Genomic DNA, 57671 nt, shown 5'->3' on the forward strand with positions numbered 1-57671 from the left:
GCCTGCTGGCGGCGCTGGTGGTGGCGGGCGGCAGCGCCGCCATGCTGCGCCAGACACCGGCGTGGCAGTCGTGGAACGCCGATGCCAGCACGGCCACGGGCGAGCGGCGCACGGTGCGCCTGCCGGACGGCGGCACGCTGGTGCTCAATACCGATAGCGCCATCAAGCTGCGCTATGACGCCGGCGAGCGCGCGGTGCAGCTGCTGCGCGGCGAGGTGCTGCTGCAGACGGCGCCCGATGCACGGCAGCGGCCCTTCCTCGTGCATACCGCCGACGGCACGGCGCGGGCGCTGGGCACGCGATTCATCGTGCGCCAGCACGCGGGCTACGTGCAGGTCGGCGTGCTCGAGGGGGCCGTCGAGCTGCGGCCTGCGGCGGCCCACAGCCAGCCACGCGTGCTGCAGGCGGGCGAGGAGGGCAGCTTTAGCCGCGGCGGCGTGGGCGCGGCGCAGGCGCTCGACGCCGGTGCGGGCGCCTGGGCCGACGGCATGCTGGTCGTGGCGCACATGCGCCTCGACGATTTCCTGCGGGAGCTGTCGCGCCACCGGCGCGGCCACCTGGGATGCGATCCGGCGCTCGCGCACTTGCTGGTGTCGGGCGCCTATCCGCTGGCCGATACCGACAAGGTGTTGCTGGCGCTGGTGGAAGCGCTCCCCGTCGAGCTGCATTACCTGACGCGCTACTGGGTCACGTTGCGGCCGCGCGCGGCAAAAAAATAAACTGCAAATACATGGACTGTTTTTGCACGCTGCCTTGTCAAGGGAAGTGAGGACGCAGGTTTTGGCCCGTCCCACCCATTCCATGATCCGAGGGCATACCATGAACGACCGCAGCACACTCCATCCATCCACGCGCAGCCGGGTACCGGGCCTGTCGACAATGAAACCGCTGGCCCTGCTGGTGCACGCCCTGTGCCTGGGTGCGCTGGCCAGCCTGGCCGGCGCACCGGCGCACGCGCAAACGGCCGGACAGGCCGGACAGCCCGAGTCCCTGCGCCATTACGCCATCCCGGCGGGCCCGCTGGAAGCGACATTGAACCGGCTGGGACGCGAAGCGGGCTTGCTGATCGCCTTTGGCTCGGCCGCGACGGAAGGGCTGCGCAGCGGCGGCGTCAGCGGCAGCTACACGGTGGACGATGCGCTGGCGCGGGCGCTGGCCGGCACCGGGCTGGCCGCCGTGCGCACGGCCGGCGGCGGCTATGCGCTGCGTGCCGCCAGCGCGTCCGCTGCCGGCGCGGCGGCCGATGGCGTACAGACGATGGCGCCCGTGACCGTCAGCGCGCAGGCGGAAGAGGAAAACCCGTGGGGCAAGGTCAGCGGCTATGTGGCGCGGCGGGCCAGCACGGCCACCAAGACCGACGCCTCGTTGCTGGAAGTGCCGCAATCGGTGTCGGTCATCACGCGCGACCGCATGGATGACCAGGGCGTGCGCACCCTGAACGACGCCATCCAGTATACGGCCGGCTTGCGCAGCAACACGGCAGGCGCCAATCCTGCCGACGACAGCCTGTCGGTACGGGGCTTCAGCCAGTTCTCGGGCGCGTTCTACCTCGATGGCATGCGCCTGATGCCCATGGGGACGCTGGGTTTTTTCGGCGTGGAGCCGTACGGCGCCGAGCGCGTGGAAGTGCTCAAGGGGCCTTCGTCCGTGCTGTACGGCCAGAACGCGCCGGGCGGCATCGTCAATTTCGTGCCCAAGCGCCCCGCGGCGGACCAGGTGCGCCAGGTCGAACTGTCGCTGGGCAGCTATGCGCGCAGGCAGCTGGCCGTCGACGTGGGCGGCTCGCTGGCGGACGACGGCAGCCTGCTGTACCGCCTGGTGGGGCTGGCGCGCCATGCGGGCCAGCAGATCGATTACATGCAGGACGACCGCTACTATCTGGCGCCCAGCCTGACGTGGGCGCCGAGCGCCCGCACCAGCATTACCTTGCTGGGCTTTTTCCAGCAGAACCGCGCCATGCAATCGTCGAACGTGCAGTGGGAAGCCTTGAACGGCAGCAATCCCAACGGCCGCCTGCCGCTGACGCGTTTCCTGGGCGAGCCCGGGTTCGATCACGAGGAAACGCGGGTCGCGTCGGCGGGCTACGCGGCGCGCCACACGTTCGACAGCGGATGGACGGTGCGGCAGAACTTCCGCTACCTGCACGCGGATAACCATGAACAGTACATGTTTCGTTATGGTAATTTAATCGACCATGCGCTTACCAACCGCGAGATCGATACGCGCGACGGCAAGGGCAGCGTGTACTCGCTCGACACCAATGTGACGGGCCAGGTGGCGACGGGTGCGCTGCGCCATGAGATCGTTGCCGGCATCGATTACAGCCGCAGCAATACTTCGTTCAGCTCGTATATCGCCGATGGTCCGCAGATCGATATCTACCGCCCCGTCTACGGCAGTGTGCTGGACCTGGCGGCGCTGGCGCCCGATGCCCTGCGCCGCGAGCATAACCGTCAGCTGGGCGCTTATCTGCAGGACCGCATGCAGTACCGTCAATGGGTCTTCACCGTGGGCGGGCGCCAGGACTGGACGCGCCAGGAGCAGCGCAATCTGCTGGTATCGCCATCGGCCACGACGGTGCGCAAACCCACGGCGTTCACTGGCCGCGCCGGCATCACCTACCTGGCGGAGAACGGCCTGGCGCCTTACGCCAGCTACAGCGAATCGTTTTCGCCCGTCTCCGGCGCGGACCGCCATGACCGTCCGTTCGAGCCGGAAACGGCGCGGCAAGTGGAGGTCGGCGTGAAGTACGCGCCGGGCGCGCACCTGTCCGTGACGGCCGCTGCCTTCGAACTGCGCCGCCAGAACGTGCTGACGACGGACCCGGACGCGCCGGATTTCTCCATCCAGCAGGGGGAGGTGCGCTCGCGCGGCATCGAACTGGAAGTGGCGGCGCAGCCGAGCAGCCAGCTGAAACTGCTGGCGGCCCTCACCTACAATCCGCTGAAGGTGACGAAGGCGAATCCGGACATGTGGGGCACGAACGTGCAGGGCAAGTCGCCGTATGAAGTGCCCAGGCAGATGGCATCCGCGTGGGCCGACTACGCGTTTGCCGGCCGCTGGCGCGGCCTGTCGGCCGGCGCCGGCGTGCGCCACGTGGGCGCCAGCTGGGGCGATGGCGAGAACACCTTCCAGGTGCCGGCATTCACCCTGGCCGACCTGTCGCTGCGCTATGACCTGGGCCAGGCCCGCAGCGCCTGGCGCGGCCTGAGCGTGAGCATGACGGTCAAGAACCTGTTCGACAAATACCATGTCGCCTCGTGTTTCTCGGCGCGGGCCTGCAATTACGGCGAGCAGCGCAATGTCGGCGTGCACGCGGGATACGTCTGGTAAGGTGCGGTCTGGTAACGTGCGGTCTGGTAGCGCGCGGCCCTACGCTGGCGCAAACCAGGCCCGCAATTCCGCTTCGGCGCGCTGCGCCGTGTCTGCGGTCAAGGTCAGCACGATGACCTTTTCCTGCGCCGGGCGGTGACCGTCGCCGTCGGCCAGCTCGATCGCCTGCTCGAAACTCGTGTAGCCGGGGCCGCATTCATGCGGGCAGTGCTGCACGATGCGCGCTGTCTTGCCGGCGTGCCGGTCCGCCAGGTTGACGATGGGATTGCCGTCATAAAACGGCTGGCCATTGGCAAACGCGGTGCGCAGATACGGCGTGCACTGGCCGTCGAGGAAGGCCAGGCGTGCCTGCCAGTACGCTTGCAGCGCCGCATACGTGGCCTGGTCCTCGAGGAAATCGGCAAACAGGAAGTCGTTCATTTTGCTTTCCTCGGCTAGATGCCGAACACTTTCAAGATCGCGTCCGTCGCCCCCTCGAACCAGCTGCCCGCCTTGCCTGGCTGCTTGCCGTGGCGCGGCGTTTCTTCGTACAGGTAGACGCCATCGCCGCCGTCGAAGCGGTCGTTGAGCAAGGCTTGCTGGCCGCGCAGATACGGGATGAAGGTTTCGCTGCGCAGGGTCGAGTACAGTACGTCGGTGCTGAACCCCAGGGTGGCGGCCTGGCTGATGGAGCGGCCCTGGCCCGCCCGTTCCAGGCGCACGCCGCGGCAGCCGCGCACGATCAGGGTGACGGGGCCGCGAAAGACGATGAAGCGCAGCTGCAGGGTGAGCCAGGCATGCAGGCTGGCCAGGCGCCAGTGGCTCGATATCGCCAGCGGCTCGTCCGTATCCGTGATCAGGCCCACGAGTCCCCGCGGCTGGAACACGAGCGCGCTGCCGGCCGGCAGCCGGACGACGGCGATTTCCAGCAGCGGATCGTCGCTGGCGGAAATCGTCACGGATGCGGCTACGTCGCTGTGCAGGCGCGTCAGCGCCACCATGCCGGCCGCCAGGCTCGTGAACGGGAAGCGCCAGTCCAGCAGCCATTGCGTGCGCTTGGTGCTGCTGACGGGCGACGATTGCAGGTATTCGGGATGGATCAGCATCTGCTGTCCCGGCTTGAGCTGCAAGGCTTGCGAGACGGCGGAAATACGCGATTCGCCGTGCGGCGGCAGGGGCAGGGAGCTGCCCGCGAGGTGCAGTTCGCGCGCGATCGACAGCGGCGGCAAGCGGGACGCGACGGGCGCCAGCACGAAGTAAAACAAGGCCTTGATGGCCACGGGCAGCAGGATGGCGGACAGCACCAGCAGGGCGGCCGTGGGCGCCACGTCCAGCACGGGAGCGCGCCAGCGGGCTATCCAGTTGCGCGCCAGCTGGCTCTCGCCGGCTGCGATGGCCTTTTGTACGGGCGCCAGCGCGGCGGCCAGCGCCTGGTCGTCGATGGCAAATGGGGCGGGGCGGGCCGCATTGCCGGTGCGCGCGCGCTGCGCCAGCCAGGCGTTATAGGCTTGCAGGTTGATCTCGCGCAGGCGCTGGCCTTCTTTTTCAAGGCGCGACAGCTGCGCATAAGCGTCGCTGCCGGGCAGGCGCGCAGCGAGCGGGTGCTGCGCTTCCAGTTGCTGGCGCTCGCGTATATTGTCTTGCAGCGCAGCATACGCGCGCACATGTTCCGCGTGCCGACGCGCCAGCGTCTGGCGCGCATCTTCGCCGCTGAGCGCCGCCTGCAGGGCGCCCAGATAGCGGGCTTCCTGCGCCAGCACTTCGATGTCCACGCGGCGCGTGGCTTCGTCCTGCGCATGGCGGGCCAGCGTCTCGGCGTCGGGCAGGGGAAGGGCAAACAGCGAGGGCTGCTGCTGCGCGCGTAGCTGGCGCAATTGGGCGTGCACCTGCTCCAGGCGGGTGGCGATGGCTGTCTGGGAAGCGTGCTGCAGGGCGTTGACCCTGGCCGTGGCCGCAGCGGCCAGGCCGGCGCCGTGGCTGTCGGCCCCGCTGGCGGCCAGCCGCAGTGCGGCGACGGTGGCGCTGCTGGCGCTGTAGGCGCGCCATTCGGCCAGCAGCAGGCGGCCGGCCAGCAGGATGGCGATGAACAGCGCGAACTGCAGCGCATGGCGCAGCAGGAAGTGCAGGATGGCCGTCAGCAGCTGGCGCAAGGAAAAATCGCCTTAGTTTGCCGCGCTATCGGCGTCGGCGCAGCATTTCTTATACTTCTTGCCGCTGCCGCAGTGGCACGGGTCGTTGCGGCCCGTTTTCGGCACTTCGCGCAGGACGGTGGCGCCGGGCTGGCTTTGCGCCTGGCTTTTCAGGTGGCGCTGGCGGGCCCAGGCGGCGTTGATGGCGATGACGGCGGGAATCACGCCATCCATGGCCGTTTCAGCCGCATCGTCGTCGAGCTCGCTGGCCGTGGCCAGGTGCTGGAACGGCGCCAGGTACTCAGGGTGGCTGACGGCCAGGGCCGCCCACTGGGGCTTGTCCAGGGTCGTGCCCAGGATAAAGCCGGCGCACCAGGCGGGCACGCTCCATTCGGGGCCGCAGACATAGATGGGCTCGAAGCTGTCCGGGTCTTTTGCCAGCCATTCGACCATATAGGCGTGGTGGCGCTGCGCCAGGCTGGCCGCCCGTTCGCTGGCCGCGTCCGGCGCGGGCGCGGCGCTGCCGGCTGCCTTGTCCCAGACCCAGGGCAGCCACTGTTCCGCGGCGATCTGTTTCGGGCTCAGGGCGACGGCCGTGAGAAACCCTTCCAGCATGGACACGTCCATGGCGCGGCTGTCCAGCGCGGGCGCAGCCAGCAGGGTGTCGAGTTCGGCGTATTCGTCGTCGGAGAGGGGCGTGGTGGTGGAGATGCTGGACATGGTTTTTTCAGTAATGTGGGTGGAGTGGCCGTCGGCCCTGGGTGTATTGTACCGCCCGGCAAGGGGAAAACCGGTGCCGGAATGAAAAACGGCGGCCCGCAGGCCGCCGTTGTCAGCTAGGGCAGAAAACTTACTTCACGCCGTGCATCAGTTTGTTGATCAGCGGTGCGATCAGGAACAGGATCACGCCGGCGCCCAGCAGGGACCAGAAGCCGAAGGTGTAGCCGGACAGGGCCGATTGCACCGACATGCCGCTTTCGCCGCTGACGTGGCTGGCGAAGATGCCCGACAGGTTGTTGCCGATACCGGTCGACAGGAACCAGCCGCCCATGCCCAGGCCCACCAGGCGCACCGGCGCCAGCTTGGTGACCATCGACAGGCCGATGGGCGACAGGCACAGTTCGCCGATCGATTGCAGCACGTAGACGGTGGTCAGGGTCCAGAATGGAATCTTGTTGTCGGCGCCAACCAGGCTCGACAGAGCGAAGATCAGCAGGCCGAAGGCCAGCGCATTGCCCAGCAAGCCCAGGCCGAATTTGCGCGGGATCGATGGATTGACGTTGTGGCGCGCCAGGAAGACCCAGACGGCGGCGATGATCGGCGCGAAGACGATGATGGCGACCGAATTGACGGTCTGGAAGTAGGCGGTCGGGAAGATCCAGAAGCCCAGGTCGCGGTTGACGATCTTGTCAGCCAGGAAGGTAAACGAGCTGCCAGCCTGTTCGAAGAACATCCAGAACAGGATGTTGAAGACAAAGATCAGCAGCATGGCGATGACGCGGTCGCGCGCAATCTTGCCGTTGCGGATACCTTCGATCATCAGCATCACGGCCAGGCCGACGAACAGCACGGTCAGGACGATTTGCAGCTTTTCAGCGCCGACGGTCAGCAGGAAGTACATCAGCGGGATCACGCACAGGGAGCCGACGGCCACCCAGACGACGCGCATCGGGCTGCCGGAACCGGCTTCCGGTGCGCCGATACCCTTCAGGGCGCGGCGGCCGATGAAGAACCATACCAGGCTGATCAGCATGCCGAAGCCGGAGGCCATGAAGACCATCTTGTACGAAGGCATGGCGCTGGTGCCGAAGATCGATTCGGCCAGCCACTGGGTGAAGACAGGGGCAACCATGGCGCCCATGTTGATACCCATGTAGAAGATCGTGAAACCGCTGTCGCGGCGCGGATCGGCCGTCGTGTACAGCTTGCCGACCATGGTCGAGATGTTCGGCTTGAACATGCCGTTACCGACGATCATGGTGGCCAGGCCCAGGTTGAAGATGTCCTGGTTCGGTACCGAGATGCAGAACAGGCCGGCAGCCATGAAGATGGCGCCCAGCAGGATCGAGCGCTGGTAACCGATGACGCGGTCGGCGATGTAGCCGCCGAACAGGGCGCCGGCGTACACCAGCGCGAGGAAGGAACCGTAGGTCAGGTTGGCCGCTGCCTGTCCCGAACCGTCGCCGCCGTGGAACTGGGCCACGATGTACAGTACCAGCGCCCAGCGAACTCCGTAGAACGCGAAGCGTTCCCAGAATTCAGTCATGAACAACATCCACAATGGGCTTGGATGGCCCATAATCTGCTTGAACTCGGGAATAACGGCTTCCTTGTTGGGCGTAGTCGCACCGCTCATGCGGTTCCTCCTGAAAAATTATTATAGTCGATCGATAAAACAAACTTATGGAAGCCTGCGGGCGGCGGGGACTCTCATGAAGAACCTCACGCACGGGAATTCCAATAGGCTGGCATTCTAATCTACAAATTGCGCTGAGCGAAGGTTTCCATTCGCATTAGCAAGAATGACTGTTTCATATTGGTCAAACCGGTTTGCAGGCAAGAGCGGCCCCGGCGATTTTGCGGCACCACAGCACAACTGGCCCGACTTGTCGTATATTGCTAGTGCAATACCTTCGAGCATCGATTTTTAAAGGGATTTTTCGCATTATGGAACACGACGTTATCGATACTCTGGTTTCACCGGAAGGCCGCCTGGACGTGCTCTCCAAGACTGAAGTCAATAAACTGCTCGACACCAGCCAGGGCGGCCTGTACAACACTTTCCGCCGCTGCGCGCTGGCGGTGCTCAATTGCGGCAGCACCATTGACGATGGGCGCGCCTTGCTTGAGCGATATCAATCGTTTGAAATTTCCATCATCCAGCGCGAGCGCGGCATCAAGCTCGACATCAAGGGCGCGCCCGCCATCGCCTTTGTCGACGGCAAGATGATCAAGGGTATCCACGAGCACCTGTTTGCCGTGCTGCGCGACATTATCTTCGTCAGCGACGAAGTGACGGGCAACCCGAAATTCGACCTGCAGAGCACGGAAGGCGTGACGGATGCCGTCTTCCACATCCTGCGCAACGCGAACGTGCTGCAGACCCAGCTCAACCCGAACCTGGTCGTGTGCTGGGGCGGCCACTCGATCAACCGCGCCGAGTACAATTATTCGAAGGAAGTGGGCTACCAGCTGGGCTTGCGCGGCCTCGACATCTGCACGGGCTGCGGTCCGGGCGCCATGAAGGGCCCCATGAAGGGCGCCACCATCGGCCACGCCAAGCAGCGCCTGCACAATGGCCGCTACCTGGGCATCACGGAGCCGGGCATCATCGCGGCCGAGTCGCCGAACCCCATCGTCAATGACCTGGTCATCATGCCGGACATCGAAAAGCGCCTGGAAGCGTTCGTGCGCGCGGGCCACGGCATCGTCGTGTTCCCGGGCGGCGCGGGCACGGCCGAGGAAATCCTGTACATCCTCGGTATTTTGTTGCACCCGGACAATGCCGAGATTCCATTCCCGCTGATCTTCACGGGGCCGGAAACGTCGCGCGAGTACTTCGTGCAGATCAACCAGTTCATCAGCGACACCCTGGGCCCGGAAGCGCAGCAGCGCTACAAGATCATCATCGACGATCCGGAACTGGTGGCGCGCGAAATGCTCGAAGGCATACGCCAGGTGCGCGAATTCCGCAAGGCGCACAGCGACGCGTATTACTTCAATTGGCTGCTGAAGATCGACCACGAGTTCCAGAAGCCGTTCCAGCCCACGCATGAAAACATGCGCAACCTGAGCCTGCACAAGAACCAGCCCACGCACCTGCTGGCGGCCCAGCTGCGCCGCGCGTTTTCCGGCGTGGTGGCGGGCAACGTCAAGGACGACGGCATCCGCTCCATCGAAGAACACGGCAACTTCGAGATCCACGGCGACAAATCCATCGCCGGCCCCATGGATGCGCTGCTGGCCTCGTTCGTGGCGCAGCACCGCATGAAGCTGGCGGGCACGGCGTATGTGCCGTGCTATACGGTGGTGCAGTAAGGTGACTGCCGGGGTCAGACCCGCCGGGGGGATCAGTTCCAATGGAACTGATACCGATCTCGAAGAGACTGACCCCAGGTCTTGCTGTTGGGGTATGAAAAAAGCCGCCTGATCTTGCGATCAGGCGGCTTTTTATCGGCCAGCGTCCGCGATTATTCTTCGCGGCGCAGATGCGGGAACAGCAGGACGTCGCGGATGTTCGGCGAATCCGTGATGATCATCATCAGGCGGTCGATGCCGATGCCGCAGCCGCCGGCTGGCGGCATGCCGTATTCCAGTGCGCGGATGTAGTCGGCGTCGTAGAACATCGCCTCTTCATCGCCGGCATCCTTGGCGGCTACCTGGGCCAGGAAGCGGGCCGACTGGTCTTCCGCGTCGTTCAACTCGGAGAAGCCGTTGGCGATTTCGCGGCCCACCATGAACAGCTCGAAGCGTTCCGTGATGCCGGCCACCGTGTCGGAAGCGCGCGCCAGCGGCGACACTTCGACCGGGTAGTCGATGATGTAGGTCGGTTCCCACAGCTGCGCTTCTGCCGTCTCTTCGAACAGCGCCAGTTGCAGCGCGCCCAGGCCGGCCGTGGCGAACGGCTTGACGCCGAACTTTTTCAGTTCTTCCTTGATGAATTCCGCATCGTTCAGCTGCTCCGGCGTGTAGCCGGGCGCGTACTTGTTGATCGCTTCGACGATGGTCAGGCGGTGGAACGGTTTTGCCAGGTCCAGCTCGCGGCCGCCGTAGGTCAGGGTGGCGGTGCCGTGCGCGTCGATGGCGGCCTGGCGGATGACGGCTTCCGTGAAGTCCATCAGCCATTTGTAGTCGGTGTAGGCCGCGTAGAATTCCATCATCGTGAATTCAGGGTTGTGACGGATCGACACGCCTTCGTTGCGGAAGTTGCGGTTGATCTCGAACACGCGGTCGAAGCCGCCCACGACCAGGCGCTTCAGGTACAGCTCCGGCGCGATGCGCAGGAACATCTGCATGTCCAGCGCATTGTGGTGGGTGATGAACGGTTTTGCCGCGGCGCCGCCAGGGATGGTGTGCAGCATCGGCGTTTCCACTTCCATGAACTCGTTCTTTTCCATGAAGCGGCGGATCGACGAGATGGCGGCGGTGCGGGCCTTGAAGGTGCGGCGCGTCTCTTCGTTCATGATCAGGTCGACGTAGCGCTGGCGGTACTTCGTTTCCTGGTCGGCCAGGCCGTGGAATTTGTCCGGCAGCGGGCGCAGCGACTTGGTGATCAGGCGCAGTTCCGTGACCTTGATGGTCAGTTCGTCCGTCTTGGTCTTGAACAGGGTGCCTTGCACGCCCAGGATATCGCCCAGGTCGTAGTGGTGCAGGGCGGCCATGGCCGCTTCGCCCGTGAGATCAAGGGTGGCGTAGATCTGGATGCGGCCGTCGGCTTTCGGGCCGGAAGCGTCCTGCAGGGTGGCGAAAGCGGCTTTCTTGCCTGCTTCGCGCTTGAGCATCATGCGGCCGGCCAGCACCACGTGTACGGGGTTCTCTTCCAGCTCTTCGCGCGTCTTGCCGTCGTACTGCGCGTGCAGATCGGCCGCCTTGTGCTCCGGGCGGAAATCGTTCGGGAAGGCGACGCCTTGTTCGCGCAGTGCGGCCAGCTTGACGCGGCGCTCGGCGATGATCTTGTTTTCATCGGGGGCGGCGGCTTGTTCTTGGATATCCGTAGTCATGGTGTTCTTCGTTGTAGATTATTGATGATGTGGTGCCAGCGCTGGCGCCACGCTGGCAAACAGTGCGTCGACGTCGAGCGCGGAGAAATCCGGCACGATGGCAATCACGTTGTCGAATGCGGCAAACGCTTCGGCCGGCAGGGTGGTGGTGAGCACCACGACGCGCATGCCGGCGCGCCGCGCCGCTTCCACGCCCAGGGGCGCGTCTTCAAAGACGATGCAGTGCTGCGGCAGCGCGCCGGCCAGCTGCGCGCCTTTCAGGAACACGTCCGGGTGCGGCTTGCCCCGTTCCACGTCGGCGGCGCCGACGATGGCGTCGAAGCGGTGGCGCAGGTCCAGGCCGTCGAGCGTGAACGCGATGTTCTCGTCCGGCGCGGCCGTGCCCACCACCAGTCCCACGCCGTCCCGGCGCGCGCTGGCGATCAAGGCGTCGAAACCGGCCACCGTGGCCAGGTGCGGGCCATACAGTTCGCGGTAAACGACTTCCTTTTCCGCCAGCAGGCTGGCATGGTCGGCATCCTCGCCCAGGTACTTGGCGATGATTTCGCGGCCTTGCCGTCCCGCCGTGTCGCGGAAAAAGGCGTCCGCATCCAGCACATGGCCGTGGCGTTCAAAGAACGCCAGCCACGATGTCGTGTGGAAGGCCATGTTGTCGACGATCGTGCCATCCATGTCGAACAGGAAGGCGCGATGCGCCAGTGCCGGAGCGGAGCTGCCCATTACACGCCTTGCTTGAGCGAGGCGGAAATGAACTCGTCGATGTCGCCATCGAGCACGCCCTTGGTATTGCCCGTTTCGAAGCCCGTGCGCAAGTCCTTGATGCGGGACTGGTCCAGCACGTAGGAGCGGATCTGGTGGCCCCAGCCCACGTCCGTCTTCGAGTCTTCCAGCTTCTGCTGCTCGCTCATGCGCTTGCGCAGCTCATGTTCGTACAGTTTCGCTTTCAGCATTTCCATCGCTTCGGCGCGGTTGCGGTGCTGCGAACGGTCGTTCTGGCACTGCACCACGATGCCGGTCGGCGCATGGGTCATGCGGACGGCGGAGTCGGTTTTGTTGATGTGCTGACCACCGGCGCCCGACGCGCGGTAGGTGTCGACGCGGATGTCGGCCGGGTTGACGTCGATCTCGATCGAATCGTCGACTTCCGGGTACACGAACAGCGACGTAAACGAGGTGTGGCGGCCGTTGGCCGAGTCGAACGGCGACTTGCGCACCAGGCGGTGCACGCCCGTTTCCGTGCGCAGGAAGCCGTAGGCGTGATCGCCCTCGACCTTCAAGGTGGCCGTCTTGATGCCTGCCACCTCGCCGTCGGACTGCTCGAGGATCTCGACCTTGAAGCCCTTGCGTTCGCAGTAGCGCAGGTACTGGCGCAGCAGCATCGAGGCCCAGTCCTGGGCTTCCGTGCCGCCGGCGCCGGCCTGGATGTCGATGAAGCAGTTGTTCGGGTCCATCGGATTGTTGAACATCCGGCGGAACTCCATGCTTTCGATGACCTTGCGGATTTCCTGCACGTCCTGTTCGATCGCTTCGAGCGTCTCGTCGTCGCCTTCTTCGCGGGCCATGTCGAACAGGTCGCGGGTGTCGCGCAGGTCGGCATCGGCCTTGGTGAGCGTGAAGACGATGGCTTCCAGCGCCTTCTTCTCCTTGCCGAGGTCCTGGGCGCGCTTGGGATCGTTCCAGACGGTCGGATCTTCTAATTCTTCATTGACTTGCTCGAGTTTCTCCGACTTGACAGTGAAGTCAAAGATACCTCCGAAGTTCGGCTTCGCGGACCGTCAGGTCGTTGAGCAGGGCGGAGATGATATTGATGCGTTCGGCTTCCATAATGTTCTGGTCTTCTATGGTGAAATCAAACCCTGAATTATACGCGAGCGCGGCCCGTTTCCGCTGCCGCCGCGGCGCAATTGCTGCCGCAGAGGGCAATAAAATGACGATTTTGCTGTATTTGCGACAATATTTCGCCTGCTGCTGCAGGCGTTTTATGGCTTGATAGGGGCTGCCGTGCTGCGTATGATGCTGGCGATATTGTCTTTCCACAGGAATTCTCATGTGCCACCCCCTGCGCCAACTTCCCCGTCTCGCCCTGTTACCGCTGCTGCTGGCCGGCTGCGGCGCCTTGCCGCCCGCCGCCACAGGGCCTGTGCACCCGCTGGTCGCCGCGCCCGCAGGTAGCAGCGCCACCCTGGCCCTGCTGGAGACGACGGACTTGCACGCCAATGTGCTCAGTTATGATTACTACAAGCTGCAGGCGGAACCGTCGATCGGCCTGGAACGCACGGCGGCCCTGATCGCCCAGGCGCGGACCGAATTCCCGAACAACCTCCTGCTCGACAACGGCGACACCATCCAGGGCACGGCCCTGGCCGACTACCAGGCATTGGTCAAACCGCTGGCTTGCGACCAGACCCTGGCCATCTACAAGGCCATGAACTTGCTGAAGGTCGATGGCGGCGGCATCGGCAACCATGAATTCAACTACGGCCTGGCGTTTTTGAGTCAGGTGACGGGCAACCGCTTCGACGTCGACAGCGTCGATGCGGCCAAGCCCCGCTGCGCGGGCCCCCAGTTTCCGCAAGTGCTGGCCAACGTCTACAGCGTCAGGAGCGGCAAGCCGCTGTTTGCCCCTTACCACATCATCGACAAGCAGATCACGGCCACGGGCCCCGATGGCCAGCCCGTGACGAGCACCGTGAAGGTGGGCATCATCAGCTTTGCGCCGCCCACCATCATGGCCTGGGACAAGCGCTGGCTGGAAGGCCGGGTCTACACGCAGGGCGTGCGCGAGACGGCGGAAAAATTCATCCCCGAGATGCGCGCCAAGGGCGCCGAACTGGTGGTGGCCATTTCGCACGGCGGCCTCGATGACAGCCCGTATTCGCCGACCATGGAAAACGGCAATTACTACCTGTCGCAAGTGCCGGGCGTGGACGCCATGCTGATCGGCCACTCGCACCAGCTGTTCCCGAACGCGGCCAGCACCGTGCCGCAGTTCAATCTGCCCGGCGTCGACAAGGTCAAGGGGCTGGTCAACGGCGTGCCCACCGTGATGGCCAATTTGTGGGGCAAGCACCTGGGCGTGATCGGTTTGCGCCTGCGCCACGACGGCAGGCAGTGGGTCGTCGACAAGGCGCAGACCACGGTGGAAGCGCGCGGCATCCAGAACGCGGACAAGAGTTACGTCCAGCCCGATGCGGCCATCGCCGCACTGGTGGCGGAGGAACACGCGGCGACGATCGCCTACGTGCAGACGCCCGTGGGCGCCACGGACTTCCGCATGTCGACGTATTTTGCCGACGTGGGCGACGTCAGCGCCATCGAAGTGGTGAACCAGGCGCAAGCGGGCTACCTGGCCGCCTACGTGAAGGCGAACCTGCCGCAGTACGCGCAGCTGCCCGTGCTGTCGATGTCCTCGCCGTTCAAGAGCGGCTCGGCCGGCGTATCCGACTACACGGACGTCAAGGCGGGCAATGTGGCGCTGAACAACGCGGCCGACCTGTACCTGTATCCGAACGCGCTGTACGGCGTGAAGATGAATGGCGCGGAACTGAAGGCGTGGCTGGAACAGTCGGCGCGGCGCTTCAATACCATCGATGTCAACAAGACCGAGCCGCAGGAACTGGTCAACACGGCCCACCCCAGCTACAACTTCGACGCGATCACCAGCGCCGACGTGCGCTACCAGATCGACGTCACGCAGCCGCCGGGCCAGCGCATCAAGGCACTGACGTACAAGGGCAAGCCGGTGGGGGCGGACCAGGAATTCCTGATCGCGACAAATAACTACCGCGCCAGCGGCGGCGGCAATTTCCCTGGCCTGGACGGCAGCAAGACGGTGGTGGCCTCGCCCGACAACAACCGCGAACTGCTGATCGCCTACGTCACGCAGGAGAAAAACCTGACGCGCGCGAAAAACGGCTCGGCGCGCAGCTGGACCTTTGCCAGAGCCGCCACCAAGGGTCCCGTGGTCTTCCACTCGGCGCCGAACGTGATCGACCTGGCGAAAGCGGCCGGCATCGACAACGTCAGGCAGCTAAAGCTGGACGATAGCGCGGGCAAGGGCTTTGCGCTGTACCAGCTCGACCTGTCGAAGTGATGCTGGCGGCCTGGCTGCTGGCGGCAGCGCTGGCGACACCCGTGGCGGCTCCGGCTCCGGCAACGGACGTCACGGTCCGGGCCAAGGCGCTGATGCGCGCGGGGACGGCGTCCCAGCCGCAGGCGCGCGTCCTGTTCGCGCAGGCGGCGGGGCAGGGCAGCGGTCCTGCCGCCTACTACCTGGGCTTGATGTTCAAGAATGGCATGGGCGGCCCGCAGGACGGCGCCGCGGCGCTGCACTGGCTGGAGCAGGCCGCGCAGCGCGGCGTGGCGCCGGCCATGTTCGTCCTGGCGAACATGCTGCAGGACAGCGATGCGGCCAGGGCGCGCTACTGGCTCGACGGGGCCTGCGACCTCGAGTACCCGGAAGCGCTGCAGCAGAAATCCGTCGCCGTGGGCGAGGGCCGCATGGGCTACGCGCACAGTGAGGAGCAGGCGGCCCTGTATTTGAAAATGGCCACGCACGCGATGGGGCACCGGGCCGCGGAACCGTGAGGGCACGGCCCGGGCATCCAGGGTGGCCTGTTGCAATTTACATGTAGCGAAGGAATCGTTTATTTTTGATCGGAAATATTAATTCTTCACAATAATTGTTAAGTCTTATATTTTCTGGCACTGGTCGCTCATTTGACGGTCGTTATTGGTTTTTTTGAAAAAATATATGGCAGTATTGCCTGGTGTTTTTTTATTAACTCTATAACTCCGGGAGTACATGTGTACAGTCAAATGCTGAATCAGCAGACCACCTTGGCGAATGCCCGCCGCAGCGGTCTCCCTTTCTTTTCCAGCAAAATGGCGCATGCCGTGTCGGGCATGCTATTCCTGCTGGCTTCTTCCGCGATGGCGCAATTGCCCGCGCCTGTCAAACAGGGACATCCACGGCTATTTGCCAATCAGGCCAGTTTCGATGCGCTGAAACCGCAATTGCCGAACCTGCCCGCCGCATTTCCCGCCGCCGGCGGCAGCATCAGCCTGGACTTGCTTGCCAAGCGCAAGGATCCGCTCGATAACGTCGACCAGGCGGTTTTTGGCGAATTCAGTTCGACCCGCAATGCCTTTTTTATCCGCCATGTTGATTCCTACGACGTGCCTGTCGGCGCGGCGGCGGACAGTATCGGTTTCCAGGTCGGTTTCCAGGTCAATGGCCTGCCCCAGTATCTGTCGGTGGCCCGCGTCGATTTAAAACCCGACGTCTGGTCGACTATCCAATTGTCATGGAATAGCCAGACCCATAAAATCATCCTGAAGGTCAACGGTATTGTCGTGCCAATTGGCTGGAGAACGGTCGATGGCACGGGCGCCACTGCGCCGATCGAATGGAAGGCCGATGGACAAATCACCAGGATTGCCATGCGGCGTAATGAAACCATGCGCAATTTCCGCTTGTTCGATAGCGGCGGGCAGGAATTATGGCAGGCGCCGGCGATGGATGCGCTGCTCAATAATGCATGGTACGACTTCGTGGAGCGCGTCAATGGCCGGGTGGCCACGATTCAGGCCTGTCCGCTGATTCCCGTCTCCCAGCCCGTGCCCGACCTTTGCAACGTGGCCACGGGCAGCCGCGGCACGATTTATGAAAGTGCGCAGATGCTGGCCATGGCATACCGCCTGACGGGCAATGCGAAGTATCTGGACGGCGCCCTGAATTACCTGGACAAGCTGCTGGTGACCCCGCCCGTTTCCGGCGGAGAGTGGTCGTCGGGCGGACGGGTGGGCGCCATGGGCATCCTGTACGACTGGCTGTTTGCGGAAATGGGCGCCCGCGCCGTTCCCGACGCCGTGGGCTTCGGCACCTACCGCGACCTGACGGCGCAGAGAATCAAGGAAACGATCGCCGCGGATACGGGCAAGGGCTATGAAAACCTGTATGTCTCGATGTGCGGCTACCAGCCGCTGTATATCACCAGCACCAGCTTTGATTGCAAGAAAAAGCCCGTGTATGAACAGTGGGACCGCAGCGAATCGAAGCCTTCCATTGCCAATTTCTATATCAGCGGCCACCCGTTCAGCGCCGTCAATAATGCCACGGTGGGCTTGCTGGCCATCGTCGACGAGCATCCGGAAGTATTGCCGATGATCGAAACGTCGTATGCGCACTATGAAAAGGGCTTTCTTGCGGCACGCGCCCTGATTTCAGTCGATGGCGGTCACCACATGGGTTTTGCCTATGGCGTATCGAGCATCCCCGAGCGCCTGCTGCTATGGCGCAGCGCGCTGGAAAACACGGGAACGGCGCCCCTGCTGCAGGCCGACTGGCAATCCAGGCTGATTTATCCCTATATCTACGGCTTGCGCCATGACGGCAGCTTTCCCGCCAGCGGCGATAATTTCACGACACACGTCAGCGGCAGCCTGATCGGACAACTGGCGCTTGGCGCAGTGGCCGATACGGGCGATGGCGTGGCGGGGAAGTTTTATCGCGATCATGTGCTCGCGACGCGCAGTTCGCACGCCGCCTTGATCATGGAACGGCTGTTGTGGCCCGTCCAGCTGCCCACGGCTCCGTTGGAATCGCTGGAATTGTCGCGCCATTTCAGGACGTCGGGCCAGGTGCTGATGCGCGATACCTGGGACTATGCGAATGCCACGCTGCTGGAATTCAAATCGACTTCCTTTATCGCGGAAAATCACCAGCACTTCGATCAGAACAGTTTTACGCTCAATTACAAGGCACCGCTGCTGCTCGACACGGGCTTGTATGAAGAATATGGCAGCAGCCACTGGTGGAATTACTACACGCGCAGCATTGCCCATAACACGCTGCTGATCTTCGACAAGAACGAGCGTTTTACGCGCGGCGAGAATGAATTCAGCAATGACGGCGGTCAATGGTTCTATGCGCCGAAACAGGGCTATCCGACGATAGAGGAAATCAGTCCGGCGGGACCGAATGCGCTCGACGGCATTGTCCGCTACGAAAATACGCCGCAATATACCTACACCAGCGGCAACGCAAGCAAGGCCTATGCTTCCAGCAAGCTCGACATGGCGAATGGCTTCGTGCGCAATGTGCTGTTCCTGCGCTCGCCATCGTTCTGGGGCAAGCCGGTCACCGTGGTTTTCGATAGCGTGCGCAGCAAGCAGGCCTTGCCGGCCACCTTCCTGCTGCATACGGCAAAAGATCCCGTCTCCGCCGCGGCGGGCGTGGCGGCGCTGGGCAATGGCCAGTACCAGCTTGGCTACCAGCCGGGCCAGGAGCGTGTCGTCACCGTCCGCAACGGCGGCGGCATGCTGACGGTGCAGACGATCTTGCCGCTCAATGCCAGCGTGCGCAAGGTGGGCGGCGCACAGGAAGGGGGCAATGGCTGCGCGCAAACGGATCTCGTGACGGGCGCGGCGGCCGGCAACGGCGCCGATTGCCGTTTCACCGTGCGCCGGCGCCAGGCCGATGGCAGTTATCTGTGGCGCAATCAGACGGCGGCGGCCAGCGCGCAGCAATCCTCGTCCACGGATGTAGGCGCCTGGCGCCTCGAGGTGACGGCGCCTGCCGCGCCGGCGCTGAATGCGCCCGAATACTTCCTGCATGTGCTGGCCGTTGCCGACAATGATGGCGGCGCGGGGCCAGCCGCTGCGCCGGGCGCGACGCGGCTGCTGGCGGCAGCCAACACGGAAGCCTTGCTGCTGGGCGGGCAATTGCATGCCTTGTTCAACCGCGACGCGGCGCCCGCTGCCCGCATGGACTGGGTCTCCACCCTGGCCAGCGGCGCCGTCATCGCCACCGGGCTGAAACCGGGCGCGCACTATGCCTTGACGTCGGCGCCAGCGGCCAGCGGCTATGCCTGGAGCCTGGTCGAGGCGGCGGCAGGATCAGGCACCCATGCGAGCTCGGACCAGGGTGTGCTGAGCATCGACTAGCCGGGCGCAGGCCGGCGGACTCAGGCAGTCTGTCCGGCCGCTTCTTCCTTCTTCGTCCTGGTCCGCAGGCTGGCTGCCGCCTCGCCGATGGCGAGCGGGTCGCGCGACAAGATGGCCGCGCCCAGGTCGACCAGCCTGGCCGCCGCGCCGATGGCGGCTTTCACGTCGGCGATGCGCTTGAGCTGTGCCTTGCCCTTGGCGATGGCGCCCTCGATCTCGCCGCGCGCCTGCTGCGCCCCCTCGGCCGCCAGATAAATGCCATATGCGCGGAACAGGGCCACCATCTGGTCCAGGTGGTTTTCATATTGTTCCAGCAAGGTGCGTTCGTCCGGCGTCAGCGCCTCCCGTTCGCGGATGCGCAATTCCAGCACCAGGCTCGATGCCTGCGCCAGGCTGTCGGCGATGGCATAGCTCTGGTCTTTCGTCAGTTCGGTCAGTCGGGCCATGGGATTCTCCGGTGGGCCTGCCATTTACCAGCGGGCGGGGGCATAGAAGGCCGCTTGCCGCTGCAGCGTGGCGACGTCGCGTGCAAATTGCGCCAGCTGGCGCTCCAGTTCCGCTTCCTGCAGGTGGCCGAGATTGGCCCGCAGGGCGGCCACGCTCGCCTGCAGCGTATCGACGGCGCCGACATACGCGGCGGCGATCTTTTCCCTTTCCTGCAATTGCCGGCCTTCCAGGTGCAAGCGCGTGCGGACGTAATTGGCGGCCAGCGGTTCGCGCGGCGCGGCCTTGTCGACGGCGCCGCGCAGCAGCTCCAGGTCGCGCAATTCATCCTGCACGCCGGAACGGTAGCTGCGCTGCGCATACTCCTTGAGCGTGTTGCTGACGATATCGATGGCTTCCTGCTCATCGAGCAATTCGCGCAAGGCCGATTGCTGCCGCCGCTGGGTGGCCAGGCGGCTCAGGTGCGCGCTCAGCTTCATGACCTTGTCCAGCTTGCCGGCATCGAGCAGGGGCGCGTCGGCGCCCGGCAGCGCCAGTCCGCCCAGCGCATCGCCCAGTCCGCCAAGCTCTTCCTTGTAGACGGGCAGTTTGTCGTCGGCCAGCGCCGCCATGGTTTGGGCGTAGCGCAGCAGGACGTCGTTCAGGCCGGCGACCGACACGCTGGCTTGCGCGATCGCGGCGCAATCGTCGCGCGCCGCCTGTTCGCTCGCTTGTGCATCGAAACGCTCTGCCAGGATCAGGCGCTTGCGCATGGCCCGCTCCATGCAGCTGTGGACGCTGCCCGCCAGCATGGGTTCGAAGTGCTGCGACATCTTTTGCGTCTGTTCGGCGAAGCTGCGCACGGGCGCCAGGTCGGTGGCGCAGCCGCCCAGCAGCAGGCCCGCCAGCAGGCTGGCGGCAGCGGGGCGCAACACGCTACAAAGGGGATGGTTCGACGGGCGCTGCATATCGCCTCCATGCGGTGGGAGTGGCTGACGGGGCCGGCGCGCACGCGCTGGCATGGCCGACGTTAGCATGCTGGGCAGTGCGAGTATTGCGCCAGATCAGCAGGCCGCACGCTCATCGGGCAGCCGGCTCCGGCGGCTGGACTGTTGCCGAATGGCGCAGGTGCGCCAATTTGCGCCATATTTTCCTTACAAAAGACTGACAGCGGGCAGGCAATCGCGTCTTTTTGGCATGTTGCGACGCGTCATATGTAGTTGTTGCTGGTGCATGTTTACTCACCTACAATGATTTATCGATGGGGCGGTTATCCAGCGTACGACTATAAAAATAAGTGGCATTAAAAACGTTGTATTACAGGAGATGACAATGAATTTGAAACAGAAATTGCTCGTGGCAAGTTTGGTTTTGGGTTTTTCGCAGGCGGCTGTCGCAGCCGACCCCATCAAGATCGGCGTGTCCGGTCCGTTCACGGGCGGTTCCGCGCCGATGGGCGTGTCGATGCGCGACGGCGTCAAGCTGGCCGTTGCTGAAATCAATGCCAAGGGCGGCGTCATGGGCCGTTCGCTGTTGCTGATCGAACGCGACGACGAGGCCAAGAATGAACGGGGCGTGCAGATCGCCCAAGAGCTCATCAACAAGGAAAAGGTCGCCGCCACCGTCGGCTACATCAACACGGGCGTGGCCCTGGCTTCGCAGCGTTTCTATCAGGAAGCGAAGATTCCCGTCATGAACAATGTGGCGACGGGTTCCATCGTCACCAAGCAATTTGCCGACCAGCCTGAAAACTATATCTTCCGCAACGCCGCCAACGACCAGATCCAGTCGCACATGATCGTCGAGGAAGCCGTCGAGCGCCGCAAGTTCAAGAAAGTGGCGATCCTGGCCGATTCCACCAACTACGGCCAGCTGGGCCGCGAAGACCTGGAAAAAGCGCTGGACAAGAAGGGCATCAAGCCTGTCGTCGTTGAAAAATACAACATCAAGGACGTCGACATGACGGCCCAGCTGCTGAAAGCCAAGCAGGCGGGAGCGGAAGTCGTGCTGACCTACGGCATCGGCCCGGAACTGGCGCAGATCGCCAACGGCATGGAAAAACTGGGCTGGAAAGTGCCGCTGATCGGCAGCTGGACCCTGGCCATGGGCAACTTCATCGATAACGCGGGCAAGAACGGCGACGGCACGCGCATGCCGCAAACCTTCATCCAGGACGCCAGCACGCCGAAGCGCAAGGCCTTCATCGACGCCTATGTGGCTGCCTACAAGCCGTCGGGCGGCCGCATGCCGTCGGCCGTGTCGGCAGCGCAAGGCTACGATTCCATCTACCTGCTGGCCGCGGCCTTCAAGCAGGCGGGCGGCACGGATGGCCCGAAAGTGCGCGCCGCGCTGGAAAACCTGACGGAAAAAGTGGAAGGCGCCGTCACCACCTACAACAAGCCATTCAGCAAGACCAACCATGAGGCGATCACGGCCGACCTGACCGTCTTCGGCGAAGTCAAGGACGGCAAGGTCGTCCTCGCGAAATAAGCCTGGCGGACACCTGCCGCGCCATGGCCAGCCTTGAGGAATCAGGACTGGCCATTTTTTTATCTTCCGTCCTTCGGGGAATACCATGGAAATCTTCCTGCAGCTCGTCTTCAGCGGCATCGCGCTGGGCATGATCTATGCCGTCATCGCGTTCGGCTACCAGCTGACCTTTGCCACGTCCGGCACCCTCAATTTCGGTCAGGGCGAATCCCTGATGCTGGGCGCGCTCGTGGGGCTCTCGCTGGTGGGCACCATCCACGGCGGCCCCTACATGAGCTATCTGCTGATGATCCCCATCGTCATCGCCTTCGGCGCCCTGCAGGGCGTGTTCGTCGAATGGATAGGCGTGCGGCCCGCCATCAAGATCAAGTCCGAATTCGGCTGGATCATGTCGACCATCGCGCTGGCCATCATCTTCAAGAACGTGGCGGAAAATATCTGGGGCAAGGATGACCTGACCTTCCCGTCGCCGCTGTCGGCCGCGCCATTCAAGGTGCTGGGCGCGAACGTGCAGCCGATGCAGGTGGCCGTCATCGTGGGCGCGCTGGCCATCATGCTGGCCGTGGAAGTGTTCAACCGCAAATCGATCTACGGCAAGGCCGTGGTGGCCACGGCCAACGACCGCGACGCGGCCGGCCTGATGGGCATCAACACGGGCATGGTCATCACGTTTTCCTATGCGCTGTCGTCGGCCACGGCCGCCTTTGCGGGCGTGCTGGTGGCGCCTTTGACATTGACGGGCGCCACCATGGGCGCCTCGCTGGGTCTCAAGGCCTTTGCCGTGGCCATCATCGGCGGCCTGACGTCGGGCGTGGGCGCCATCGTCGGCGGCCTGATCCTGGGCATCGCCGAGACGACCACCGGCTACTACATCTCCACGGGCTACAAGGAAGTGCCAGGCCTGCTGCTGTTGCTGCTGGTACTGGCCATCAAGCCGTCCGGCCTGTTCGGCAAAGCCGCGATCAAGAAAGTCTGAGGATCACATGAACAAGAAAATCACCATGCTGGCGCTGAGCGCGGCGGGCCTGGCCGCGCTCGTGCTGTTCCCCGTCGTCATTCCGAATCCCTATTACATCCACCTGGCCGAAACCATCCTGATCTACGCCATCCTGCTGTTCGGCCTCGATATCGTCGTCGGCTACACGGGGCAGGTGTCGCTGGGCCACGCGGGCCTGTTCGGCATCGGCTCGTACGCCACGGGCGTGCTGGTGTTCAAGCTGGGCTTGCCGTTCTGGCTGGCCATCCCCGCCAGTATCGCGGGCGCGGCCGTGTTCGGCGCCATCCTGGCCTTGCCGGCCCTGCGCGTGACGGGACCCTACCTGGCCATGGTGACCCTGGCCTTCGGCACCATCGTGCAAATCCTCATCAATGAAATGAGCTTCCTGACGGAAGGGCCGATGGGCATCAAGATCCACAAGCCCGTCCTGTTCGGCCACAAGCTCTCCGAGGTCGAGTACTACTACATGGTGGCCGCGCTGATGGTCATTTCGCTCGTCGTCGTGCACCGCATCCTGAAGTCGAACCTGGGCCGTGCCTTCGAAGCCTTGCGCGACAGCCCCATCGCCTCCGACTGCATGGGCGTGTCCGTGTACCGCTACAAGGTCTACGCCTTCGTCATCAGCGCCGGCTTCGCGGGCCTGGCGGGCAGCCTGTATGCGTATTCGGAAGAATATATCTCGCCCAATACCTACAACTTCGAGCTGACGATATTGTTCCTGCTGGCCGTCATCATGGGCGGACGCAAGACGCGCTCGGGCGCGCTGATCGGCGCGCTGATCGTCGTCATGCTCCCCAGCCTGCTGTCGGACATCGAGTTGTTCCGCAAGATCGCCGTCGCCGCCGCCGTGCTGGGCGTGATCGGTTCCATCTTCATGCTGGCCAGGAAGCGCGCCACCGTGCGCGGCGTGCTCGTGCCCCTGGTGGCCACCATCGGCCTGGCCGCGTTTTCCTACCGGCTGGAGAACATGGTCGACTGGCGGCTGACCATCTTCGGCCTGATGACCCTGTTCGTCGTGTACTACCTGCAGGACGGCATCGTGGGATTCCTGATGAGCTTTATCGGCAAGGGCAGGGGCCATGTGCAGGCCGTCGCCTCGCACGGCGTGGCGCCGTTCGACCACGCCCAGGGCGGGCAGCAGGGCGCCACGCTGCTGCGCGTGGACCAGGCGCTGATGCAGTTCGGCGGCCTGAAAGCGCTGAACCAGGTGGACCTGAACGTCACGCAGGGTTCCGTGCACGGCTTGATCGGGCCGAACGGCTCGGGCAAGAGCACGATGATGAACGTGCTGACGGGGATCTACAAGCCGACGGCGGGCAAGGTGGAATTTGCCGGCGCCGTGATCTCCGGCCGCACGCCGTCCGAGATCGCGCTGGGCGGCGTGGCGCGCACCTTCCAGAACGTGCAGCTGTTTGGCGAGATGACGGCCACGGAAAACGTGCTGGTGGGCTTGCACAACACGTTCAAGTCGAACGTGCTGGACGTGATGCTGCATACGCCCCGCTACAAGCGGGAAGAGGCGGCGGCGCGCGAACGGGCCGCCAGCATCCTCGAATTCGTGGGCCTGGCCGACCTGGCCAATGAAGAGGCGCGCAATCTGCCGTATGGCAAGCAGCGCTTGCTGGAAATCGGCCGCGCGCTGGGCCTGAACCCGCGCCTGCTGCTGCTCGACGAGCCGGCGGCGGGCCTGACGGCGCCCGACATCAAGGAGCTGATGGCCATCATCCGCAAGATCCGCGAGCACGGCATCACCATCATCCTGATCGAGCATCACATGGACGTGGTGATGGCGCTGTCGGACGTGGTGACGGTGCTGGACTTCGGCCAGAAGATCGCCGAAGGCGCACCCGCGCTTGTCCAGAGCGATCCGAAAGTGATCGAAGCCTACCTGGGCGGCAGCGCCGACACCCTGAGCCCTGCAGCGCACTGAGAGGAAGACCATGCTGACCATTCATAATCTGCACGCCGCCTACGGCAAAGTCGAAGTCCTGCACGGCATTTCGCTCGACGTCCCGAAGGGCAAGCTGGTGACCCTGATCGGCTCGAACGGCGCCGGCAAGACCACCACCATGCGCGCCATTTCCGGCATGCTCAAACCCAGGTCGGGCAGCGTCACCCTGGGCGGCCAGGATGTCACGGGCCTCGATTCGCACAAGATCGCGCGCGCTGGCCTGGCCCATTCGCCGGAAGGGCGGCGCGTGTTCGCCTCGATGTCGGTGACGGACAACCTGCTGCTGGGCGCTTTCCCCCGCTTCACGCGGTCGCGTCCGAAAGGCGACATCAAGGGCGACCTGGACAGGGCCCTGGAGCTGTTTCCCCGCCTGAAGGAACGGCGCGACCAGCTGGCCGGGACCCTGTCGGGCGGCGAGCAGCAGATGCTGGCCATGGCCCGCGCCGTGATGCTGAACCCGGAAGTGATCCTGCTGGACGAACCGTCGATGGGCCTGGCGCCCATCCTGGTGGAAGAAGTCTTCCGCATCATCACGCGCCTGAAAGCGGAAGGCGTGACCATGCTGCTGGTGGAGCAATTCGCCGCCGCCGCCCTGAACGTGGCCGATTACGGCTACGTGCTGGAAAACGGCAGCATTTCCGTGCATGGTCCGGCGGAGAGCTTGAAGACGGATCCGAAGGTGATTGCGGCGTATCTGGGCGGCGGGCACTGACGCGGCCTGGCGCATGGCCAGACTGGCACGCTGCGCCCGCTGCCCGGGTCCAGCGTGCAGGCATCAGTGTTTGGTGGGCTTTTCCTGCTGTACCAGAATGAACGGGCTGACGACGACGGCCCACAGGGATGCGTCGGCCGCCTGCCAGTCCAGCGCCTGCTGGTCCGACACCTTGGCCACCTTGCCATCGGCCATCCATTGGCTGATCGTCGCCTTGTCGTCGTGCGAGATGCGCACGGCCACTTCGACCAGGTCCAGCTCATTGGCGACCCAGACGACATTGCCCTGGGCGAAATGTTTTTCCAGTTCGCTCCAGGCCAGGCGGGCCGTTTCGCTGTTGACTTTGAGGCGCAGTTCGGTGTCTTTTTCAGGATTGGTTTGCATGCGAAATATCAATGTTCGGTGAGTCGGCTGCCGTTGCGCGCGGCGGGTTTGCCTTACAGGGCTTCCACGCGCGGCGTCGGCGTACCCTGCCATGTTAACCGATAGGCGGCGCCTTTGCGAACATTGCCCACGAGGGCAGGGCGGAAGCAGGCCAGGTTGGTGCCGCTGGCGTGCCGCACGCTGGGGAAGATCACGCCCATGGAACCCGCTTCGAGCAGCACGGCCGCCAGGTCTTGCGAGGCGATGTAGCTTGCCGGGTCCAGGCAGGCGGCATAGCGCTGCTGGCCGCGCAGGTCGTGGAAGCTGGCGGAAAAATCGGCCAGCAGCGACTGGTAGTTGACGCTGTCGTCGAAATAATCGATTTCCTGGTATTCCACGGTCTTGTGGAAGATGATTTCGGCCAGCGCCGTTTTCATGTCGAAGGCGCAATACCAGGCACCCCGTTCGCCATCGTTGAAACGCGCCCCTTCCGGGCGGGCATACGTGTAGGCGGCATTGATGATGCGGAAGTGGGGCACGCCAAAAACCAGCTCGTCCACGCCAATTCCTGGCGCGCCGCCGTACTCCGCCACCAGGCGCGCGTTGGTCGCGTTATCGAGCTCGAACAGCTCGCGCAGGTGTTCGTCGTCCTCGGCCAGCGGCGCCAGCACGGAGTCTTCCATGTCGGCGAAGCGCGAGGGAATCAGCCGGCAGGTGTCGATCTGGCGCAAGGCGGCCAGCGGCGGCAGGTGTTCAGGGGAAGCGGCGGCCAAGATTACAGCCCTCCGCGGCGCGCATCGAGCAGCTTGCGCACCGTCTGCATGGCCAGCAAGCCGCCGGCCAGCATCTGCGACAGGGGCGTGCGGCCGCCGAAGATGGGATTCTTGTTGGGCAAACTTACCCATTCGTCGGCCAGCTTGTCGCCGTACAGGATGTGCAAGGCCTTGTAGATGCCCAGCAAATAGGAAATGCGCGTGATGCGGTCCACTTCCAGCACGCGGTCCGGGTGCTTCTTCCACTCGTAGTAGGCGCTGCTGGACAGGCCGCCCAGCAATTCGCGCGCATCGTCGTCGCGCAGCTTCCAGGCGGCGGCCAGCTTGAAAAACCCTTTCAGGGCCGCCTGCGACAGGCGCTCGCGCTCGGCTTTGGCGTTCAGGTCGACGAGCACGGCCGGCTCGAAGCGGCTTTTCGGGTAGGCATAGGCGAGATTCATGGCGTATCCTTGTATGAGACTCTGTTTATGGACTAGTTATACTCCTTTTTCGGATTCGCTGCAACGGCCGCACGCATGAAAAAACGGGGCGCAGCAGGACATCTGTCCCGCTGCGCCCCGTCGGCCCGCCGTCCCGCCGGCCGCGCCGGCTTATCGTGCCGTGACGGTAATGGGCACGCTGAGCTGCGCCGTCAAGCCGTTATTGTCCAGCGCCACCACCTTCAGCGCATAGCTGCCGGCCACCGGCTGCGGCCAGCTGGCCGTGATGGTCATGCCGCTCATGGAGAACTGCATGCCCAGCGGCGCGCCGATGATCGAGATCCACAGCGCGTTTGCGCCGGGTGCCGTGAGCACGATGCTGCCGCTCATGGCCTTGCCCGCCACGCCCGTCATGGCGGCGGCGCTGATCGTGGGACCGGCGGCGGCGATTTTCACCGTGGCCACGGCCTGGCCCGTCAAGCCCGTCTTGCTATCCCTGGCGATGACGGTCACGCTGTAGCTGCCCAGCACGGGGTTGGCCCAGCTGACGACGCCGGCGGCATTGACGCTCATGCCCGATGGCGCGCCCGCCAGGCTGTAGGTGACGGGGTTGGGCGCCACCGTGGTGGCGGTAAATGACAGGGCTACGCCCGGCTTGCCGCTGACGCTGGCCACCGTGACCACGGGCGGCAGCGGGGCGGCGATGGCCACCGTATAGACGCCTTTGCCGCTCAGGCCCGTCTTGCTGTCCGTGGCCGTCACGGTGACGGCGTAGGTGCCGGCCACGGGCGCGGCCCAGCTGACCAGGCCGGCGCTGCTGATGGCCATGCCTGCCGGTGCGCCGGCGAGCGCGTAGCTGACGGGATTGGCGGCGCTGACGCTGACATTGAATGCCAGTGCCGTGCCGACCTTGCCCGTGATGGCGCCGGCGGCAACGACGGGCGGCGCGACGGGAGCGATGGCGATGGTGTACACGCCCTGGCCGCTCAAGCCGCTGACGGCATCCTTGGCTACCATGGTCACGGCATACGTGCCGGCCACGGGTGTGGCCCAGCTGACCACGCCCGTGGCGGCGATGCCCATGCCGGCCGGCGCGCCCAGCATGGTGTAGCTGAGCGGATTGGCGGCGCTGGCCGAGACGGTAAACGACAGCGGCTTGTCGGCCGCGCCGCTGATGCTGGCCGGCGCCACGACGGGCGCGGCGGGGGCGATCTGCGTGCCCGACAGGCTGGCCAGCAGGCTTTTCACGTTCGGCGTGCCCAGGCCGCCCAGCGGGTCGTAGCCGACCTTGGCCGTGCATACGCTGCACGTGCCGTTGCTGCCCCGCGTGATGTCGGCAAAGCTGCTGGCAAAGGTGCCGGGCACGCTGGCGATCTGGCCGTAGAGTATGCCGTGCGGCAAGCCCAGCGCCGTCTTGGCCTGCAGTGCTCGGCTGGCGTTGGCGATGGCGACCAGGCCCGCCCATTGGGGCGTGGACAGGCTGGTGCCGCCGATGCTGAGCCAGCTGGCGGTGCTGCTGCCTTGCGCCATGACGGCCGTGTACTGGCCCGTGGCGGGGTCGGCATTGAAGGCCACGTCGGCCACGTTGCGCCGCAGCAGGTTGGTCAGGCCCGGTACGTTGACCGTCTGGTAGATAGGCAGTGCCGTGTAGGCGCTGATGCCGCCGCCCGTGCCGGACCAGGCCGCTTCACTGCGCGCGCCGCTGCCGCTGTAGCTGAGCGTGGTGCCGCCCACGGCCAGCACGTTGGGCGAGACGGATGGCCAGGATACGCCGCTGCCCGAGTCGCCCGTGGCGGCCAGGTAGCTCATGTTCTTGCCCGTGAAGGCGCTGTCGACGGAGGCCGTCCAGTTGCCTTCGGCGGCGCCAAAGCTCATCGACACGACGCCAGGCCCCATCAGGTTGGCCAGGCGCACGGCGCCCAGCAGGCTGTTGATGGAAGCGTCAGGCGCCTCGATCAGCACGATGCGGGCCAGCGGCGCCGTCGCATGGGCCCACTGCACGTCGAGGGCGATTTCCATGGCCCAGCCCGAGTTGTAGGCGGGGGCCGTAGCCGTCATGGTGTTCGACGGCGTGCTGTACACGATGGACAGTTCGCAGCCGCTGGCCGGGGCAGCCGGCAAGGGCAGGGCGGCATTGGTGGCGATGGTCTTGGTGGTGCAGCCGGGCAAGCCGAATTTCTGGTTGAAGATGGCCAGTTCGGCCGCCGCGTTCGGGTTGTGCATGGCGTCGACGATGTAGATCGTCTGTCCCGCGCCCAGCTGGGCCGCCTGGGCCGGGGTCAGCGCCGTGCCCGCCGCCGGCAGGGCGGGCAGGTCGTAGGCGGCGCGGATTTGCGCGGGAGAGTAGGTGGCCACCACGCTGCTGCCGGCCATTGGGGCGACGGTGTCGGCCGTGCCGCCCGCTTGCAGGGGGGCGATGTCCTGCGCCATTTGTTCCGCGGCGGCGATCTTTTGCGGCGTCATGCGGCGCGTGCGCATTTCCGTCATGGCGCCGGGCACGTTCTGCAAGTGCGGACGCCAGTGGGCCGAGCCGCTGCTGTTGCTGCTGTCGCGCCCGTCAGGCGCATCGAGCAGGGCAGGGGCGGCGTGGAACATCGGCTGCGCCACCAGCGCGCCGACGGCGGCGGGGACGACGGGCACTTCGACGCTGAATTGCGTGGCCGCCGTGGCGATGGCGGCGGGCGGCGCCGATGCCGGGCTCTCCTGGCCGGGGCCGCAAGCGCCCAGCAGGATGGCGGCAGTGGCGCCCAGCAGCAGGCGCCCGTGACGGGAATGCAGGGGGATACTTTTTTTCATGGCGAAACTCTCCGAGTTGGGCGAGGGCCACATCTCGACAATGCGGGGGCTGGCGCCGCGCGCTGGCGGTCCCGGCCTTGCATTGGCAGCCCCGCTGCCGTGGCGCTTGCGCGCGGTAGGCCGGTGGCTTTGCGTCCCCGCCTTTCGACGGGTTTGCCCTCAGAACTGATCATGCATCGCGACGTACTTCCTGATGCGTTATCAATTCTAGTGAATTCGCCAAATAAGTGTTAACTATTTTCAATCAACATTTTCATTTATGCATGAATTTGTCGTATATTCCGCCATTATCCGATGCAATCTTGTCAGCCTGGTTAAGCCTTAAAAACAAGGTTGTCAGGGCTATATCGAGGCATAACGGCGTTTTTCCGCTGTAACGGCGAGTGCATTTCTCTGATTTTAATGAATATAACGAATTTGCCGATTTTTTTTGCCTGTGCGCCATCAATCCTCGAATACCATGCCCGGATACGGCGCTGCGCGGCAGGCCGCCAGCCGCTGCGCCAGGCTGCCCGCATGGGCTTCCAGTTGATGGCCGTCCGGGTCGAGAAAATACAGGGAATCGCCGGCGCTGCGGTTCTGTTGCCACTCGGGCACGCCCGCGGCGCGCAGGCGGGCGGCAAAGGCGGGGAAGTCTTGCTGCGAGATGGAAAACGCATAGTGCGTGTAGCTGCCGCCCGCACTACTGGCCGCCCCCGCATCCAGCGACAGGCACAGCCAGAGTTCACCGGCCGACAGGTACGCGCCCCTGTCCCAGCGCGCATGCAGGCGCAGGCCCAGGGTGTCGCGGTAAAAGGCAACGCTGCGCGCCAGCTTGCGCACGGACAGGGTGAGGTGGTTCAGGCCGGTCAACATGGTGCTGGATACCTTTCAGGTGGGCGGAGGCTGGTTCCAGCCTCCGCAGTGGTTTGTGGCGACAGTGTTCCAGGCAAGCATGAGCACAGCAATAAGACCACAACCGTCGCAACACCTGACACAACCGTAGCGAGCGGAAGGAAGAGGTGGCCTGCGATGCTCACCGTACTTTTAGTACGGTGAGCATCGCCGGCCGCAAAGCGCGACGCGCAGCAGGTTTGGGCTGGCGCCATCAGACAGGCTCGGCGTGCTCCACCATCAACTGCACCTTGGTCGTGCCATTGTATTCATTCGCGTCCAGGCGGAAGGCGACGCGCGTGCGTTCGCCCAGGGCGTCCGTGTGGCCGAACCAGATGGCGTCGAAGCGCACGCCGTTCTTTTCCAGCAGCAGTTTCAAATGGCGCTCTTTTAATATGCGCTGGCTGACGACGCGGAATTCGTCGCAGAAGACGGGCGGGGCGAAGCCCTGGCCCCACACCTGGCCATCCATCAGCTCGATGAAGGCCGTCGTGTAATACGCGTCTTCCAGCGGGCCGTCCGTTTCCACCACCCGTTCCAGTTGCTGCTGGCTGAGCCAGGCCTGGCCCACGGCTTCGAACGCCCGGGAAAAGGCGTCGAAGGCATCGGCGCGGATGGTCAAGCCGGCCGCCATGGCGTGGCCGCCGAACTTGTCGATCAGGCTGGGCGCCCGTTTCGACACGAGGTCGAGCGCGTCGCGCAGGTGGAAGCCGGGGATCGAACGTCCGGAACCCTTGATCCAGCCGTCCGCGCCAGGCGCAAACGTGATGGTGGGGCGGTAGAATTTTTCCTTCAGGCGCGAAGCGACGATGCCGATCACGCCCTGGTGCCACGATTCGTCGAACACGCTGATGGTGCTGCTGTTGGCCGGTTCGAAATCGTCGAGGTGCAGCAGGGCCGTGTCCTGCATTTCCGCCTCGATCTCGCGCCGCTTCAGGTTGATGTCGTTCAATTGCTGGGCCAGCGCCCAGGCGCGGCCTTCATCGTCCGTGATCAGGCATTCGATGCCGAGCGACATGTCCTGCAGGCGGCCCGCCGCATTCAGGCGCGGGCCCAGGGCAAAGCCCAGGTCGAACGGCGTGGCGCTGCGCGCTTCGCGGCCTGCCACGCGGAACAGGGCGGCCACGCCCGCGTGCATATTGCCTTTGCGCATGCGTTTCAAGCCTTGCGCGACGAGGATGCGGTTGTTCGTATCGAGGCGCACCACGTCGGCCACCGTGCCCAGCGCCACCAGGTCCAGCAGGTTGTCCAGCTTGGGCTGGGTTTGCGCATCGAAGATGCCGCGCCGGCGCAATTCCGCGCGCAGGGCCAGCAGCACGTAGAACACCACGCCCACGCCCGCCAGGTGCTTCGACGGGAAACCGCAGGCGGGCTGGTTCGGGTTGACGATGACGGCCGCGTCGGGTAGGGTATCGGCCGGCAAATGGTGGTCGGTGACGACCACCTGGATGCCGCGCCGGTTGGCCTCGGCCACGCCGTCGATGCTGGCGATGCCGTTGTCGACGGTGATGATGATGTCGGGCGACTTTTCGCGGGCCGTCAGTGCGACGATTTCCGGCGTCAGGCCGTAGCCGTACTCGAAACGGTTGGGCACGATGAAATCGACGTCGGCGCCCATGGCGCGCAAGCCGCGCAGGGCGACGGCGCAGGCGGTGGCGCCGTCGCAATCGTAGTCGGCCACGATGACCATGCGCTTCTTGGCGGCAATGGCGTCGGCCAGGAAGACGCCGGCCGCGCCGATGTGCAGCAAGCCGGACGGCGGCATCAGGGCCGCCAGTTCGCTCGACAGCTCTTTCGTGTCGGACAGGCCGCGCGACGCGTACAAGCGGGCCAGCACGGGGTGGATGCCGCCCTGGCGCAGCAGTTCGGATTCGCGGTAAGGGCAGGGACGGGTGGCGATGCGGGTACGGGTCATGATGCTTTCAACTTGTTCAGGGTAATCGCGCGCCAGAATTTGCGTTGCGCGTTCTTGCTGGTGGTGCAAGCCAGCCAGGCGTCGCGGTGGCTCAGCACCAGGCGCAGCTGGCCCAGGCGGCCATCTTTCAGGGCCGCCAGCAGGGGCGCGAACCAGTCCGCTTCCAGCGCTTGCAACTGCTGCAGCCACATGCCCCATTCCTGGCCCTGTGCCGCTTCGATCAGGCCGCCCAGCACGACGATCGCGTCCTGCCTGTCGGCCAGAACGCTGTTTGGACTGGCATGGCGCTGCGCCGGTGTCGCCAGTGCGGCCAGCCAGCCCGGCGCATCGCCGGTATGCAGGCGGGCGGCGCAGGTGGGCGCTTGCGCCGTGGCCTGGCTGGCGCCCCAGAGCCAGAAGGAATTGATGGCTTTCAAGCCCCGCTCTTCGCGCGCCGCATTGACGGGATGTTCATGCCACAGCATCTGCACTTCGTTTTGCAGGCGGCGCGCGGCGCGCGCATGCTCGCCTTCCGGCATCCACACGGACAGGTCCTGCGTGGTGGCGCCGTCCGGCGAGGCGCACTGCAAATCGCTCCAGCCATCGGCGCGCATGAACCAGGTGCCCGCGTCGCCATACGCCAGCGGCTGGCCGATTTCGTCGAAATACGGAGCGGCAATGTCGAACAGGGCGCGCCCGTCGGCCTCGCTCAGATTGAGCTGGCGCAAGTCTTCCAGGCTGATATGGCTGCGGGCGATGGCCAGGTGGGCCGGGTGCAGCAGGAAATAGCGGCCGCCCGGCTCCGGCGCCAGGCCGTAGCCGCGCATGGCCTGGACGGCAAAGGCCGCCTGCGCCGCCTCGCCGTTGGGCGCGGGCGCCAGGCCCAGCGCGTGCGCCAGCCACGCTTCGTGCGGCAGCAGGCGGTTGGTGTTGTCAAAAGTTTCTAAATTGCAAGTGGAGGAGCGCGACAGCAGTGCCGCCAGGGCGGGCGCCTGCAAGACCTTGAGCAGGTCGGCAGCCAGTTCGGCATTGGGCAAGGCGCAGGGCAGGACGAGGGTAAGTTGATTCATCCCGAGATTGTAGGCGATTGTGGCGGTGGGGGCGTAGTCCCCGTCGTTTTCTGCCCGGCCGCCGCCCGCATGCCGGGAGCACGGGGGCGCAGCAAAAATGGCGCCACGGTGATGTGTTTCACGCATGAAATGCCATTTGTGTGGCACACTGCGCGCTCGCATATCATCGTTGTCGCGGGAGCGCATGAGCATCATCAAACAATTTCCTTTCGAGTGGCAAGTCGGCGTGCGCTATACGCGCGCCGGGAAGCGCAGTGGCCGCAACAGCTTCATCTCCTTCATTTCCCTCATTTCCGTGGGCGGCATCGGCCTGGGCGTGGCCGCCCTGATCGTCGTCCTCTCCGTCATGAACGGCTTCCAGAAGGAAGTCACCGACCGGTTGATGTCGGTGCTGGCCCACGTCGAAGTGTTCGACACCAGCGGCTCCATGGCCAACTGGCAGGCGCAGGAACGGGCCGCCTACGCCAATCCGCAAGTGAAGGCCGTGTCGCCGTTCGTGGAAACCCAGGGCATGCTGCTCAACGACGAAACCATGCGCCCGTCCGTCGTGCGCGGCGTGCTGCCGCAGCAGGAAGCCACCGTCTCCAGCGTGGCCAGCCAGATGAAGCAGGGCAGTTTCAAGGATCTCACGCCCGGCTCGTACAACATCGTGCTGGGCATCGACCTGGCCAAGGCGCTCGACGTGAAAGTGGGCCAGAACGTGACCCTGATGCTGGAACGCGAGCCGAAGGCGGGCGACCCGGCCAATGGCATCGTCATGCCGCGCATGCGCGCGCTCAAGGTGGCGGGCATCTTCGAGGCCGGCCACAATGAACTCGATGGCAGCCTGGCCTTCGTCAACATGCAGGACGCCGAGCAGCTGCTGCAGCTCGACGGCCCGTCAGGCCTGCGTTTGCGCCTGCACGACATGAACAAGGCGCCGCAGGTGGCGCGCGAACTGAAGGCGTCGATGCCGGGCCAGCTGTGGATGCGCGACTGGTCGCGCGCCAGTGCCAGCTGGTATGCGCTGGTGCAAAGCCAGAAGAACATGATGTTCATCATCCTCAGCATGATCATCGCCGTGGCTGCGTTCAACCTCGTTTCGACCCTCGTGATGTCGGTCACGGACAAGCAGGCCGATATCGCGATCCTGCGCACCCTGGGCGCCTCGCCGTTCTCCATCATGAAGATTTTCATGATCCAGGGCGCGCTCGTGGGCTTGCTGGGGAGTGCCCTGGGCGTGGTCGGCGGCGTGCTGCTGGCGCTGAACGTGGGCGTCATCGTGCCCTTCATCGAAGGCATCTTCGGCCTGCACTTCATTTCCAAGGAAATCTACCAGATCAGCGCCGTGCCGTCCGACGTGCATTGGCTGGACGTGGCGCAGATTGGCCTGATCGCCTTTGGCCTGGCGCTGGTGGCGACCATCTACCCGAGCTGGCGCGCCGCGCGCGTCAAGCCGGCCGAGGCGCTGCGGTATGAATAGTTGGCTTGTGTACCGGGGTCGGACCCGTCGGGTCTGACCCCAGCCTTTTGCTGCGGTATGAGTCATTGGCTGATCAACAAACTGCTGGGGTCACACCCATCGGGTCTGCCCGCTGAGAATTAATGAATTAATGAGCATGTTAAAAAATATTCCCTACGAATGGCTGGTCGGCTTGCGCTACACGCGGGCCGGCAAGCGCAGTGGCCGCAACAGTTTTATCTCCTTCATTTCCCTCATTTCCATGGCCGGCATCGGCCTGGGCGTGGCGGCGCTGATCGTCGTGCTGTCCGTGATGAACGGCTTCCAGAAGGAAGTGACGGACCGCATGCTGTCCGTGCTGGCCCACGTGGAAGTGTTCGACAACAGCGGCAGCATGCCGGACTGGCGCGCGGAAGCGGCGCAGGCGTTCAAGAATCCTGCCGTGAAAGGCGCCGCGCCGTTTGTGGAAACGCAGGGCATGCTGTTGCGCGACGACGCGCTGCGCCCCGCCATCGTGCGCGGCGTGCTGCCCGAGGAAGAGCCGAACGTGTCCGACGTGGCCGGCCAGACGCGCATGGGCAGCTTCAAGGCGCTGCAGCCGGGCACCTTCAATATCGTGCTGGGCATCGAGCTGGCGCGCGCGCTGCGCGTCAACCTCGGCGAAAAAGTCACGCTGATGCTGGCGCAGGGCCAGGTCACGCCGGCTGGCGTGTTGCCGCGCATGCGCAGCTTCACCGTCAGCGGCATCTTCCAGGCGGGCCACAATGAATTCGACGCGGGCCTGGCCTTCATCAATATCGAAGACGGCCAGCGTTTGCTGCGCCTCGACGGCCCGTCCGGCCTGCGCCTGCGCCTGGCCGACATGAACCAGGCGCCGCAAGTGGCGGCGGAGCTGAAAAAAACCATGCCGGGCGACCTGTGGCTGCGCGACTGGTCCAAGCTGAACGCCAACTGGTTCGCTGCCGTGCAGACGGAAAAGCGCATGATGTTCATCATCCTGACCCTGATCATCGCCGTGGCCGCCTTCAACCTCGTCTCCACCCTGGTGATGACGGTGACGGACAAGCAGGCCGATATCGCGATTTTGCGCACCCTGGGCGCATCGCCCCGTTCCATCATGAAGATCTTCATGATCCAGGGCGCGCTGGTGGGCATCCTGGGCACCATCCTGGGCGTGGGCGGCGGCGTGCTGGTGGCCATGAACATCGACGTCATCGTGCCTTTCATCGAGCACCTGCTGGGCGTGCAGTTCCTCTCCAAGGACATCTATTTCATCAGCACCGTGCCGTCCGATCTGCGCTGGCCCGACGTCACCAAGATCGGCGTGCTGGCCGTGATCCTCGCCTTCCTGGCGACCCTGTACCCAAGCTGGTGGGCTGCCCGCGTGAAGCCTGCGGAAGCCCTGCGCTATGAATAAACCACTGACTATGACCATGACCGATCTGAACAAACCTGCCGTCAACGGCGCTTCCGCCGATTCCGCCGTGCTTTCCTGCCGCGGCCTGGGCAAGACCTTCACGCAGGGCAGCTACAAGGTGCAGGTGCTGGCCGGCATCGACATCGACATCCACCGGGGCGAGCGGGTCGCCATCGTGGGCGCGTCCGGTTCCGGCAAGTCGACCCTGCTGCACCTGCTGGGCGGCCTCGATACGCCCACCAGCGGCAAGGTCACCCTGCTGGGCAAGGATTTCGCCACCCTCAGCGAAAAGGCGCGCGGCGACCTGCGCAACGCCTCGCTGGGTTTCGTCTACCAGTTCCACCACCTGCTGCCCGAGTTTTCCGCGCTGGACAACGTCGCCATGCCCCTGATGATACGGCGCATGAAGCGCGCGCCCGCCACCGAGCTGGCGCAGCAGATCCTCACGCGCGTGAACCTGGCCAAGCGCGTCACGCACACGCCGGGCGAATTGTCGGGCGGCGAGCGCCAGCGCGTGGCGCTGGCCCGCGCCCTCGTCACGCAGCCGGCCTGCGTGCTGGCCGATGAACCGACGGGCAACCTCGATCACGCCACGGCCGAACAGATTTTCGACCTGATGCTGGAATTGTCGCGCACCCTGGGCACGGCCTTCGTCATCGTCACGCACGATATCGAACTGGCCAAGCGCTGCGACCGCGTGCTGCGCCTGACGGATGAAGGGCTGCAGCCGTACCAATACTAAGGAGCCGCCATGCAGTGGATCGACACGCATTGCCACCTGGACGCGCATGAATTCGGCAGCGAATCGCTGCAGGTGGCGGCGCGCGCGCAGCAGCAGGGCGTGGAGATGATCGTCATGCCCGCCGTCGAACGGGCCAATTTCGCCATCGTGCGCGAGCTGGCGGCAGCGGCGCCCAACGCCTGCTATGCGCTGGGCATCCACCCGATCTACGTGCCGCACGCCACCGACGACGACTTGACCGCCCTGCGCGGCGCCGTGGAACTGGCCATGAACGACCCGCGCTTTGTCGCCATCGGCGAGATCGGCCTCGATTTCTTCATTCCCATGCTGTGCGAGCCGGCCATGCGCGCCAAGCAGGAGCATTTTTTGCGCGAGCAGCTGAGAATCGCCCGCGACTTCGACCTGCCCGTGCTGACCCACGTGCGCCGCTCGCAGGACATCGTTCTCAAGCACGCGCGCCAGATCCGCCCGAACGGCGGCATCGCGCATGCGTTCAACGGCAGCTTTCAGCAGGCGCAGGGTTATATCGACCTCGGTTTCAAGCTCGGTTTCGGCGGCGCCATGACGTTTACGCGCGCCTTGCAGATACGCCGCATGGCCACGGACCTGCCTTTGGAGTCCATCGTGCTGGAGACGGATGCGCCCGACATCTCCCCCAGCTGGATACACCCGGGCCGCAACAGCCCCGAAGAATTACCGCGCATCGGCGCCGTGCTTGCCGAGCTGCGCGGCCTCGACATCGCGCAGGTGGCCGCTGTTACCAGCGCCAATGCGCGCGCCGTGATGCCCCGACTACCCTTGATGGAGAGACCAGAATGAACAAGAAGATCATCGCCGGCGCACTGGCGGCCTGTTTGGGCGGCGCATTTGCGCCGGCCCTGGCGGCGCCGGGCGCCCAGTGCGACGGCATGCCGCGCCTCGACGTCGCCACGCCGGCCGGCTTTTGCGTGGCCGTGCTGGCCGATGGCCTGAAATTCCCCCGCGGCGTGCTGCCGCTGACGAATGGCGACATCGTCGTCACGGACATGACGGGATGGGCGCCGAAGCAGGGCAAGCTGTGGCTGCTGCAGCCCAAGGCGGCCGGTGGCGGCTATGAGCGCAAGCTGCTGCTCGACAAGCTCGACCGCCCGAACGGCATCGTGCAGGGACCGGACGGCATGGTCTATGTGGGCGAGGTGGGGCGCATCTTCCGTTTCGACTTGCGCGATCCGGCCCGCGCCATCACCGACGTGATCGGCGGCACGGCGAAGACACCGCGCCTGCCTGGCCTGGGCTTGCACCTGCTGACGAACATGCGCTTCAGCCCCAAGGGCGACCTGTACGTGAACGTGGGTTCCAGCACCGACCATTGCGAGAACGATGGCAAGGCGCCCGATCCGACCAAGGCTTGCGCTTCGGCGGAAGGCCCGGAAGCGCTGGGCGCCATCCGCGAATACACGATGGCCTGGCCGGCCGGCACGGTGACGAGCTGGCGCACGCATGCGCGCGGCTTGCGCAATTCGATGGCGCTGGCCTTCCACCCGGCCACGGGCGAACTGTGGCAGGCGGAAAACGCGCGCGACGCCATCCAGGCCGCCATGCCGCAGCTGAAAAGCGACGAAAACCTGCCGCATGAAGAGCTGAACCTGATCAAGGCCGACCGCCACTACGGCTGGCCGTACTGCTACGACGACAACGTCGCCAGCCCCGAATATCCGAAGACGGCGTGCTCGGCCCAATATGCGGCGCCCCAGCGCCTGCTGCCGGGCCACGCCGCGCCGCTGGGCATGACGTTTTATACGGCCAGCCGCTTCCCGGAACTGTACAAGAACAGCCTGATCATCGGCTACCACGGCTACCGCAGCAACGGCCACCGCCTGGTGGCGCTGCTGCCCGACAAGGCCGGCGCGCCGCTGGGCAAGTCCGTCGAGCTGATCGGCAACTGGGAGCGCAAGGGCAAGCAGGGCCGGGGTGCGCCCGTGGACGTGAAGCAGGGTCAGGATGGCGATATCTACATGGCCGACGACCACAATGGCCTGGTGCTCAAGCTGCATTACGCGGGCGCCAAGCCGTAAGGGGGCGGCGGTTTGGCGCCGCATGACCGATGGCGCTGTGTTTGCCCGTGCGTTCAAATTTTACCCTGCGGCCCGGATGTTAATGCATGCGATGCCACGTCATTTCGAGGCGCTAATACTAGGCGCCCTGGGCCGCTCTTCCATGACGGATTGAAGATAAAGCATCGTCACCTCCTTGCGTTTTTTCAGGCGCGATTCCATTTTTCGCAGCGCCGGCGCTTGCGACAGGCGCTCTGTTTTTCTTCTTGTTAAGTCCAGAATCACCCTGAGAAAAAATCGCTTGATGATGTGCAACCTGTGCAGTTTTTCGGCTTCGATATCATTGCGCACGATGCTCTTTGCCGCATCGATAGCCTTGTCCAGGTTCGAGAGTGCCTGGACACACCTGGCCAGCACCCCGAGGATTTCCTGGTCGTCCGCCCGCAATGCGAGCTGAAGCATATTCTGGAAGTGGTCGAACAGCGCGATGACTGCCGTTCTGAGCTTGCGCAGCGCGTCATTTCTTGCTGCTATCTCGATTTCATAGCCGGTTTTCCAGGCATCCAGTTCGGCCTTCTGTTGTTGTAGTTGTTGAGCGTACAAATGGTTTAGTTTGTTCTGCGCTTCGAGCAGAACCTGCTTTTCCTTTTCAAAATCATGTCGTTCATCCTGCAGTTTCTCTGCATGCGCCAGTTCAGTATGCTTCAGTTGCTTTGCATGTGCCAGTTCAGTGTCGTGCAGTTTCTCTGCATGCGTCAGTTCAACATCCTGCAGTTTCGTTGCATGCGCCAGTTCAGTACCCTGTAGTTGCAATGAAAATTGTTGCCGCTGCTTTTCAAATCGTTTTTCCTTTTTCCAAACAAGAAACAAGGTTATCAGGCTGCCAATTAGCGCAATTATCGCGGCAGCGACGGCGGAAAAGTTCTTGATGTCCTCGACGGTCATGGTGGTCATCCTGGCAATAAATGAGACCGCTAAGCTGCGCAGCAAGGTGTGCTCAGAGAAATGCAGTGCCGCCGGCGGCGTCTCTCGCATCGGGCGTATGGTCAGGATAGGCCGTCGCTGACGGCGGCGGTAGTGCACAAGCAGCGCATGTTTGTTCCAGCTCAGTCATTGTCGTCATCGGGGCTGCCGCCTCCAGGCGCGCCCATCAATTGCGATTGGCCGGCTTTCCTCGCGTCCGTGCTTGACCTCGCTCAGTGCGGGGCTGCCGCATGCTCCTACAATCGGCCAGACGTTCCCCACTGACCCGGGTTGGCCATGCATTTACCCTTGCTTGTCGTTGCGCTGTGCCTGTGCCTGCCGAGCGCGCGTGCGCAGGGCGGCATCTACGCACCGGCGCCACGCCTGAGCGCCGACCAGCTGATCGCGGCTTACCAGGAGAGGCCGCCGGCGGGGGAGGCGCCGGATCCCGCTTTCCTGCTCGGCCAGCGTTATGCGAAAGGCTATCTGGCCGGCGTGGCCGATGCGGCGCAGGGCAGGCAATGGTGCGACACGGGCCGCTGGAAAACGGTGGAAATCGATGCGCTGGTTGTCGCCGGGCTGAAACGGCTGCCGGCCCCCGTCCGGCAGGGCGACGCGGCGGCCCTGATCGTGGCCATCCTGGCGCGGCGTTTTCCCTGTTCCACTCCACCATCAACGGGAGGCTGACGTGAAACCTGCATTCATCAAGCTGCGTGAAAATTATTCGAGCGTGGCGGCCGTCGACCAGGCCACCCTGTTCGGCGAAATCGGCTGGGAAGACCTGATCGGCAAGGACAGCTTTGCCAATACCTGCGCCATCCGCGTCAGCCTGGCGCTGATCAAGGCGGGCATCGAGCTGAAAGGCCGCATGGCCATCCGCAAGGGGCCGTTCAAGGGCGCGCTGATCGAGCCGGGGCAGGCCAAGCTGGCGCACATGCTGGCCAGTCCCTCGATGCTGGGCGCGCCCGAAAAATTCAGCCGCGATGCGGCCATCGCCGGCATCGGTCAGCGCAAGGGCCTGGTCGCCTTTTTCCGCATTCCCGGCTACCTGGGCGGCGCGGGCGGGCATATCGACATCCTGCTGCCATCGATCGGCGTGAAGGTTTGCGGCAGCGAATGCTACTGGACCTGCGCCGAAGTGTGGTTCTGGGAACTGCGCTAACGCTTGTTTGAGCTAGGGTCTATTTGAACTTCTTCGAGCGTCCGCGCGACGCCGCATTGTGCGCGCGTAGGATGGAATCGACGCGTTCCGAGGCATCGCGCGACAGGTTTTGCGCCACGGCGATATCGGGGAAGAATTCGGGCAGGCGGTAGCTGAGCCACGCATACGCGGAGTAGTAGCGGCAAGTGTCTTCCACCTGCTGCAGATTTTGCGTACCGCCGCCATACGCGTGCTGGCGCAAGGTGGACGTCTTGCCCTGCGACAGATTCTTCGCCCAGTGTTCCCACGCCGTTTGCAGGGACGGCACCTTGCTGGAAATCGGCACCAGCGACAGGGTGAACTTGTCGGCCACGGACAGGGGCAGGGTGTCGAGCCAGACGGCGCGCTCCTTCTGGTCTTCCGTGATGCGGGGGAAGAAAAAGCCGTCCGGCACGTCGATATTGTGGATGAAGCGGCGCAGCAGTTTCGACAGCGAGAGCTCGCCCGTCACCGACGAAATGCGGTGCAGATGTTCGAGCGAGGGCGCCACGGCAAAGCCGCTGGTGTTCAGCGGATGCAGTTTTTCCTTCAGCAGCGCGCGCATCACTTCATGCGTTTCGTTGTCGTAGCCGGCCACGAGGCCCTCTTCATGCACGCCGTAGCGGCCCGCGCGCCCTGCGATCTGGCGCGCCAGCGCGGCCGAAATCTCTTCCTCCTCGCGGCCATTGTATTTGACACAGGTGGTCATGACGATGCGCGCGATCGGCATGTTCAGGCCCATCGCCAGCGCGTCCGTGCCGACGACGATATCGGCCGTACCGTCGCGGAAGCGCTGCGCCTGCGCGCGCCGCACTTCGGGCGACAGGTTGCCGTACACGGTGGCCACGGACAGCCCCGTTTCCGTGATCATGTCGCGCCACATCAGCACTTCTCGGCGCGAAAAGGCGATGACGGCGTCCCCGCGGCGCAGATTGCGCACCTTGCGCACGGCCGTCGGCTCCATCGACAGGGGCGCCATGCGTTTGAGTACGTGCACTTCCAGCGGGCAGTCGAGGCGCTCGGCCAGCGCCTCGATGGCGCGCCGCGCTTCGGGCGCCCCCACCAGGTACACGGTATGGGCGGGCGCGCCGCAGACGGCCGCCGTCCACGCGGCGCCCCGGTCCGGGTCGGCCAGCATCTGGATTTCATCGATGACGGCCACTTCGACGACGGTTTTCGTGTCCAGCATTTCCACCGTGCTGGCCACGTGCGTGGCGCCGTCGACGACGCGGCGCTCCTCGCCCGTGATCAGGCTCACGGCCAGCGGTTTGCCGTGCGGCGCGGCTTCCTGCAGGCGTTCGTAGTTTTCCAGGGCCAGCAGGCGCAACGGCGCCAGATAGATGCCGCTCTTTGCTTTCACCAGCGCTTCCATGGCGCGGTGCGTCTTGCCGGAATTCGTGGGCCCCAGCAGGGCGACGAAGCGGCGCGGCAGGCGGCGCGCCATCTCGAACGAGGCGGGATATTCGGCCAGGTTGATGCTCTGGCGCGTGCGCGCCGCATGCTGCTCTTCCTGCTGGCGCTCGATGGCGTGATTGAAGCGCTGGCGGATGCGGTCGAACACCATGCCGGCCGGCTCCGAGGTCTGCATGTCGGCCAGCGTATGCAGGAAGACCATCGGGTCCGTGTCCACGTCTTCGCTCAGGCCCGCGATATCGGCGACGAAATCCATCACGTGCTGGCGCAGCTCCTCGAAGACGGCCGCGCTGGCCCGGTCGCGCACGAGGGCCAGCTTGGTTTCGCGGTCCATCTTGCGCCACTTGGCCGGCCGCGCCAGTACGCCCTGGCTTGGTACCAGCGCATACGGCACCACCAGATGGCCCGCCTTGACCACGCCGGAAAAGCGCACGAAGACCCGGCCTTCCATCTTGACCAGGCGGATATGCTCGGCCAGTTCCCCCAGTTCCGCGACCAGGGTGGCGTCGTTATTGTCTTCGGTGCTGTCGGAAATGTCGGTGGAAGTATCGGGAGGAAGTGCGGAGGAAGTCATGTCGTGCCTGGGCGTCGAAGTAAGCGAGGCCGATTATACCGTGCGCAGGGGAAAGATTTTTCCCGGGCGCGGTGTGGCTGCCGCAGGAGCGCTGATCGTTGGACGGAAGATTCCCTGCGCCGGATGAGCACCTGGCAAGTAGTGAGGCAGCGCATCCATTCTGGCGAATGACGTTGCTGGAGCGTGGAATGGACAGGCGATATCCGGTGCCTTGCGCTGATCGATTTATCCTGCCGAATTTTTATTCGACTGGAAATTTGATAAATATATTTTTATTAATTGTGTTCGATTTGTTGAATTTAATTGTGAAATTTTAATTGCCGTGGCGTCGATGGTAACAAAGAGTATGTTTTTATTGATGCTCGCCGTGATGATATTCGCATCGCGTGCAGATTTTTCTGGATGCAAGGTTGCACGTGTTCTTTTGCGCGCGTCCGGGAATGAATGATTGTCGCCGCGATCCTGTTGCGCCAGCAGCAGCCTGCATGGCTGAACGCGCCTTGCCACGCCGTCGATTTAAAATGAAGCAAGGTGGGACAGTTTCCGTATTGCGCCTGCAGTTTTCATTGCATGAGGAATTATCCGATGGCGGGAAATGAATTGAATTGTCTTGACAATTAATAATGGCGAGCTGATCATGGCTTCAGATTTTTGCGAGGAAATTCTGGCACGGTTTCAACATATCTGAAATTGAAGGTGAGGTACCACATTATTCTGGCTATCGGCTGGGGCGTGCTGCGTTTATATGTGCAGATATGTACGGATTTGATGTGGCTGTGCTTCAGGATGCGCTGGCGGCCGCATGACTTTTTACTTCGCGCTGGCGCATAGCCAGCGTGCGATGACACCCGACATACCTGAGTATGTGATCCTGCGCCAGAGGATGGCGCGCGCAGGAATTTATCAGCCATCCGACTTTGGGAGAACACCATGAATAAAAAGCTCGCTGCATTTCTTTTTGCGTCAGGCCTCGGTTTGGCGGTGACTGCGACGCCAGCCTTGGCAAGCTGCTATAGCGCCTGCGCTGCCGAATGGCGGGCGTGCGTTGCTGGCGGTACCGCTCAAGCAGAGTGCAACGCCGAGCGGTCCGCCTGCCAGCAAACCTGCAACTGACAGGAGGAGTACAGCGCGCTGCGGCAGCCACTATCGTAGCTGCTTGCCGCTGACGCCAGCAAGCCATGGCGTCGATGGCAGTTCAGGCTGCCCGTGCGCGCACGGCGCGCAACCCCCAGCCGGTGGCGATCAATCCGTCACCGGCGTGCAGCGGCGCCACGGCGTCCATGAACGCGCCGCGCAGGCGCTGCCTGGCGCCGTCGTCCAGGCGGTCGATATCGTAGGTGTCGCGCAGGGCTGCCCACAGTTCGCCCGGCGTGGTTGTCCACGGTACGTCGATGTCGTCGAATTCAACCTCCGTGAAACCGGCATCGAGCAGCTCGCGCCAGCCGGCTTCCGACCCCGTGCGCCGGTCGCCGAAGCGTAGCGGCGGCAGCGCGTCGCTGGCGATGGGCTTGAACACGCGCATGAAAACATCGTTGACTTCGCCCAGTAAGAAAGTCCTGCCGACGATGGCCGCGAACTGGCCGCCGGGACGCAGTACGCGGCGCATTTCCCGCACCACTTGTTCGATGTCGTCCATCAGCATCAGCGCCATGTGCGAGACAAGATAATCGATGCTGGCCGATGGCAGGTCCAGCGCCTGACCGCGGCCCGGCAGCAGCCGCACGGAGGCGGGCAGGGCGGCGCGCGCGGCGGCCAGTTCGGCCTCGCTCATGTCGACGCCGACCAGATGCAGCTGCGCCTGTCGCCGGGCCGCCAGCAAACCCAGCAGGTGGCCATCGCCGCAGGCCAGGTCGAGCACGGTCAACGGCGTATCCACGGCCGGCACCAGGCTGGTCAGCGCGGCATAGGAAGAGGCGTAGGTGCCGCGGGCGGAGCGCGCGGGCAAGTGCGCAAACGCGGCGCTGGTCACGCCGACTTGCCTTTGATGAAAGTCTTGCAGGTACTTTTCGGCAGTTGAAGGCGTGTTCATGCGAGGTCCGATAGAGGGCGCCCCAGGGCGCGGACGGGCATGCTAGCATGGCAGGCTTGCAATATCCGCGCCGTGCCTTCGCCCGGCGGACGTCATGACAGGAGGGTAGACATGTTGGGCAGCCCGGGGTTTTTCGCTGTAGATGAGCTCACTGCGGCGAAAATCATGCTCGATGCGCAAAGCGATGGCAAGCGTGTCTTTTGTTTTCCCGGGCATATTTCATCCAAAGCCCAGTTCTTTGATGGCGTACGCGCCACGTTTCCACTCGATCCCCCATTGCATGGATATCACAGCTGGGACGCGCTGGCCGACTCCCTGTGGTCCGGACTGGAGGGATTGCAGGAAGAGGATATCGTGATCGTATGGCGCGGCTCCAGGCACATGCAGATGCAGGCCGAGGAGGATTTCGCCATTGCCCTTGATATTTTGCATGATTTGCCTGGCGCGCTGGCCGACGTCGCGTTGACGGTGAATCAGCCCAAGAAATTGCTGGTGTTGCAGGTGGTGTGATTGACAGCTGCATGCAGCGTCGGCGATGTCTCCGCCTTCCGTACGCTCTGTGGCGCGATCATGTACGACAGCGGGCAACTCGATGCCGAAGTGTTAAAGATCTCCGGAGGCAATGGGCCGTCAAACAGCCGCTTGCCTTCAAGTTGCTAGACGTTTGCGGCTCCATGCCGACGCCGTTCTACGGTTCATAACCGAGCATGTCGTCCTGTTCACGAACAACCTTGTGGAGCGCACCGTGCGCATGCCCAAAGTGTAGCTGAAAATGAACGTTCAAAATGGTGGTTTCTACCGACTCATCGGACTTTGATATATGAACATTATCTTCTCTTTGGAAGCACCAGCTGCCCAATCGTTCAAGAACCTTTACGACACTACGAATTGGGGCCCTCTTGAACGCGATGTTGGCTTTTATGCCGACGCGCTACGCGGTTCGTGGGCTTCGGTTTCGGCCTATGATGACGATAGGCTGGTAGCATTTGCCCGCGCAATTTCAGATGGGAAGCTGCATGCATTCATTACAGAAATGATCGTGGACCCTGAATACCAGCGGCGCAGTCTGGGCGAACAGCTACTGAAGCTGCTTGTTGACCGGTGCCATTTTTTGGGAGTAAATGACATCCAGCTTTTTTGTGCGGAGGGAAAAGCGGACTTCTATCTGAAAAATGGATTCTCCAGGCGCCCGGATGATGCACCTGGCATGCAGTACAGCGGTGCGCTGACGACAGCCCCAGGCCTATGGACGCCTGCCGGCGCCGCGGAATAGCCGCCAACGATCAATCGTTTGGTCTGGGCGAAGGAAACACCGTTTGATTGTTGTCCCGGTTGTGGCGTGGAGCCTGGCTATCAGGATGGCCTGCGTTCGGCTGCCAGGAAATTTCAATAAGAGCGGGGGCAATCCGGAATCCGTTGGGAAAATAGCGCGTTGATGCCAGTTAACTGGACGCTGGGAGAACAGCTGAAGAATATTCCAGCCGACTACCTTTGACGTCATGTTCCGTTTTCGCAAGAGTCGCACGGATGGCCACCGTTCGCTGGCAAGCCAGAACGATGCGTGCTCGTGCTACCTGCCGCGACGAGTGCTGACATTTAAATAGCCCGCTCATTAGCCCGTTGCGCTGGATCAGATGGAGGGCAGAAAAGCCGCCCGGCCTCCCGCGCTGGCTCTATAGTGTGATGCTTATCTTCGCACCTGGCGACCATCCCGCTCCCATGCGCACCCTGATACTCGGCTTTGCCGCTGGCGCCGCCTGGCTGCAGACGCGGGCCACTTTGCCGCCGCACGCAGGCGCGGCGCTGGCGGCCATCGCTGGCATGTCGCTGCTGACGGCACTGCTGCTGCGCCGTCATGCGCCCTGGCGTTTTGGCTGGCATTCCGGCTGGCGTTCCATTGCTGCGCTTGCCGCTGGCGTGGGACTGGGCTTTTATTGGGCTGCCTGGCTGGCCCAGGCCGCCCTGGCGCCGCAGCTGGCGCTGGCCGATGAGGGGCAGGACGTCACCGTCACCGGCACGGTGGCCAGCCTGCCGTACCGCTTCGAGCAGGGCGTGCGCTTCAATTTTGCCGTGGAAGACGCCGTTGGCGCGCAGGTGCCGCCCCTGATTGCCCTGTCCTGGTATGCGGGCTTTCGCGATGAAGTGACGAACGAGGTGGGCGACGTGCAGCCGGGCGAGCGCTGGCGCCTCACGGTGCGGCTGCAGCGCCCGCACGGCAACGCGAACCCCATGGGCTTCGACTACGAGGCGTGGCTGCTGGAGCAGGGCGTGCGCGCCACGGGCTATGTGCGGCCGCAGCCGCGCGCGGACACGCCGAACGTGCGCCTGGCGGCCTTCGTGCCAGCCTTCGGCAATGTGGTGGAAGCGAGCCGCGCGGCCTTGCGCGCAGGCATCTTGCGCAGCCTGGACGGCAAACAGTATGCGGGCGTGATCGTGGCGCTGGTGGTGGGCGATCAGCGCGCCATCCCCCAGTCGGATTGGCAGGTGTTTAACCGCACGGGTGTCAGCCACTTGATTTCCATTTCCGGCCTGCATATCACGATGATCGCGGGCCTGTTCGCACTGGGCGCCGGCGCGCTGTGGCGGCGCTCGTTTTTTTCGGAGCGGCAACTGCCCTTGCTGTTGCCCGCGCAAAAGGTGGCGGCGCTGGCCGGCGCGCTGGCCGCGTTCCTGTATGTGCTGCTGGCCGGCTTCGGCGTGCCGGCGCAGCGTACCTTGTATATGTTGCTGGTGGTGGCGCTGGCCTTGTGGCTGGGACGCATCACCAGCATAGGCCACGTGCTGTGCCTGGCGCTGGGCGTGGTCGTGCTGCTCGACCCGTGGGCCGTGCTGTGGCCCGGTTTCTGGCTGTCGTTCGGCGCCGTCGCCACCATGCTGTACGCGACGGCGGGCCGCACCACGGCGCCGTTGCCGGAGAGCGCCAGCCGTTGGCGGCGCCTGCGCGCCACCGTGGCGCTGGGCGCGCACACGCAGTATGTGGTGACGGTGGGGCTGGTACCGTTGACGATGCTGCTGTTTTCGCAAGTCTCGCTGGTGTCTCCCGTCGCCAATGCGCTGGCCATTCCCGTCATCAGCCTGGTCGTCACGCCCCTGTCGCTGGCGGGCAGCCTGCTGCCCGCACCCCTGTGCGACTGGCTGTTGCTGCTGGCACACGCCATCGTGCAGATGCTGGCGCAGGTGCTGGACTGGCTGGGCGCGCGCCGCTTTGCCGTATGGACGGCGCCTGCGCCGCCATGGTGGAGTTTTTGCTGGGCACTGTTCGGCACGGCATGGCTGCTGGCGCCGCGGGGATGGCCCCATCGCTGGGCCGGCATGCTGGGCTGGCTGCCGCTGCTGACGGCCTTGCCGTCCAGCCCGCCGCCGGGCCAGCTGTGGGTGACGGCCTTTGACGTGGGGCAGGGCATGGCCGTGCTGATAGAAACACACGAGCACCGCCTGCTGTACGACACGGGCCCCGCCTATAGCCTCGATTCCGATGGCGCCAGCAGAGTCATCGTGCCCTATCTGCGCGCGCGCGGCATCGCCAGGCTCGACGGCGTGATCATTTCCCACAGCGACCTCGATCACGCGGGCGGCGCCGTATCCCTGCTGGAAAATATCAGCGTAGGCTGGCTGGCCTCGTCCCTGTTCGACGGCCACCCGGCCGTCGAGGCCCGGCGGCAAGCCCGGCTGCCATATCTGCACTGCATGGCGGGCCAAAGCTGGACCTGGGACGGCGTGCGCTTTGCCATGCTGCACCCATTGCCCGCCAGCCACACAGACATTTCCCTGAAGCCGAACGCCCGCAGTTGCACCGTGAAAATCACGGCAGGCAAGCATGCCATCTTGCTGGCCGGCGATATCGAAGCGGCGCAGGAAGCGCAATTGCTGGCGCGCTCTGCTGACGGCGCACTGGCGGCCGACGTGCTGCTGGCGCCGCACCACGGCAGCGGCACCTCGTCGACGCCAGCGTTCCTGAATGCCGTCCATCCAGCCCTGGCGATTTTCCAGGTGGGACACCGCAACCGCTATAAACATCCGAAGGCGCAGGTGTATGCGCGTTATGGCGACATGGGCATTGCGCGGCTGCGCACGGATGTGACGGGGGCGGTGGTGCTGGCGTTCGGGGACGATATTGATGTGACGCAGTACCGGGCCAGCCGGCCGCGCTACTGGTATGGGCGCTAGCGCTTTCATGCTACGCTCCCCTGACCATCGTCCGAGGAGTCCCGATTGCGCCATTCCAACCACGCTTATCTTCTCGGCACGGCCCAGGCCGCCGACATCGCCCCCATCACGGCTTTGCTGCAAGCCAACTCCCCCTCGCAGGGCGGCAGCCTGACGGGCGAGTTTTCGCGCGACAAGGTGACGAGTATGGCGGACGGCGCATCGCCCGTCATCGTGGCGCGGCGCGTGGCGGACGGGCCCGTCGTTGGCGTGCTGTTCAGTGCGACGACGGCCTCCGCGCAAGCGCCTGTGGTGCGGGCCATGCTGGTGGCGTATGCGGGAGGAAAGCGCGCCTATGTTTACGGTCCCGTCTGCATTGCGGACTCGGAGCGGGGACAGGGCTTGCTGGCGCTGCTGTACGCGGCCATGCGTGCACAGCATGGGGGCGCGGAGGCGGTGCTGTTCATCCGGCGCGACAATATCGGCTCGCTGCGCGCGCATGAACGGCTGGGCATGCGCGAGGTGGCCGCCTTTGACTTCGATGACGCCGACTTCGCCGTGTATAGCGATGTCATCGTCGCGCAATAGGCGCTAGATTCCCCGTTCATCCGGTATTTCCATCCCTTTTTGCCGCACATATTCGAGGAATAGCCGCGCCCCCTTGGCCATGCGCGAGGTGCCGTAGACGGCATGGATGCTGGGGTCCAGCTCTTTCGACGACGTCAGCCGGTACGCCGTGCAGACCCTGCGCAGGGTGCCGGCGGCCACGGCGGGTTCGGCCAGCCAGCTGGCCAGGCGTACGATGCCGGCGCCTTCCAGTGCCGCCTGGAAGGTGGCGATGCCCGAAGTGAAGCGGAAACGCGGTTGCACCTGGTAGCGCACGTTGCGCTCGCTGGAAACAAAATGCCAGTCGCGCAGGATGCGGGGGGCCGAGTGCATGATGATGTCGTGGCCGGCCAGCTCTTCCGGTTCTTCGGGCGCGCCCATGCGGGCGATATAGCCGGGCGAAGCGTACATGTAGCGGCGGTAATTCCACAGGGGATAGCCGATCAGTTCGCTGGACTGGGGAAAGGCGCCGCGGATGGCGAAATCCAGTTTTTCCTGGATGGGGTCGATGGATTTGTCCGAGAAATGGATGTCCACCGACACGTTCGGGTAATCGCGCGAAAATTGCGCCACCACTTTCGGCAGAAAGCCCAGCGACAGGATTTCCGGCGCCGATAGGCGCACCCAGCCTTGCGGCGAGTTGCTCAGCTCAGCCAGCTGATCTTCCGCCTCGGCCTGCGTTTCCAGCAAGTGCTTGGCCGACGCGTAATACGTTTCGCCGGCCGTCGTCAGGGTGAACTGTTTTTGCGTGCGCAGGATCAGCTCGGCGCCGATGGCGTCTTCGAGGAACTGGATGGCGCGCGTGACGGCCGACGGCGAGCGTCCCAGCATGCGCGCCGCATGGATGAAGCTGCGTTTTTCCACCACGGTGCAGAAGGCGCGGATTTCCCACATCAGTTTCATCGACATTGCGCGCTCCCGGCAAAAGAGGCCAGTAGACCGCACGGGGCGCATTCCGTCAAGCGTTACGCCTGATTGCGTTTTCCGCAATTTGAAGTTGCATCCGGAAAAATCTACGGCGCCTATACTGCCGCTGTCGCCCATTCCTTGTTGCCTATCATGCTGACCATCTCGCTGCTGTGTTTATTCGCCTTCTTTGCCGGCCTCATCGATGCAGCAGTGGGCGGGGGCGGGCTGATACAGCTGCCGGCCCTGTTCAACCTGATGCCGAACATGGCGTCGACGTCCTTGCTGGGCACCAATAAATTCGCTTCCGCCTGCGGCACCACATTTGCCGCCCGCTCTTTCGTGGGCAAGGTGCACATCCCCTGGCTGCTGGTGCTGCCGGCCGTTGCCAGCGCCTTCGTGATGTCGTTCATCGGCGCGGCCGCCGTGTCCTACGTGCCGCAGCAGGTGGTGCGTCCCATGGTACTCGTGCTGATCATCATCATGGCCATCTACACCTTCATCAAGAAGGACTTCGGCAGCATGCGCGAGTCGCGGCCCATCGGCCCCCGCGAACGCATCCTCGCCATCGCCATCGGCGGCGCCATCGGCTTTTATGACGGCCTGTTCGGTCCGGGAACGGGCAGTTTCCTGATCTTCCTGTTCATCCGCGTATTCGGCTTCGATTTCATCCTCGCTTCGGCCTGCTCGAAGCTGGTGAATATCGCCACCAACATTGCCGCGCTGGCCTTCTTCATTCCCGCTGGCCACGTGGTCTATGCCGTGGCCGCACCCATGGCTGTGTGCAACATCCTGGGCGCCTTGACGGGCACCTGGATTGCCGTGCGCCGCGGCGCCGCCTTCGTGCGCATTTTGTTCCTCGTGCTGCTGGTGCTATTGATCGTGAAATTGTCCTACGACATCTTCTTCAAGTAAGTTTTTGAACGACAACAAGCCATGAAAACCATCCAGGGCGTGCTGTGGGACAACGATGGCGTGCTGGTCAACACCGAGCAGCTGTTTTACGAAAGCAACCGCGACTTGCTCTTGCCCTACGGCATAGACCTGACGCCGAAGCAATTCTTTGACTGGTTTCTGGACAATAACTATGGCGCCTGGCATGTCTTGCTGGGGCAGGGCCATGCGATTGAACTGGTCGACCGCCTGCGCGCCGAGCGTACGGAGCTGTTTGCGCAGCGCTTGCGCCAGGCGCGCCAGCTGGCCATGCCCGGCATTGATCACGTGCTGGCGGCGCTGCGCCCGCACGTGGCCATGGGCGTCGTCACCAGTGCGTATGAGCAGCATTTCCGCATCAGCCATGCGGCCACGGGCTTGCTGCCGCACTTCGACTTCGTGCTGACGCGTGAAATGTATGGCGAAAGCAAGCCGGCGCCCGATGGCTACCAGCTGGGCTTGCAGCGCCTGGGCCTGGCCGCCGCCCATTGCGTGGCCGTGGAAGACTCGCCGCGCGGCTTGCGCGCCGCGAATGCGGCGGGGCTGGAATGCATCGTCTTGCGCAATCCCATGAACCGGCACCATGCGTTTGACGAGGCGTTTTGCGTGGTGGAATCAATGGCCGAGCTGGGTGCGGTGCTGGCCTCGTTCGTGCCCGGCATGGCGCCCGTGGGCGGGCAATTAGAGGCCTTCCTCTGATACGTCTTGCCGGCATGCCATTACAATTGCCTATCGCATTCACCGGCACCGTCCCACGATGACACTCCCGCAACTGCACTTTGCCCACGCTAACAGTTATCCTGCCGGCACCTACCGCAAGCTGTTCGGCTTGCTGGGCCAGCACTACGACGTGCAGGCGCTCGACATGCATGCGCACGACCCCGAATACCCCGTCAGCACGGGCTGGCCCGAGCTGGTGCGCGAGTATATCGACGAGCTGGAGCGCCGTTATACGGCGCCCGTGATCCTCGTCGGCCATTCGCTGGGCGGCATGCTCAGCGTGATGGTGGCCAAGCAGCGGCCCGACCTGGTGCGCTGCGTGGTCTTGCTCGATTCGCCCGTGGTGGCGGGCTGGCGCGCCATGCTGGTGCGTCTGGCGCGCAACACGGCGCTGGGCGAGCGGTTTTCCCCTTCGCGCTTTTCCGCCCGGCGGCGCAAGCTGTGGCCCGATGCGCAAGCCGCGTATGAACACTTTGCCGCCAAGGACATGTTCGCCATCTGGGCACCGCAGGTGTTGCGCGACTACATAGACAGCGGCCTGGCGCCGCATCCGGAAGGGGTGCAGCTGCGCTTTACGCGCGAAGTGGAAACGGACGTCTACCGCAGCCTGCCGCACCATATCGGCGACCTCGTCAAGGATGGCTTTCCCGTGCCCATCGGCTTTATCGGCGGCACGGAATCGGTGGAATGCCGCCAGGCGGGCTTGACGGCCACGCGCAAGCTGGTCGGCAAGTTTTTCCGCCAGGTGCCGGGCGGTCATCTGTTTCCCATGGAAAACCCGGAACTGACGGCGCAAGTGGTGCGCGAGATGATCACCTCGCTGTTGGCTAGACACTAGCCGACTGGCAAGGATTTTCAGCGGGCAAGGGCCAAAAGTGGCGGTTTTTCGCGTAAAATCCTGCCATTCGGGCCGCGCCTGCACCAGGCGCGCGGCCCCCGCCATTCCGATATTCTAGAAAGATACCCCTGCGATGACGATTAAAAGCGATAAATGGATACGCCGCATGGCGGAAACAACGGGCATGATCGAGCCGTTCGAACCGGGCCAGGTCAAGGAACGCGACGGCAACCGCATCGTGTCCTACGGTACGTCCAGCTATGGCTATGACATCCGTTGCGCCGACGAGTTCAAGTTGTTCACCAACATCAACACCACCATCGTCGATCCCAAGGATTTTGACGCGAACAACTTCGTCGACGTGTCCGGCAAGGGCTATTGCATCATCCCGCCGAACTCGTTCGCGCTGGCCCGTACCGTGGAATATTTCCGCATTCCCCGCAATGTGCTGACCATTTGCCTGGGCAAGAGCACCTATGCGCGCTGCGGCATCATCGTCAACGTCACCCCGTTCGAACCGGAATGGGAAGGCTATGTGACCCTGGAGTTTTCGAACACGACGCCGCTGCCGGCAAAAATCTACGCCAACGAAGGCGTGGCGCAAGTGCTGTTCTTCGAATCCGATGAAGTGTGCGAAACGTCGTACAAGGACCGCGGCGGCAAGTACCAGGGCCAGGTGGGCGTGACCCTGCCGAAGACCTGATGGATTGAAGGGTGGGGCGCCAGCCCCCAGCCTCACCTCACAGCTGTTTCAGCAGCCACGCTTTCAGCGCGGCTGACGGCTGGTACAGGGGAACATGGCCGCGCAGCAGGATTTGCGTGCTGCGCCGGTAAGCCGCGCCGTGGATGGCGATGGCGTTTCCTGCCTGGCGCGCCACGATGGTGGTGTCCAGGATGCCGGCCGGGTTTGCTATGCCGATCTCGATCTCCGCATCGGCCTGCCCGACGGGCGGCACGCCGCGCGCCAGCGCATGCGCCACCGTGCCCGGTATCAGGCAGGCCGCCGCCAGGCAGCAGCCGCCCGAGACGGCCAGCGAAGCATGGCCCGCCTGAGGTGTAAAGTACCGTACCGCAATATTTCCCTCTCCCGTAGCCGCGCCCACGATGCAGAACTTGGGAATGGTTTCGCTGCGTTCCAGTTCTTCCAATGTCATCGGTCCGCCATCGCGCCGCCGCAAGCCCATCAACAGTCCCGCCCCGCTCCACACCTGGCGGATCGCTTGCATGAAAGCGGGATCCGCCTCCAGTTCCTGTGCCGTTTCCTGCGCCGTCTTGCCGAACTGGCTGGCCAGTGCGATGACCATGGGCACGGCCACGTCCACGCACGAGACGTCGTAGCCGTGCACCTGGTCTTGCGCCTTGCCTGTCGGTAGTAATTTGCCCGTCTTGGCGCCTGCGGGTCGCTGCAGGAACAGGTCCACGCGGGGGAAGCTGCCGGGCACGCCGGGAATGCCGGTGGCCGTAAAGCTGCCGTCCAGTTCGCGCACCATGCGCGAGGTGGTGATGACGCCCGTGTTGGTGTTGCGGATATCGATGTCGTGCGCGCCGATGGCCAGCGCCTCGATCACGCCGCTGTCCAGTCCCCACAGTTGCAGGGCGGACGACATATTGCCGCAGTTCACGTTCCAATCGATATTTCCATGCTCGCCGGCCAGCTGCGCCAGGGTGCTGACCAGGCGCGGCTGGCCCGCGTGCCGTTCCACTTCGGCCAGGAAGACTTTGTTGCTGGTGGGCGCACCCCGTCCCAGGCCCGTGATCTGCCGGTTGCCCGCCTGGCGGCCGGACTGGGGCACGCCCATCAGGTGGCGCAGCAATTCCTCGCGCAGGGCCAGGTCGGCCGGCACGGACGATGCATGCAGGACCAGGCCCGTCGACGTGCCGCCGCGCATGTGGTGGACGGGAAACTCGATCACGCCGCAGCGCTGGCGGGGCACGAGGTCGGGCAGGGCGGGCAGCAGGGGCATGGCGATCCGATCAAGGCGTGGCTGGGGAAGCGCCAGTGTGCCAGTTTTTTGTGCCGAGGAGCAAGAGCGCGTACCGGCAGCGCTCTTTACCTGCCTTTACACCTACGGCACTACATCGGCGCCCATGCCTGCCGTTAACCTTGGTATCGAAACATTCAGGAGGCATCATGGTAGCGGCAATCGGTTCAGGCAGCGTGGTCGGCACGGCCAGCGCGGCGGGGAGCGCCAGTTCGGGCAGCAGTGCGCAGATCGCGGCGCTGCAAAAACAAATCACGGCGGCGCAAAAGCAGTTGACGGAATCGCAGAAGGGCGAGCAGACGGAGGCGTCGCAAAAGCTGCAACAGCAGCTGGCGCAGCAGATCCAGGCCTTGCAGGCGCAAATCGCTCAGTTGCAAGCGGCGGCCGCGCAACAGGCGGCGCAGCAAGACACGCCTGCGGCCAGCAGCGCCGATACGGCGACGAGTCCGGCCAAATCAAGCTCGTCCACCCTGGGCAGCATCATCGATACGCAGGCCTAACGAGGTCCCGGACCCTGCCTGCCGCCAGGCTGATGATAGCTCAGCCTGGCGTCTTGACGGGCAACAGCATTTCCACGCACAGCCCGCCACCGCTGCGCAAGCTGGCGCCGATGCGCCCGCCATGGGCGCTGATCACGTGCTGAGCGATGGCCAGGCCCAGGCCATGGCCGTCCGTGCTGTGCTGGGTATTGCTGGCGCGGAAGAACGGTTGGAAGATGCGGGCCAGGTCGGCGCTGGCCACGCCGGGCCCCCGGTCCAGCACGGCGATGCGCAGCAGGTCCTGCTTGCCGTCATGCAGGCGCGACAGATTCACTTCCACCGTGCCGCCATCGGGGCTGTGCTTGACGGCATTGCGCACCACGTTTTCCACGGCGCGCGCCAGCAGTTCCGGCCTGCCCGTGACGGCGGCGTCGGCGATGGCCGCGTCGCCCGCCAGGGCGATGTCCACCTGGCGCGCCTTCGCTTCGTAGCGGGCGTCTTCCATAATGTCGTGCAGCAGGTCGGCGATGCCGACGTCTTCGCTGAGCGGAGAGCTGGCGCCCGCTTCCAGCCGTGACAGGGTCAGCAGTTCACCGATCAGCTTGTCCATGCGTTCGCTTTCGCGCTCGATGCGCTGCATCGAGGCGTCCATCTTGTCCGGCTGCTGGTGCGCCAGGCCGATGGCGGCTTGCAAGCGCGCCAGCGGCGAGCGCAATTCGTGCGACACATCGTGCAGCAAGCGCGTCTGGCTATCCATGAGGTTGCGCAAACGGCTGGTCATGCGGTCGAAATCGCGTCCCAGGTCCGTCAATTCATCGCCGCGCTTGCCGCTGGCATGAAACCGGGGCGCCAGGTCGCCGTGCGAAGCGGCTTCGAACGCTTGCCGCAAGTCGCGGATGGGGCGCGCAAAATACCAGGCCAGCAGGAAGGAGAACAGCAGGCTGGCGGCGATGGCGGCGGCCAGCGGAATGAAGGTGCGGTAGGGGCTGTCCATGCGGGGGCCGGGCGGCGGCCCGCGCTGGAAATCGGGGCGGGGCGGCGGCATGCCGGACGCATCGGCACGGGGGCCGCTCATGGCGCGGGGACCGCTCAGGGTGACGGCATTGAGCGTATCGCGCGCGGCGCCTGCCTCGGCAGTGCGAAAGCGGACGGACGAGGGCAGGAACAGCAGATAGCGCACGCCGTCGCTGCCGCCCACCTCGCGTACCACGGCGTGGGGCAAGCCTTGCGCCAGCAGCGCGCGCGCCTTGGCCAGTATCGCCGGATGAACCGTGCGGCCCATCAGTTCTTGTCCCTGGGCATCGACGGCAAACACGCGCATGCGTTCCATCTTGCCGAGAAATTGCTGCAAGGCCTTGCTGCCGCCCGCTTCCAGGGTGGCGCTGGCCGCTTCGATGGCC

General features: G+C 64.3%; 49 protein-coding genes and 1 riboswitch (1 of these 50 running past the window's edge). Of the genes, 26 read left to right on the forward strand and 23 right to left on the reverse strand.

The features are described from left to right. Together GCN75_RS23460 and GCN75_RS23465 are read left to right on the forward strand one after the other, a co-directional pair. Positions 1-719: FecR domain-containing protein (locus GCN75_RS23460; RefSeq protein ID WP_152284540.1), on the forward strand; the 719-nt coding region annotated here is incomplete at its 5' end. 100 nt (positions 720-819) lie between these two features. Further along, a complete protein-coding gene (locus GCN75_RS23465; RefSeq protein ID WP_226941532.1) occupies positions 820-3333 on the forward strand; it encodes a TonB-dependent siderophore receptor in 2514 nt (837 codons plus the stop codon). Positions 3334-3372: 39 nt separating this feature from the next. Here the strand turns inward: GCN75_RS23465 and GCN75_RS23470 are convergent, their stop codons facing one another. The 4 genes from GCN75_RS23470 to GCN75_RS23485 form a co-directional block, all read right to left on the reverse strand. Continuing rightward, a complete protein-coding gene (locus GCN75_RS23470; RefSeq protein ID WP_152284541.1) occupies positions 3373-3753 on the reverse strand; it encodes a hypothetical protein in 381 nt (126 codons plus the stop codon). Between the two features lie 14 nt (positions 3754-3767). Beyond that, the gene (locus tag GCN75_RS23475; protein ID WP_152284542.1) at positions 3768-5462 is read right to left on the reverse strand and encodes a hypothetical protein; all 1695 of its coding nucleotides are present in this window, start codon (positions 5460-5462) and stop codon (positions 3768-3770) included. A 12-nt stretch (positions 5463-5474) separates the two neighbouring features. Then, the gene (locus GCN75_RS23480; RefSeq protein WP_152284543.1) at positions 5475-6161 is read right to left on the reverse strand and encodes a UPF0149 family protein; all 687 of its coding nucleotides are present in this window, start codon (positions 6159-6161) and stop codon (positions 5475-5477) included. A gap of 130 nt (positions 6162-6291) precedes the next feature. Beyond that, positions 6292-7797 carry a peptide MFS transporter gene (locus GCN75_RS23485; RefSeq protein ID WP_152284544.1) on the reverse strand — a complete coding sequence of 502 codons (1506 nt, stop codon included), beginning with the start codon at positions 7795-7797 and terminating at the stop codon, positions 6292-6294. 311 nt (positions 7798-8108) lie between these two features. Here GCN75_RS23485 and ppnN point away from each other — a divergent pair, with 311 nt between their 5' ends. After that, positions 8109-9479 (forward strand): nucleotide 5'-monophosphate nucleosidase PpnN, encoded by a 1371-nt coding sequence (gene ppnN / locus GCN75_RS23490; protein ID WP_034782951.1) that lies wholly within the window; start codon positions 8109-8111, stop codon positions 9477-9479. A 152-nt stretch (positions 9480-9631) separates the two neighbouring features. Here the strand turns inward: ppnN and lysS are convergent, their stop codons facing one another. From lysS to GCN75_RS29310, 4 genes are all read right to left on the reverse strand, one after another. Next, the gene (lysS, locus tag GCN75_RS23495; protein ID WP_152284545.1) at positions 9632-11161 is read right to left on the reverse strand and encodes a lysine--tRNA ligase; all 1530 of its coding nucleotides are present in this window, start codon (positions 11159-11161) and stop codon (positions 9632-9634) included. A gap of 18 nt (positions 11162-11179) precedes the next feature. Then, positions 11180-11881 carry an HAD family hydrolase gene (locus GCN75_RS23500; RefSeq protein ID WP_152284546.1) on the reverse strand — a complete coding sequence of 234 codons (702 nt, stop codon included), beginning with the start codon at positions 11879-11881 and terminating at the stop codon, positions 11180-11182. Then, a protein-coding gene (gene prfB, locus GCN75_RS23505) for a peptide chain release factor 2 (RefSeq protein ID WP_152284547.1) occupies positions 11881-12985 on the reverse strand; the annotation gives its coding sequence in 2 pieces (ribosomal slippage) (positions 11881-12903 and positions 12905-12985; 1104 coding nt in all). The genes GCN75_RS23500 and prfB overlap by 1 nt, the downstream gene beginning before the upstream one ends. After that, positions 12902-13210, reverse strand: coding sequence for a hypothetical protein (locus GCN75_RS29310; protein ID WP_193317626.1), 309 nt, complete (start codon positions 13208-13210; stop codon positions 12902-12904). The genes prfB and GCN75_RS29310 overlap by 84 nt, the downstream gene beginning before the upstream one ends. Here GCN75_RS29310 and GCN75_RS23510 point away from each other — a divergent pair. The 3 genes from GCN75_RS23510 (at position 13209) to GCN75_RS23520 (ending at position 19108) form a co-directional block, all read left to right on the forward strand. After that, complete coding sequence (locus GCN75_RS23510) at positions 13209-15254, forward strand: bifunctional 2',3'-cyclic-nucleotide 2'-phosphodiesterase/3'-nucleotidase (RefSeq protein WP_226941533.1); 2046 nt, start codon at positions 13209-13211, stop codon at positions 15252-15254. The two genes, GCN75_RS29310 and GCN75_RS23510, sit on opposite strands and share 2 nt — an antisense overlap. Then, positions 15254-15748, forward strand: coding sequence for a tetratricopeptide repeat protein (locus tag GCN75_RS23515; protein WP_152284548.1), 495 nt, complete (start codon positions 15254-15256; stop codon positions 15746-15748). Before GCN75_RS23510 ends, GCN75_RS23515 begins: the two co-directional genes overlap by 1 nt. A 318-nt stretch (positions 15749-16066) precedes the next feature. Continuing rightward, positions 16067-19108, forward strand: a complete 3042-nt coding sequence (locus tag GCN75_RS23520) for a heparinase II/III domain-containing protein (protein ID WP_226941535.1) — start codon at positions 16067-16069, stop codon at positions 19106-19108. 20 nt (positions 19109-19128) lie between these two features. Here the strand turns inward: GCN75_RS23520 and GCN75_RS23525 are convergent, their stop codons facing one another. Both GCN75_RS23525 and GCN75_RS23530 read right to left on the reverse strand, forming a co-directional pair. Beyond that, positions 19129-19554 (reverse strand): hypothetical protein, encoded by a 426-nt coding sequence (locus tag GCN75_RS23525; RefSeq protein ID WP_152284550.1) that lies wholly within the window; start codon positions 19552-19554, stop codon positions 19129-19131. A 24-nt stretch (positions 19555-19578) separates the two neighbouring features. Then, entirely contained in the window at positions 19579-20499 is a 921-nt protein-coding gene (locus GCN75_RS23530; RefSeq protein WP_152284551.1) for a hypothetical protein, read from the reverse strand. A 364-nt stretch (positions 20500-20863) separates the two neighbouring features. Between GCN75_RS23530 and GCN75_RS23535 the strand changes: the two genes are divergently transcribed. From GCN75_RS23535 to GCN75_RS23550, 4 genes are all read left to right on the forward strand, one after another. Then, the gene (locus GCN75_RS23535; protein ID WP_152284552.1) at positions 20864-22021 is read left to right on the forward strand and encodes an ABC transporter substrate-binding protein; all 1158 of its coding nucleotides are present in this window, start codon (positions 20864-20866) and stop codon (positions 22019-22021) included. 85 nt (positions 22022-22106) lie between these two features. Continuing rightward, complete coding sequence (locus GCN75_RS23540; RefSeq protein WP_152258462.1) at positions 22107-22997, forward strand: branched-chain amino acid ABC transporter permease; 891 nt, start codon at positions 22107-22109, stop codon at positions 22995-22997. A gap of 7 nt (positions 22998-23004) precedes the next feature. After that, positions 23005-24948, forward strand: coding sequence for a branched-chain amino acid ABC transporter ATP-binding protein/permease (locus tag GCN75_RS23545; protein WP_152284553.1), 1944 nt, complete (start codon positions 23005-23007; stop codon positions 24946-24948). A 10-nt stretch (positions 24949-24958) separates the two neighbouring features. Next, entirely contained in the window at positions 24959-25681 is a 723-nt protein-coding gene (locus GCN75_RS23550; protein ID WP_152284554.1) for an ABC transporter ATP-binding protein, read from the forward strand. A 63-nt stretch (positions 25682-25744) separates the two neighbouring features. Here the strand turns inward: GCN75_RS23550 and GCN75_RS23555 are convergent, their stop codons facing one another. From GCN75_RS23555 to GCN75_RS23585, 7 genes are all read right to left on the reverse strand, one after another. Next, positions 25745-26065, reverse strand: coding sequence for a DUF2288 domain-containing protein (locus GCN75_RS23555; RefSeq protein ID WP_152284555.1), 321 nt, complete (start codon positions 26063-26065; stop codon positions 25745-25747). 53 nt (positions 26066-26118) lie between these two features. Then, complete coding sequence (locus tag GCN75_RS23560) at positions 26119-26817, reverse strand: RES family NAD+ phosphorylase (protein ID WP_193317622.1); 699 nt, start codon at positions 26815-26817, stop codon at positions 26119-26121. A 2-nt stretch (positions 26818-26819) separates the two neighbouring features. Next, positions 26820-27257, reverse strand: coding sequence for an MbcA/ParS/Xre antitoxin family protein (locus GCN75_RS23565; protein WP_046682984.1), 438 nt, complete (start codon positions 27255-27257; stop codon positions 26820-26822). A 150-nt stretch (positions 27258-27407) separates the two neighbouring features. Next, positions 27408-30032: a S53 family peptidase gene (locus tag GCN75_RS23570; protein WP_152284556.1), complete on the reverse strand. Its 2625-nt coding sequence runs from the start codon at positions 30030-30032 to the stop codon at positions 27408-27410. Positions 30033-30113: 81 nt separating this feature from the next. Next, positions 30114-30200: riboswitch (cyclic di-GMP riboswitch) on the reverse strand. Positions 30201-30476: 276 nt separating this feature from the next. Beyond that, a complete protein-coding gene (fos, locus tag GCN75_RS23575; protein WP_152284557.1) occupies positions 30477-30887 on the reverse strand; it encodes a fosfomycin resistance glutathione transferase in 411 nt (136 codons plus the stop codon). Positions 30888-31119: 232 nt separating this feature from the next. After that, complete coding sequence (gene recJ, locus GCN75_RS23580; RefSeq protein WP_152284558.1) at positions 31120-32820, reverse strand: single-stranded-DNA-specific exonuclease RecJ; 1701 nt, start codon at positions 32818-32820, stop codon at positions 31120-31122. Next, on the reverse strand, positions 32817-33869 hold the full coding sequence (locus GCN75_RS23585) for a hypothetical protein (protein WP_152284559.1): 1053 nt from the start codon (positions 33867-33869) through the stop codon (positions 32817-32819). The genes recJ and GCN75_RS23585 overlap by 4 nt, the downstream gene beginning before the upstream one ends. A gap of 184 nt (positions 33870-34053) precedes the next feature. On the opposite strand from GCN75_RS23585, the gene GCN75_RS23590 reads away from it, so the two are divergent. From GCN75_RS23590 to GCN75_RS23610, 5 genes are all read left to right on the forward strand, one after another. Next, positions 34054-35331 carry a lipoprotein-releasing ABC transporter permease subunit gene (locus GCN75_RS23590; RefSeq protein WP_152284560.1) on the forward strand — a complete coding sequence of 426 codons (1278 nt, stop codon included), beginning with the start codon at positions 34054-34056 and terminating at the stop codon, positions 35329-35331. 130 nt (positions 35332-35461) lie between these two features. After that, complete coding sequence (locus GCN75_RS23595) at positions 35462-36727, forward strand: lipoprotein-releasing ABC transporter permease subunit (RefSeq protein WP_152258453.1); 1266 nt, start codon at positions 35462-35464, stop codon at positions 36725-36727. 16 nt (positions 36728-36743) lie between these two features. Continuing rightward, positions 36744-37469 (forward strand): lipoprotein-releasing ABC transporter ATP-binding protein LolD, encoded by a 726-nt coding sequence (lolD, locus tag GCN75_RS23600; RefSeq protein WP_152284561.1) that lies wholly within the window; start codon positions 36744-36746, stop codon positions 37467-37469. A 9-nt stretch (positions 37470-37478) separates the two neighbouring features. Then, complete coding sequence (locus tag GCN75_RS23605) at positions 37479-38288, forward strand: TatD family hydrolase (protein ID WP_152284562.1); 810 nt, start codon at positions 37479-37481, stop codon at positions 38286-38288. Further along, on the forward strand, positions 38285-39523 hold the full coding sequence (locus GCN75_RS23610; RefSeq protein WP_152284563.1) for a PQQ-dependent sugar dehydrogenase: 1239 nt from the start codon (positions 38285-38287) through the stop codon (positions 39521-39523). The genes GCN75_RS23605 and GCN75_RS23610 overlap by 4 nt, the downstream gene beginning before the upstream one ends. Positions 39524-39622: 99 nt before the next feature. On the opposite strand, the gene GCN75_RS23615 is transcribed toward GCN75_RS23610, so the two are convergent. Next, positions 39623-40447, reverse strand: a complete 825-nt coding sequence (locus GCN75_RS23615; RefSeq protein ID WP_152284564.1) for a hypothetical protein — start codon at positions 40445-40447, stop codon at positions 39623-39625. A 315-nt stretch (positions 40448-40762) separates the two neighbouring features. Here GCN75_RS23615 and GCN75_RS23620 point away from each other — a divergent pair, with 315 nt between their 5' ends. Continuing rightward, positions 40763-41152 (forward strand): Rap1a/Tai family immunity protein, encoded by a 390-nt coding sequence (locus tag GCN75_RS23620; protein WP_152284565.1) that lies wholly within the window; start codon positions 40763-40765, stop codon positions 41150-41152. Between the two features lies 1 nt (position 41153). Continuing rightward, positions 41154-41627, forward strand: coding sequence for a T6SS effector amidase Tae4 family protein (locus GCN75_RS23625; protein ID WP_226941534.1), 474 nt, complete (start codon positions 41154-41156; stop codon positions 41625-41627). 19 nt (positions 41628-41646) lie between these two features. Here the strand turns inward: GCN75_RS23625 and GCN75_RS23630 are convergent, their stop codons facing one another. Together GCN75_RS23630 and GCN75_RS23635 are read right to left on the reverse strand one after the other, a co-directional pair. Next, positions 41647-43632 carry a helicase-related protein gene (locus GCN75_RS23630; RefSeq protein ID WP_152284566.1) on the reverse strand — a complete coding sequence of 662 codons (1986 nt, stop codon included), beginning with the start codon at positions 43630-43632 and terminating at the stop codon, positions 41647-41649. Positions 43633-44827: 1195 nt separating this feature from the next. Then, entirely contained in the window at positions 44828-45661 is an 834-nt protein-coding gene (locus GCN75_RS23635) for a class I SAM-dependent methyltransferase (protein WP_152284567.1), read from the reverse strand. Between the two features lie 111 nt (positions 45662-45772). Between GCN75_RS23635 and GCN75_RS23640 the strand changes: the two genes are divergently transcribed. The 4 genes from GCN75_RS23640 (at position 45773) to GCN75_RS23660 (ending at position 50395) form a co-directional block, all read left to right on the forward strand. Continuing rightward, entirely contained in the window at positions 45773-46171 is a 399-nt protein-coding gene (locus GCN75_RS23640; RefSeq protein ID WP_193317623.1) for a barstar family protein, read from the forward strand. 310 nt (positions 46172-46481) lie between these two features. After that, complete coding sequence (locus GCN75_RS23650) at positions 46482-46934, forward strand: GNAT family N-acetyltransferase (RefSeq protein WP_152284570.1); 453 nt, start codon at positions 46482-46484, stop codon at positions 46932-46934. 446 nt (positions 46935-47380) lie between these two features. Continuing rightward, the gene (locus tag GCN75_RS23655; protein ID WP_152284591.1) at positions 47381-49828 is read left to right on the forward strand and encodes a DNA internalization-related competence protein ComEC/Rec2; all 2448 of its coding nucleotides are present in this window, start codon (positions 47381-47383) and stop codon (positions 49826-49828) included. Between the two features lie 45 nt (positions 49829-49873). Then, positions 49874-50395 carry a GNAT family N-acetyltransferase gene (locus tag GCN75_RS23660; RefSeq protein WP_152284571.1) on the forward strand — a complete coding sequence of 174 codons (522 nt, stop codon included), beginning with the start codon at positions 49874-49876 and terminating at the stop codon, positions 50393-50395. Positions 50396-50398: 3 nt separating this feature from the next. Here GCN75_RS23660 and GCN75_RS23665 read toward each other — a convergent pair whose 3' ends face one another. Then, a complete protein-coding gene (locus GCN75_RS23665; RefSeq protein ID WP_152284572.1) occupies positions 50399-51322 on the reverse strand; it encodes a LysR family transcriptional regulator in 924 nt (307 codons plus the stop codon). 150 nt (positions 51323-51472) lie between these two features. Between GCN75_RS23665 and GCN75_RS23670 the strand changes: the two genes are divergently transcribed. The 4 genes from GCN75_RS23670 to dcd all read left to right on the forward strand — a co-directional run bounded on the left by GCN75_RS23670 (position 51473) and on the right by dcd (position 54513). After that, on the forward strand, positions 51473-52234 hold the full coding sequence (locus tag GCN75_RS23670; RefSeq protein WP_152258443.1) for a sulfite exporter TauE/SafE family protein: 762 nt from the start codon (positions 51473-51475) through the stop codon (positions 52232-52234). A 21-nt stretch (positions 52235-52255) separates the two neighbouring features. Then, the gene (locus tag GCN75_RS23675; RefSeq protein ID WP_152284573.1) at positions 52256-52951 is read left to right on the forward strand and encodes an HAD family hydrolase; all 696 of its coding nucleotides are present in this window, start codon (positions 52256-52258) and stop codon (positions 52949-52951) included. Positions 52952-53009: 58 nt separating this feature from the next. Next, positions 53010-53810 (forward strand): alpha/beta fold hydrolase, encoded by an 801-nt coding sequence (locus tag GCN75_RS23680; RefSeq protein WP_152284574.1) that lies wholly within the window; start codon positions 53010-53012, stop codon positions 53808-53810. Positions 53811-53943: 133 nt separating this feature from the next. Then, positions 53944-54513 (forward strand): dCTP deaminase, encoded by a 570-nt coding sequence (gene dcd / locus GCN75_RS23685; protein ID WP_034755486.1) that lies wholly within the window; start codon positions 53944-53946, stop codon positions 54511-54513. Positions 54514-54550: 37 nt separating this feature from the next. On the opposite strand, the gene GCN75_RS23690 is transcribed toward dcd, so the two are convergent. Next, positions 54551-55774: a PrpF domain-containing protein gene (locus GCN75_RS23690; RefSeq protein ID WP_152284575.1), complete on the reverse strand. Its 1224-nt coding sequence runs from the start codon at positions 55772-55774 to the stop codon at positions 54551-54553. A gap of 167 nt (positions 55775-55941) precedes the next feature. Between GCN75_RS23690 and GCN75_RS29315 the strand changes: the two genes are divergently transcribed. Then, positions 55942-56292, forward strand: coding sequence for a FlxA-like family protein (locus GCN75_RS29315; protein ID WP_193317624.1), 351 nt, complete (start codon positions 55942-55944; stop codon positions 56290-56292). A gap of 40 nt (positions 56293-56332) precedes the next feature. Here GCN75_RS29315 and GCN75_RS23700 read toward each other — a convergent pair whose 3' ends face one another. Further along, positions 56333-57671, reverse strand: the 3' portion of a protein-coding gene (locus tag GCN75_RS23700; protein WP_152284577.1) for a sensor histidine kinase. It continues 149 nt past the right edge of the window; only the last 1339 of its 1488 coding nucleotides appear in the window; the start codon falls outside the window, past its right edge; its stop codon occupies positions 56333-56335.

The organism is Janthinobacterium violaceinigrum, from assembly GCF_009208555.1.
GTDB classification, from domain to species: domain Bacteria; phylum Pseudomonadota; class Gammaproteobacteria; order Burkholderiales; family Burkholderiaceae_D; genus Janthinobacterium; species Janthinobacterium violaceinigrum.

What these genes read in the sequence shown, in the direction of transcription:
- GCN75_RS23465 (WP_226941532.1), top strand. Translation starts at nt 820, where the DNA reads ATGAACGACCGCAGCACACTCCATCCATCCACGCGCAGCCGGGTACCG.
- GCN75_RS23470 (WP_152284541.1), bottom strand. Translation starts at nt 3,753, where the DNA reads ATGAACGACTTCCTGTTTGCCGATTTCCTCGAGGACCAGGCCACGTAT.
- GCN75_RS23480 (WP_152284543.1), bottom strand. Translation starts at nt 6,161, where the DNA reads ATGTCCAGCATCTCCACCACCACGCCCCTCTCCGACGACGAATACGCC.
- GCN75_RS23485 (WP_152284544.1), bottom strand. Translation starts at nt 7,797, where the DNA reads ATGAGCGGTGCGACTACGCCCAACAAGGAAGCCGTTATTCCCGAGTTC.
- ppnN (WP_034782951.1), top strand. Translation starts at nt 8,109, where the DNA reads ATGGAACACGACGTTATCGATACTCTGGTTTCACCGGAAGGCCGCCTG.
- lysS (WP_152284545.1), bottom strand. Translation starts at nt 11,161, where the DNA reads ATGACTACGGATATCCAAGAACAAGCCGCCGCCCCCGATGAAAACAAG.
- GCN75_RS23500 (WP_152284546.1), bottom strand. Translation starts at nt 11,881, where the DNA reads ATGGGCAGCTCCGCTCCGGCACTGGCGCATCGCGCCTTCCTGTTCGAC.
- GCN75_RS23510 (WP_226941533.1), top strand. Translation starts at nt 13,209, where the DNA reads ATGTGCCACCCCCTGCGCCAACTTCCCCGTCTCGCCCTGTTACCGCTG.
- GCN75_RS29310 (WP_193317626.1), bottom strand. Translation starts at nt 13,210, where the DNA reads ATGAGAATTCCTGTGGAAAGACAATATCGCCAGCATCATACGCAGCAC.
- GCN75_RS23515 (WP_152284548.1), top strand. Translation starts at nt 15,254, where the DNA reads ATGCTGGCGGCCTGGCTGCTGGCGGCAGCGCTGGCGACACCCGTGGCG.
- GCN75_RS23520 (WP_226941535.1), top strand. Translation starts at nt 16,067, where the DNA reads ATGCTATTCCTGCTGGCTTCTTCCGCGATGGCGCAATTGCCCGCGCCT.
- GCN75_RS23525 (WP_152284550.1), bottom strand. Translation starts at nt 19,554, where the DNA reads ATGGCCCGACTGACCGAACTGACGAAAGACCAGAGCTATGCCATCGCC.
- GCN75_RS23530 (WP_152284551.1), bottom strand. Translation starts at nt 20,499, where the DNA reads ATGCAGCGCCCGTCGAACCATCCCCTTTGTAGCGTGTTGCGCCCCGCT.
- GCN75_RS23535 (WP_152284552.1), top strand. Translation starts at nt 20,864, where the DNA reads ATGAATTTGAAACAGAAATTGCTCGTGGCAAGTTTGGTTTTGGGTTTT.
- GCN75_RS23540 (WP_152258462.1), top strand. Translation starts at nt 22,107, where the DNA reads ATGGAAATCTTCCTGCAGCTCGTCTTCAGCGGCATCGCGCTGGGCATG.
- GCN75_RS23545 (WP_152284553.1), top strand. Translation starts at nt 23,005, where the DNA reads ATGAACAAGAAAATCACCATGCTGGCGCTGAGCGCGGCGGGCCTGGCC.
- GCN75_RS23550 (WP_152284554.1), top strand. Translation starts at nt 24,959, where the DNA reads ATGCTGACCATTCATAATCTGCACGCCGCCTACGGCAAAGTCGAAGTC.
- GCN75_RS23555 (WP_152284555.1), bottom strand. Translation starts at nt 26,065, where the DNA reads ATGCAAACCAATCCTGAAAAAGACACCGAACTGCGCCTCAAAGTCAAC.
- GCN75_RS23565 (WP_046682984.1), bottom strand. Translation starts at nt 27,257, where the DNA reads ATGAATCTCGCCTATGCCTACCCGAAAAGCCGCTTCGAGCCGGCCGTG.
- GCN75_RS23570 (WP_152284556.1), bottom strand. Translation starts at nt 30,032, where the DNA reads ATGAAAAAAAGTATCCCCCTGCATTCCCGTCACGGGCGCCTGCTGCTG.
- fos (WP_152284557.1), bottom strand. Translation starts at nt 30,887, where the DNA reads ATGTTGACCGGCCTGAACCACCTCACCCTGTCCGTGCGCAAGCTGGCG.
- recJ (WP_152284558.1), bottom strand. Translation starts at nt 32,820, where the DNA reads ATGACCCGTACCCGCATCGCCACCCGTCCCTGCCCTTACCGCGAATCC.
- GCN75_RS23585 (WP_152284559.1), bottom strand. Translation starts at nt 33,869, where the DNA reads ATGAATCAACTTACCCTCGTCCTGCCCTGCGCCTTGCCCAATGCCGAA.
- GCN75_RS23590 (WP_152284560.1), top strand. Translation starts at nt 34,054, where the DNA reads ATGAGCATCATCAAACAATTTCCTTTCGAGTGGCAAGTCGGCGTGCGC.
- GCN75_RS23595 (WP_152258453.1), top strand. Translation starts at nt 35,462, where the DNA reads ATGAGCATGTTAAAAAATATTCCCTACGAATGGCTGGTCGGCTTGCGC.
- lolD (WP_152284561.1), top strand. Translation starts at nt 36,744, where the DNA reads ATGACCGATCTGAACAAACCTGCCGTCAACGGCGCTTCCGCCGATTCC.
- GCN75_RS23605 (WP_152284562.1), top strand. Translation starts at nt 37,479, where the DNA reads ATGCAGTGGATCGACACGCATTGCCACCTGGACGCGCATGAATTCGGC.
- GCN75_RS23610 (WP_152284563.1), top strand. Translation starts at nt 38,285, where the DNA reads ATGAACAAGAAGATCATCGCCGGCGCACTGGCGGCCTGTTTGGGCGGC.
- GCN75_RS23615 (WP_152284564.1), bottom strand. Translation starts at nt 40,447, where the DNA reads ATGACCGTCGAGGACATCAAGAACTTTTCCGCCGTCGCTGCCGCGATA.
- GCN75_RS23620 (WP_152284565.1), top strand. Translation starts at nt 40,763, where the DNA reads ATGCATTTACCCTTGCTTGTCGTTGCGCTGTGCCTGTGCCTGCCGAGC.
- GCN75_RS23630 (WP_152284566.1), bottom strand. Translation starts at nt 43,632, where the DNA reads ATGACTTCCTCCGCACTTCCTCCCGATACTTCCACCGACATTTCCGAC.
- GCN75_RS23635 (WP_152284567.1), bottom strand. Translation starts at nt 45,661, where the DNA reads ATGAACACGCCTTCAACTGCCGAAAAGTACCTGCAAGACTTTCATCAA.
- GCN75_RS23640 (WP_193317623.1), top strand. Translation starts at nt 45,773, where the DNA reads ATGTTGGGCAGCCCGGGGTTTTTCGCTGTAGATGAGCTCACTGCGGCG.
- GCN75_RS23650 (WP_152284570.1), top strand. Translation starts at nt 46,482, where the DNA reads ATGAACATTATCTTCTCTTTGGAAGCACCAGCTGCCCAATCGTTCAAG.
- GCN75_RS23655 (WP_152284591.1), top strand. Translation starts at nt 47,381, where the DNA reads ATGCGCACCCTGATACTCGGCTTTGCCGCTGGCGCCGCCTGGCTGCAG.
- GCN75_RS23665 (WP_152284572.1), bottom strand. Translation starts at nt 51,322, where the DNA reads ATGTCGATGAAACTGATGTGGGAAATCCGCGCCTTCTGCACCGTGGTG.
- GCN75_RS23670 (WP_152258443.1), top strand. Translation starts at nt 51,473, where the DNA reads ATGCTGACCATCTCGCTGCTGTGTTTATTCGCCTTCTTTGCCGGCCTC.
- GCN75_RS23675 (WP_152284573.1), top strand. Translation starts at nt 52,256, where the DNA reads ATGAAAACCATCCAGGGCGTGCTGTGGGACAACGATGGCGTGCTGGTC.
- GCN75_RS23680 (WP_152284574.1), top strand. Translation starts at nt 53,010, where the DNA reads ATGACACTCCCGCAACTGCACTTTGCCCACGCTAACAGTTATCCTGCC.
- dcd (WP_034755486.1), top strand. Translation starts at nt 53,944, where the DNA reads ATGACGATTAAAAGCGATAAATGGATACGCCGCATGGCGGAAACAACG.
- GCN75_RS23690 (WP_152284575.1), bottom strand. Translation starts at nt 55,774, where the DNA reads ATGCCCCTGCTGCCCGCCCTGCCCGACCTCGTGCCCCGCCAGCGCTGC.
- GCN75_RS29315 (WP_193317624.1), top strand. Translation starts at nt 55,942, where the DNA reads ATGGTAGCGGCAATCGGTTCAGGCAGCGTGGTCGGCACGGCCAGCGCG.